This window comes from Maritimibacter harenae (genome assembly GCF_009882975.1).
Lineage (GTDB): Bacteria > Pseudomonadota > Alphaproteobacteria > Rhodobacterales > Rhodobacteraceae > Maritimibacter > Maritimibacter harenae.
The window spans coordinates 566,446-620,096 of sequence record NZ_WTUX01000019.1 but is presented as its reverse complement, the minus strand read 5'-3'; the positions used below and the strand labels follow the sequence as shown (position 1 = coordinate 620,096).

The 53,651-nt window shown below is 67.1% G+C and carries 60 protein-coding genes, 1 pseudogene and 1 riboswitch (1 of these 62 running past the window's edge); of the genes and pseudogenes, 24 read left to right on the top strand and 37 right to left on the bottom strand.

All coding sequences use genetic code 11. From position 1 onward, the window contains the following. From GQE99_RS17735 to GQE99_RS17725, 3 genes are all read left to right on the top strand, one after another. A protein-coding gene (locus GQE99_RS17735) for a cryptochrome/photolyase family protein (RefSeq protein WP_161353020.1) crosses the window boundary here: on the top strand, positions 1-764 show its end. 769 nt of this gene lie to the left of the window's left edge; only the last 764 of its 1,533 coding nucleotides appear in the window; the start codon falls outside the window, past its left edge; its stop codon occupies positions 762-764. A gap of 212 nt (positions 765-976) precedes the next feature. Beyond that, a complete protein-coding gene (locus GQE99_RS17730; RefSeq protein WP_235917292.1) occupies positions 977-1,489 on the top strand; it encodes a TetR/AcrR family transcriptional regulator in 513 nt (170 codons plus the stop codon). Positions 1,490-1,578: 89 nt separating this feature from the next. Next, entirely contained in the window at positions 1,579-1,794 is a 216-nt protein-coding gene (locus GQE99_RS17725; protein ID WP_161353017.1) for a GDCCVxC domain-containing (seleno)protein, read from the top strand. Between the two features lie 13 nt (positions 1,795-1,807). Here the strand turns inward: GQE99_RS17725 and GQE99_RS17720 are convergent, their stop codons facing one another. After that, positions 1,808-3,439: a 2-isopropylmalate synthase gene (locus GQE99_RS17720; protein WP_161353016.1), complete on the bottom strand. Its 1,632-nt coding sequence runs from the start codon at positions 3,437-3,439 to the stop codon at positions 1,808-1,810. A 148-nt stretch (positions 3,440-3,587) separates the two neighbouring features. Here GQE99_RS17720 and GQE99_RS17715 point away from each other — a divergent pair, with 148 nt between their 5' ends. Continuing rightward, positions 3,588-5,249, top strand: coding sequence for an NAD+ synthase (locus GQE99_RS17715; RefSeq protein ID WP_161353014.1), 1,662 nt, complete (start codon positions 3,588-3,590; stop codon positions 5,247-5,249). Further along, positions 5,246-5,791 carry a hypothetical protein gene (locus tag GQE99_RS17710; RefSeq protein WP_161353012.1) on the top strand — a complete coding sequence of 182 codons (546 nt, stop codon included), beginning with the start codon at positions 5,246-5,248 and terminating at the stop codon, positions 5,789-5,791. Before GQE99_RS17715 ends, GQE99_RS17710 begins: the two co-directional genes overlap by 4 nt. A gap of 4 nt (positions 5,792-5,795) precedes the next feature. On the opposite strand, the gene GQE99_RS17705 is transcribed toward GQE99_RS17710, so the two are convergent. The 3 genes from GQE99_RS17705 to GQE99_RS17695 are packed head-to-tail and all read right to left on the bottom strand — an operon-like array spanning position 5,796 to position 7,435. Further along, positions 5,796-6,254: a MaoC family dehydratase gene (locus GQE99_RS17705; protein WP_161353010.1), complete on the bottom strand. Its 459-nt coding sequence runs from the start codon at positions 6,252-6,254 to the stop codon at positions 5,796-5,798. Further along, a complete protein-coding gene (locus GQE99_RS17700; protein ID WP_161353009.1) occupies positions 6,251-6,610 on the bottom strand; it encodes a hypothetical protein in 360 nt (119 codons plus the stop codon). Before GQE99_RS17700 ends, GQE99_RS17705 begins: the two co-directional genes overlap by 4 nt. 51 nt (positions 6,611-6,661) lie before the next feature. Further along, positions 6,662-7,435, bottom strand: coding sequence for a ZIP family metal transporter (locus tag GQE99_RS17695; protein ID WP_161353007.1), 774 nt, complete (start codon positions 7,433-7,435; stop codon positions 6,662-6,664). Positions 7,436-7,549: 114 nt separating this feature from the next. Between GQE99_RS17695 and GQE99_RS17690 the strand changes: the two genes are divergently transcribed. Further along, positions 7,550-8,713, top strand: coding sequence for an alpha-hydroxy acid oxidase (locus tag GQE99_RS17690; protein WP_161353006.1), 1,164 nt, complete (start codon positions 7,550-7,552; stop codon positions 8,711-8,713). A 10-nt stretch (positions 8,714-8,723) separates the two neighbouring features. On the opposite strand, the gene GQE99_RS17685 is transcribed toward GQE99_RS17690, so the two are convergent. Next, entirely contained in the window at positions 8,724-9,863 is a 1,140-nt protein-coding gene (locus GQE99_RS17685; RefSeq protein WP_161353004.1) for an MFS transporter, read from the bottom strand. A gap of 172 nt (positions 9,864-10,035) precedes the next feature. Between GQE99_RS17685 and GQE99_RS17680 the strand changes: the two genes are divergently transcribed. Beyond that, complete coding sequence (locus GQE99_RS17680; protein ID WP_161353002.1) at positions 10,036-10,692, top strand: 50S ribosomal protein L25/general stress protein Ctc; 657 nt, start codon at positions 10,036-10,038, stop codon at positions 10,690-10,692. A gap of 60 nt (positions 10,693-10,752) precedes the next feature. On the opposite strand, the gene GQE99_RS17675 is transcribed toward GQE99_RS17680, so the two are convergent. After that, positions 10,753-11,430, bottom strand: a complete 678-nt coding sequence (locus GQE99_RS17675) for an FkbM family methyltransferase (RefSeq protein ID WP_161353001.1) — start codon at positions 11,428-11,430, stop codon at positions 10,753-10,755. 120 nt (positions 11,431-11,550) lie between these two features. On the opposite strand from GQE99_RS17675, the gene pth reads away from it, so the two are divergent. The 6 genes from pth (at position 11,551) to GQE99_RS17645 (ending at position 16,449) form a co-directional block, all read left to right on the top strand. Continuing rightward, on the top strand, positions 11,551-12,234 hold the full coding sequence (gene pth, locus GQE99_RS17670) for an aminoacyl-tRNA hydrolase (protein ID WP_161352999.1): 684 nt from the start codon (positions 11,551-11,553) through the stop codon (positions 12,232-12,234). A gap of 106 nt (positions 12,235-12,340) precedes the next feature. Then, complete coding sequence (locus GQE99_RS17665) at positions 12,341-13,516, top strand: serine hydrolase domain-containing protein (protein WP_161352996.1); 1,176 nt, start codon at positions 12,341-12,343, stop codon at positions 13,514-13,516. Next, positions 13,497-13,871: a DUF2237 family protein gene (locus tag GQE99_RS17660; protein WP_161352994.1), complete on the top strand. Its 375-nt coding sequence runs from the start codon at positions 13,497-13,499 to the stop codon at positions 13,869-13,871. The genes GQE99_RS17665 and GQE99_RS17660 overlap by 20 nt, the downstream gene beginning before the upstream one ends. Before the next feature lie 98 nt (positions 13,872-13,969). After that, positions 13,970-14,302: a hypothetical protein gene (locus GQE99_RS17655; protein ID WP_161352993.1), complete on the top strand. Its 333-nt coding sequence runs from the start codon at positions 13,970-13,972 to the stop codon at positions 14,300-14,302. Between the two features lie 298 nt (positions 14,303-14,600). Next, positions 14,601-15,131, top strand: coding sequence for a PepSY domain-containing protein (locus GQE99_RS17650; RefSeq protein ID WP_161352991.1), 531 nt, complete (start codon positions 14,601-14,603; stop codon positions 15,129-15,131). A 295-nt stretch (positions 15,132-15,426) separates the two neighbouring features. Further along, a complete protein-coding gene (locus tag GQE99_RS17645; protein WP_161352989.1) occupies positions 15,427-16,449 on the top strand; it encodes a hypothetical protein in 1,023 nt (340 codons plus the stop codon). A 78-nt stretch (positions 16,450-16,527) separates the two neighbouring features. Here GQE99_RS17645 and trpB read toward each other — a convergent pair whose 3' ends face one another. Further along, the gene (trpB, locus tag GQE99_RS17640) at positions 16,528-17,763 is read right to left on the bottom strand and encodes a tryptophan synthase subunit beta (RefSeq protein ID WP_161352987.1); all 1,236 of its coding nucleotides are present in this window, start codon (positions 17,761-17,763) and stop codon (positions 16,528-16,530) included. A 153-nt stretch (positions 17,764-17,916) separates the two neighbouring features. On the opposite strand from trpB, the gene GQE99_RS17635 reads away from it, so the two are divergent. Beyond that, complete coding sequence (locus GQE99_RS17635) at positions 17,917-19,542, top strand: tannase/feruloyl esterase family alpha/beta hydrolase (RefSeq protein ID WP_161352986.1); 1,626 nt, start codon at positions 17,917-17,919, stop codon at positions 19,540-19,542. Positions 19,543-19,592: 50 nt separating this feature from the next. On the opposite strand, the gene GQE99_RS17630 is transcribed toward GQE99_RS17635, so the two are convergent. The 7 genes from GQE99_RS17630 to rpsA all read right to left on the bottom strand — a co-directional run bounded on the left by GQE99_RS17630 (position 19,593) and on the right by rpsA (position 23,863). Beyond that, positions 19,593-19,841 carry an N-(5'-phosphoribosyl)anthranilate isomerase gene (locus tag GQE99_RS17630; protein ID WP_161352984.1) on the bottom strand — a complete coding sequence of 83 codons (249 nt, stop codon included), beginning with the start codon at positions 19,839-19,841 and terminating at the stop codon, positions 19,593-19,595. A 34-nt stretch (positions 19,842-19,875) separates the two neighbouring features. Next, positions 19,876-20,328: a GNAT family N-acetyltransferase gene (locus GQE99_RS17625; protein WP_161352982.1), complete on the bottom strand. Its 453-nt coding sequence runs from the start codon at positions 20,326-20,328 to the stop codon at positions 19,876-19,878. Next, a complete protein-coding gene (locus tag GQE99_RS17620) occupies positions 20,325-20,963 on the bottom strand; it encodes a phosphoribosylanthranilate isomerase (RefSeq protein WP_161352981.1) in 639 nt (212 codons plus the stop codon). The genes GQE99_RS17625 and GQE99_RS17620 overlap by 4 nt, the downstream gene beginning before the upstream one ends. Positions 20,964-20,973: 10 nt before the next feature. Then, positions 20,974-21,324: a lipopolysaccharide assembly protein LapA domain-containing protein gene (locus GQE99_RS17615; protein ID WP_161352979.1), complete on the bottom strand. Its 351-nt coding sequence runs from the start codon at positions 21,322-21,324 to the stop codon at positions 20,974-20,976. Positions 21,325-21,337: 13 nt separating this feature from the next. Continuing rightward, entirely contained in the window at positions 21,338-21,619 is a 282-nt protein-coding gene (ihfB, locus tag GQE99_RS17610) for an integration host factor subunit beta (RefSeq protein ID WP_161352977.1), read from the bottom strand. A gap of 246 nt (positions 21,620-21,865) precedes the next feature. Next, positions 21,866-22,045, bottom strand: a complete 180-nt coding sequence (locus tag GQE99_RS17605) for a hypothetical protein (RefSeq protein ID WP_161352976.1) — start codon at positions 22,043-22,045, stop codon at positions 21,866-21,868. Positions 22,046-22,177: 132 nt separating this feature from the next. Next, positions 22,178-23,863 carry a 30S ribosomal protein S1 gene (gene rpsA / locus GQE99_RS17600; RefSeq protein WP_161352974.1) on the bottom strand — a complete coding sequence of 562 codons (1,686 nt, stop codon included), beginning with the start codon at positions 23,861-23,863 and terminating at the stop codon, positions 22,178-22,180. Positions 23,864-24,286: 423 nt separating this feature from the next. Here rpsA and GQE99_RS21895 point away from each other — a divergent pair. Then, positions 24,287-25,039, top strand: a pseudogene (locus GQE99_RS21895) (sulfotransferase family protein); the annotation flags it as partial. 35 nt (positions 25,040-25,074) lie between these two features. Here GQE99_RS21895 and cmk read toward each other — a convergent pair. The 4 genes from cmk to trmB form a co-directional block, all read right to left on the bottom strand. Then, the gene (cmk, locus tag GQE99_RS17590; RefSeq protein WP_161352971.1) at positions 25,075-25,686 is read right to left on the bottom strand and encodes a (d)CMP kinase; all 612 of its coding nucleotides are present in this window, start codon (positions 25,684-25,686) and stop codon (positions 25,075-25,077) included. Then, entirely contained in the window at positions 25,683-26,192 is a 510-nt protein-coding gene (locus GQE99_RS17585) for a hypothetical protein (protein ID WP_161352969.1), read from the bottom strand. Before GQE99_RS17585 ends, cmk begins: the two co-directional genes overlap by 4 nt. 60 nt (positions 26,193-26,252) lie before the next feature. Further along, a complete protein-coding gene (gene aroA, locus GQE99_RS17580) occupies positions 26,253-27,605 on the bottom strand; it encodes a 3-phosphoshikimate 1-carboxyvinyltransferase (protein ID WP_161352967.1) in 1,353 nt (450 codons plus the stop codon). A 96-nt stretch (positions 27,606-27,701) separates the two neighbouring features. Next, positions 27,702-28,415, bottom strand: a complete 714-nt coding sequence (trmB, locus tag GQE99_RS17575; RefSeq protein WP_161352965.1) for a tRNA (guanine(46)-N(7))-methyltransferase TrmB — start codon at positions 28,413-28,415, stop codon at positions 27,702-27,704. A 273-nt stretch (positions 28,416-28,688) separates the two neighbouring features. Between trmB and GQE99_RS17570 the strand changes: the two genes are divergently transcribed. After that, the gene (locus GQE99_RS17570) at positions 28,689-29,117 is read left to right on the top strand and encodes a DoxX family protein (RefSeq protein ID WP_161352964.1); all 429 of its coding nucleotides are present in this window, start codon (positions 28,689-28,691) and stop codon (positions 29,115-29,117) included. 67 nt (positions 29,118-29,184) lie between these two features. Here the strand turns inward: GQE99_RS17570 and metK are convergent, their stop codons facing one another. The 9 genes from metK to miaB form a co-directional block, all read right to left on the bottom strand. Next, a complete protein-coding gene (gene metK, locus GQE99_RS17565; protein ID WP_161352962.1) occupies positions 29,185-30,351 on the bottom strand; it encodes a methionine adenosyltransferase in 1,167 nt (388 codons plus the stop codon). 6 nt (positions 30,352-30,357) lie between these two features. Then, positions 30,358-30,406, bottom strand: a riboswitch (SAM-SAH riboswitch). 35 nt (positions 30,407-30,441) lie between these two features. Next, the gene (gene lnt, locus GQE99_RS17560; RefSeq protein WP_235917271.1) at positions 30,442-31,956 is read right to left on the bottom strand and encodes an apolipoprotein N-acyltransferase; all 1,515 of its coding nucleotides are present in this window, start codon (positions 31,954-31,956) and stop codon (positions 30,442-30,444) included. Between the two features lie 3 nt (positions 31,957-31,959). Further along, positions 31,960-32,850 (bottom strand): hemolysin family protein, encoded by an 891-nt coding sequence (locus GQE99_RS17555; protein ID WP_161352960.1) that lies wholly within the window; start codon positions 32,848-32,850, stop codon positions 31,960-31,962. Between the two features lie 24 nt (positions 32,851-32,874). Next, positions 32,875-33,363, bottom strand: coding sequence for an rRNA maturation RNase YbeY (gene ybeY, locus GQE99_RS17550; protein WP_161353308.1), 489 nt, complete (start codon positions 33,361-33,363; stop codon positions 32,875-32,877). Between the two features lie 14 nt (positions 33,364-33,377). Next, positions 33,378-34,322, bottom strand: a complete 945-nt coding sequence (locus tag GQE99_RS17545; RefSeq protein WP_161352959.1) for an SDR family NAD(P)-dependent oxidoreductase — start codon at positions 34,320-34,322, stop codon at positions 33,378-33,380. 122 nt (positions 34,323-34,444) lie between these two features. Then, positions 34,445-35,458: a PhoH family protein gene (locus GQE99_RS17540; RefSeq protein ID WP_161352957.1), complete on the bottom strand. Its 1,014-nt coding sequence runs from the start codon at positions 35,456-35,458 to the stop codon at positions 34,445-34,447. Between the two features lie 148 nt (positions 35,459-35,606). Further along, complete coding sequence (locus GQE99_RS17535; RefSeq protein ID WP_161352956.1) at positions 35,607-35,942, bottom strand: hypothetical protein; 336 nt, start codon at positions 35,940-35,942, stop codon at positions 35,607-35,609. Further along, positions 35,939-36,367: an OmpA family protein gene (locus GQE99_RS17530; RefSeq protein WP_161352954.1), complete on the bottom strand. Its 429-nt coding sequence runs from the start codon at positions 36,365-36,367 to the stop codon at positions 35,939-35,941. The genes GQE99_RS17535 and GQE99_RS17530 overlap by 4 nt, the downstream gene beginning before the upstream one ends. A 351-nt stretch (positions 36,368-36,718) precedes the next feature. Next, complete coding sequence (miaB, locus tag GQE99_RS17525) at positions 36,719-38,050, bottom strand: tRNA (N6-isopentenyl adenosine(37)-C2)-methylthiotransferase MiaB (protein WP_161352953.1); 1,332 nt, start codon at positions 38,048-38,050, stop codon at positions 36,719-36,721. 130 nt (positions 38,051-38,180) lie between these two features. On the opposite strand from miaB, the gene GQE99_RS17520 reads away from it, so the two are divergent. The 3 genes from GQE99_RS17520 to GQE99_RS17510 all read left to right on the top strand — a co-directional run bounded on the left by GQE99_RS17520 (position 38,181) and on the right by GQE99_RS17510 (position 40,163). Then, complete coding sequence (locus GQE99_RS17520; RefSeq protein ID WP_161352951.1) at positions 38,181-39,050, top strand: hypothetical protein; 870 nt, start codon at positions 38,181-38,183, stop codon at positions 39,048-39,050. 145 nt (positions 39,051-39,195) lie between these two features. Beyond that, positions 39,196-39,624, top strand: a complete 429-nt coding sequence (locus tag GQE99_RS17515; protein WP_161352949.1) for an FKBP-type peptidyl-prolyl cis-trans isomerase — start codon at positions 39,196-39,198, stop codon at positions 39,622-39,624. An 86-nt stretch (positions 39,625-39,710) separates the two neighbouring features. Beyond that, a complete protein-coding gene (locus tag GQE99_RS17510; protein WP_161352947.1) occupies positions 39,711-40,163 on the top strand; it encodes an SRPBCC domain-containing protein in 453 nt (150 codons plus the stop codon). Here the strand turns inward: GQE99_RS17510 and irrA are convergent, their stop codons facing one another. Then, complete coding sequence (gene irrA, locus GQE99_RS17505) at positions 40,164-40,607, bottom strand: iron response transcriptional regulator IrrA (RefSeq protein WP_235917269.1); 444 nt, start codon at positions 40,605-40,607, stop codon at positions 40,164-40,166. It abuts the gene before it with no gap. Between the two features lie 177 nt (positions 40,608-40,784). Here irrA and fabA point away from each other — a divergent pair, with 177 nt between their 5' ends. Genes fabA through GQE99_RS17490 form a run of 3 tightly spaced genes read left to right on the top strand, consistent with a single transcriptional unit; the run spans position 40,785 to position 43,353 of the window. Further along, complete coding sequence (gene fabA / locus GQE99_RS17500; RefSeq protein WP_161352945.1) at positions 40,785-41,294, top strand: bifunctional 3-hydroxydecanoyl-ACP dehydratase/trans-2-decenoyl-ACP isomerase; 510 nt, start codon at positions 40,785-40,787, stop codon at positions 41,292-41,294. A gap of 31 nt (positions 41,295-41,325) precedes the next feature. Continuing rightward, on the top strand, positions 41,326-42,555 hold the full coding sequence (fabB, locus tag GQE99_RS17495) for a beta-ketoacyl-ACP synthase I (protein WP_161352943.1): 1,230 nt from the start codon (positions 41,326-41,328) through the stop codon (positions 42,553-42,555). A gap of 9 nt (positions 42,556-42,564) precedes the next feature. After that, the gene (locus GQE99_RS17490; protein WP_161352941.1) at positions 42,565-43,353 is read left to right on the top strand and encodes an enoyl-ACP reductase FabI; all 789 of its coding nucleotides are present in this window, start codon (positions 42,565-42,567) and stop codon (positions 43,351-43,353) included. A gap of 85 nt (positions 43,354-43,438) precedes the next feature. On the opposite strand, the gene GQE99_RS17485 is transcribed toward GQE99_RS17490, so the two are convergent. The 9 genes from GQE99_RS17485 to tmpA all read right to left on the bottom strand — a co-directional run bounded on the left by GQE99_RS17485 (position 43,439) and on the right by tmpA (position 50,669). Further along, positions 43,439-43,633 (bottom strand): DUF2783 domain-containing protein, encoded by a 195-nt coding sequence (locus tag GQE99_RS17485; RefSeq protein WP_161352939.1) that lies wholly within the window; start codon positions 43,631-43,633, stop codon positions 43,439-43,441. Beyond that, positions 43,630-45,243 (bottom strand): FAD-dependent oxidoreductase, encoded by a 1,614-nt coding sequence (locus tag GQE99_RS17480; RefSeq protein WP_202530877.1) that lies wholly within the window; start codon positions 45,241-45,243, stop codon positions 43,630-43,632. The genes GQE99_RS17485 and GQE99_RS17480 overlap by 4 nt, the downstream gene beginning before the upstream one ends. Before the next feature lies 1 nt (position 45,244). Next, positions 45,245-45,802 carry a VOC family protein gene (locus GQE99_RS17475; RefSeq protein WP_161352937.1) on the bottom strand — a complete coding sequence of 186 codons (558 nt, stop codon included), beginning with the start codon at positions 45,800-45,802 and terminating at the stop codon, positions 45,245-45,247. Positions 45,803-45,973: 171 nt separating this feature from the next. Further along, positions 45,974-46,333: a hypothetical protein gene (locus tag GQE99_RS17470; protein WP_161352935.1), complete on the bottom strand. Its 360-nt coding sequence runs from the start codon at positions 46,331-46,333 to the stop codon at positions 45,974-45,976. A gap of 148 nt (positions 46,334-46,481) precedes the next feature. Continuing rightward, complete coding sequence (locus GQE99_RS17465; RefSeq protein WP_161352933.1) at positions 46,482-47,711, bottom strand: S8 family serine peptidase; 1,230 nt, start codon at positions 47,709-47,711, stop codon at positions 46,482-46,484. Next, positions 47,704-48,276 (bottom strand): zf-HC2 domain-containing protein, encoded by a 573-nt coding sequence (locus tag GQE99_RS17460; protein ID WP_161352932.1) that lies wholly within the window; start codon positions 48,274-48,276, stop codon positions 47,704-47,706. Before GQE99_RS17460 ends, GQE99_RS17465 begins: the two co-directional genes overlap by 8 nt. Further along, positions 48,273-48,803, bottom strand: coding sequence for an RNA polymerase sigma factor (locus GQE99_RS17455; protein WP_161352930.1), 531 nt, complete (start codon positions 48,801-48,803; stop codon positions 48,273-48,275). The genes GQE99_RS17460 and GQE99_RS17455 overlap by 4 nt, the downstream gene beginning before the upstream one ends. A gap of 130 nt (positions 48,804-48,933) precedes the next feature. Next, complete coding sequence (gene tmpB / locus GQE99_RS17450; protein ID WP_161352929.1) at positions 48,934-49,524, bottom strand: (R)-1-hydroxy-2-trimethylaminoethylphosphonate oxygenase; 591 nt, start codon at positions 49,522-49,524, stop codon at positions 48,934-48,936. Further along, the gene (gene tmpA / locus GQE99_RS17445) at positions 49,521-50,669 is read right to left on the bottom strand and encodes a 2-trimethylaminoethylphosphonate dioxygenase (protein WP_161352927.1); all 1,149 of its coding nucleotides are present in this window, start codon (positions 50,667-50,669) and stop codon (positions 49,521-49,523) included. The genes tmpB and tmpA overlap by 4 nt, the downstream gene beginning before the upstream one ends. A gap of 99 nt (positions 50,670-50,768) precedes the next feature. On the opposite strand from tmpA, the gene GQE99_RS17440 reads away from it, so the two are divergent. Further along, entirely contained in the window at positions 50,769-51,623 is an 855-nt protein-coding gene (locus tag GQE99_RS17440; protein ID WP_202530875.1) for a LysR family transcriptional regulator, read from the top strand. A gap of 189 nt (positions 51,624-51,812) precedes the next feature. Next, positions 51,813-53,570 (top strand): dihydroxy-acid dehydratase, encoded by a 1,758-nt coding sequence (ilvD, locus tag GQE99_RS17435; RefSeq protein ID WP_161352925.1) that lies wholly within the window; start codon positions 51,813-51,815, stop codon positions 53,568-53,570. Positions 53,571-53,651 lie beyond the last annotated feature (81 nt).

Genomic DNA, 53,651 nt, shown 5'->3' with positions numbered 1-53,651 from the left:
GTGAGGCGTATCTCTACCACTCCGTGCTGTCGCCCGCCCTCAACATCGGCCTTCTCGACCCGCTCGACCTGTGCCGGCGGGCGGAAGCCGCCTACCGCGACGGACAGGTGCCGCTCAACTCCGCCGAAGGCTTCATCCGCCAGATCCTGGGCTGGCGCGAATTCGTGCGCGGAATCTACATGATGGACGGCCCCGGCTACACGTCGCGCAACGCCCTGCGCCACCACCGCGACCTGCCTTGGCTCTACTGGAGTGGCGAGACCGACATGGCCTGCCTATCGGAAGCCGTGCGCCAGACCCGGGAGAACGCCTATGCCCACCACATCCAGCGCCTGATGGTGACAGGGAACTTCGCGCTGCTGATTGGCGTTGATCCGCAGCAGGTGCAGGAGTGGTACCTCGGCGTCTACGCCGACGCCTTCGAATGGGTGGAAGCCCCGAACACGCTTGGCATGAGCCAGTTCGCCGACGGCGGGATGCTGGCCTCCAAACCCTACGTGTCTTCGGGAAACTACATCGACAAGATGTCGGACTACTGTGACGGCTGCACGTATGACGTGCGCCAGAAGACCGGCGCAGGGGCCTGCCCGTTCAACCTGCTCTACTGGTGGTTTCTTGACCGCCACCGGCAACGATTCGAAAAGAATCACCGGATGAGAACGATTTACGCGACCTGGCAGCGCATGGATGCCAACAAACGACGCCAGATTTTGTCCGATGCGGAAGCATTTCTGGCTCGCCTCGACAGCGGCGCACACGTATAAGAGGAACCCTTGGCGGGAACTCGCCGGAACGACAAAAGTTGACTCGCAAGGTCGTGTTATGGAGTGGTCATGAGTGTTATCTTTCAATCCATCCACCATACGCCGGTGCTGCCGGCTTGTTAGGGGGTAACTTGAACCAGGTGCGCAAAAGAAAAAGCGCCGCCGACCGCAAAGCAGAGATCGTGGAAACCGTTATAGATCTGTCGGGCAGGATGGGGCCTGACCGTGTGACCACCCAACATCTCGCAGATGCCGTCGGGGTTACGCAGCCCGCCATCTTTCGTCACTTCTCGACGAAAGCGGAGATCTGGGATGCCGTGAGTGAGCGGATCGTCTCGGATATCGAAGACACGATGCCGAAAGAAGCCGCCTCGCAGGATGCCATCGCCGGGTCCGTGCGCGGCTATGTTTCGCTCGTCGAGGTGTTGCCGGCGGTTCCGTCGATCCTGCACTCGCTGGAGCTGCAGACCGAACACGAAAGCCTGCGTCAGCGCTTCCGGACGCTGGACCGCAACCGCCACGACAAGGTGACCAAGTTCATCGAGGCGGGCCAGAAGGACGACACGTTCCACCCGGAACTGCCGGCCCGCGACGTCGCGACGATCATCCTGGGCTGGCTGAAGAGCCTCACGCTCGACTGGGTGCTGGCCGATCGTCGCTTCGACATGGCCGACGAGGCGGAACGCTTCATCGCCAATCTGGACGGCCTGATCGGCCGGTCCTGACCCGCGCCGCCGCGCCACACCGGCGCGCGGCGATTTCGGACCACGCGTTCACGGCTGCCTTCGCCCGAACAAGGGGAACACATGGCGCCATGACAGACAGCGACATCACCCTCATCAGCACGCTGACCTGCCCGGAGTGTGGCCACGCCCGCCGGGAAACCATGCCGCCGGATCAATGCCAGTGGTTCTACGACTGCACCGCCTGTGGGGCGGTCCTCAGGCCGCGCGCGGGGGATTGCTGCGTCTTCTGTTCCTACGGCACAGTGCCCTGCCCGCCGGTCCAGAAGGGTGCGGATTGCGGCTGAACCTGCCCGGCGATCAGTAGAGACCGCCGGACCCCAGCGACGCATCCGGATCGGCCAGCCCTTCGGGCACCCGCGTGGGCTCCGGGTCGGCGGCCGGTTCCGGGGCCGGCGTTTCCGCCGGAGCTTCGTCCGGCGCGGGCGCCTCCTCGACCACCGGCTGGGTGTCCTCTTCGGGCGCTTCTGAGGGCGCCGGCGCCTCGTCCACCGTTTCATCCGTCGCGGCGGGGACCAGCGGGGCCGGCGTGCCGCCCTCGAGCATCGATTCCATGACGCCGTTCACCCATTCGCCCGATACCGTCTCGCCGGACGCGTAGATCACCGTCCCCTGGCCGTTACGCTGGTCGTTGGCGAACTGGCCGTCGTAGACATCGCCGTTGGCGTAGGTCGCCTTGCCCATGCCGTGCTTCATGCCGTTGAGCCACTCGCCGGTGTAAGTGAACCCGTCGGCCAGCGTGAGCGTGCCGTCGCCCTGTCGCTTGCCCTCGATCCAGCCGCCTTCGTAAACCGACCCATCCGCGTATTCCTCGCGTCCCTGGCCGTGGCGCTTGCCCTTCTCCCATCCGCCGGAATAGCCGTGGCCCTCGGCGAAGGTGAGCGTCCCCTCGCCCTCGAAGAGCGCGGAGACGAAGCCGCCTTCGTAGGTCGAGCCGTTGGGATAGGTCGCGCGCCCCATGCCCTCGATCACGCCGTCGCGCCAGTCACCGGTATACGTGCCGCCGTCGGGATAGGTGATCGTGCCCTGCCCGTCCGGCAGCCCGGCGCGGAACATGCCTTCGTAGACCGAGCCGTCGGGATAGGTGACGGTGCCCTGACCCTCGATCTGGCCGTCGACCCAGTTGCCGTCGTAGCGATAGCCGTCCTCACCCTCGAAGACGCCCTGCCCGTTGCGTTGATCGTTCAGGAACGCGCCGGTGTAGACGTCGCCGCTGGCATAGGTGACCTTGCCCTGGCCCGAACGCTGACCTTCCACGAACTGGCCCTGGTAGACGTCACCGTTGGCCTGTTCGAGCCGGCCATTGCCGTGCATCTGGCCGTCGACCCATTCGCCTTCGTAGCGCATGCCGTCCGCGCCGACATAGACGCCCTGGCCATGCCGTTCGTCGTCCTGGAAACCGCCTTCGTAGACCGAGCCGTCGGCATAGGTCGCCTGCCCCTGCCCGTCCTTCTGGCCCATGTTCCAGTCGCCGTCGTAGATGAAGCCCGAAGGGCTCTCCATCCGGCCCTTGCCGTGATGCATCGCCTCGCGCAGCCCGCCTTCGTAGACGACGCCGTTGGCGTATTCGGCCAGGCCCGTGCCGGTGATCTTCCCGTCGACCCAGTCCCCCTCGAAGCTCGACCCGTCGGCGAAGGTGATCTTGCCGAACCCGTGCGGCTTGCCGGCAGCGAAATTGCCCTCGTAGACCGATCCGTTGGGGAAGCGCGCGACGCCCTCGCCCCGGATCTCGCCGTTCACGAAGGTGCCGGTGTATTCGTAGCCCGACGGCGTGCGCAGGGTGCCCTGGCCGTGGGGCTGGCCATCCTTGAAGGTGCCCTCGTAAACGCGCCCGTCGTCGTATTGCATCGTCTCGACCGCCTCTTGCGCAAAAGCGCCGCCCGCGAGAAGGGTCGCGGCGATGGGAACGACAAGACGCAGGGTGCGTGACATGGGGACCTCTTGGTCGATTTTTTCCGAAGTGTCCGAAACCTAAGCAACGAGGCCACGCGACACAATTCTTTTCCTATGACAAAGACGGCACCCGGCTTTTGTCTGCCCATGAACCTGCTAAACAGTCCGGCGTAACGCGAGGATGACGATGACCGAGACCTTTCGCCTGACGCTGGCACAGCTCAACCCGACCGTGGGCGACATTCCCGGCAACGCCGACCGGGCGCGCGCCGCCTGGGCGCAGGCGCGCGATGCGGGCGCGGACATGATCATGTTCACCGAGAGCTTCCTCATCGGCTACCAGCCGCAGGACCTGGTGATGCGCCCGGCCTTCTGGGCCGAGGCGATGGAGGTCTGCGAGGCGCTGGCGGCCGATTGCGCCGACGGTCCGGCGATCGGCATGGGGTGCCCGTTCCACGACGGGCGCGACCTCTACAACGCTTACTGGATTCTCGAAGGCGGCCGGGTGCGCGGCCACATCCTCAAGCAGATGCTGCCGAACGAGACGGTGTTCGACGAAAAGCGCCTCTTCGCCCACGCCCCGCCGCAGGAACCGGTGAAGGTCGGTCCGCTCATGCTGGGCATCCCCGTCTGCGAAGACGCCTGGTGGCCGGAGGCGGTCTGCGAGGACCTGGCGCGCAAGGGGGCCGAGGTGCTCGCCGTGCCGAATGGGTCGCCCTATTACCGCGGCAAGGTCGAGACCCGCCACGGCGTGATGCGCGCGCGGGTCGAGGAGACCGGGCTTCCCCTCATCTACCTCAACATGGTGGGCGGGCAGGACGACCAGGTCTTCGACGGCGCCAGCTTCGGGCTCGACACGCAGGGCGAGCTCGCCTTCCAGTTCCCGGAATTCGACGAGGTGATCCGGCACATCGACCTCCAGAAGGGCGACGACGGGTGGACGATCGTGCCCGGCGACGTGGTCCCCGCGCGGCCGGCCTACGAGGCCGATTACCGCGTCATGGTGCAATCGCTGCGCGACTACATGGGCAAGACGGGCTTCCGGAAGGTGCTGCTGGGCCTGTCGGGGGGCATCGACAGCGCGATCGTCGCGACCATCGCCGCCGACGCGCTGGGGCCCGAGAACGTGCGCTGCGTGATGCTGCCCTCGGAATACACCAGCCAGGGGTCGCTCGACGACGCGAAGGCGGTGGCCGAGAACCTGGGCTGTCACTACGACTTCGTGCCGATCACCGGCCCGCGCGACGCGGTCACCGAAACGCTCGCCCCCCTGTTCGAAGGCTACGCGCCCGACCTCACGGAGGAGAACATCCAATCGCGCCTGCGCGGCCTGCTCCTCATGGCGATGTCCAACAAGTTCGGGGAAATGCTGCTCACCACCGGCAACAAGTCCGAGGTGGCGGTGGGCTATGCGACGATCTACGGCGACATGGCGGGCGGCTACAACCCGATCAAGGATCTCTACAAGATGCGGGTCTTCGAGACCTGCCGCTGGCGCAATGCCAATCACCGTGACTGGATGATGGGCCCGCCGGGCGAGGTGATCCCGACCTCGATCATCGACAAGCCGCCCAGCGCGGAGCTGCGCGAGGATCAGCAGGACAGCGACAGCCTGCCACCTTACGAGATCCTCGACGGCATCCTAGAAGGGTTGGTGGACAAGGAGCATTCCGTCGCCGAACTGGTGGCGCAGGGCTACGATCGGGAGACGGTGAAAAAGGTGGAGCACCTGATCTTCATCTCGGAATACAAGCGCTTCCAGGCCGCGCCGGGCGCGCGGCTCACCATGCGCAGCTTCTGGCTCGACCGGCGCTATCCCATCGTGAACCGCTGGCGGGACAAGACATGACGAAAGAGCGCGAGATCTACGCGGCCCCGCCGTCGTTTCGCACCATGCGCTGGCTGGGCCTGGCGTTCCTGGTGCTCGGAGGCGTGCTCATGGCGCGGCTCGCGGCCGATGACATCGCCCTGCTCTGGACGAAGCCGGTCGGGGTGATCAGCGTCGTGCCCGTGCTGATCGGCATCATGCTGGGCTGGGTCGGGCTCAGCGAAACCCACATGCGCCGCAGGCTCGCCCGCCTCACCGACGAGGGCGCGCAGGTCGGCGTTCACATCATGCTGCCGTGGTCGCGCGTGGTGCGTGTCGAACGGCGGGGCAGCGGCACCTACGAGACGCTGACGCTCTTTCCGGCCGGCAAGCGCGAGGTGCGCCGCCCGATCCCCATCGGCCGGGCCGAGGATGCACCGGAGGAAATCGTCGAGGACGTGATGAACTTCCTGCGGGCCGCGAACCTCACCGTGACCTCCGCGCCCGCCGAGGGCGCGCGCGAGGTCTGGACGGTGACGGCGCCAGCCGACAACACGGCGGACGACGGCGGACTGCCCGCCTGACGGATCAGGCGACCGAGGTGCCGCGCGCCTTCATCAGGTGGTTGCCGATGTAGGAGGCGACCTTCTCGCCGTCTTCGCGGTGCACGTCGATGCGGAACGCCACCCGCCCACGGTCCGGGCGCGTCTTCGACCGCTCGGCCGAAACGACCTCCGCACGCACGTGGATCTTGTCGCCCGGTCGCGTGGGTTTGAACCAGCGCACCTCGTCCATCCCGGACGCGCCCATCGACGCCTCGTCCCAGACGCCGGCCTGCATGGACAGGTTGAAGGCGATCAGGAGCGTGTGCCAGCCGGAAGCGATCAGCGTTCCGAAATGCGTCTCGGCCGCCGCGGCGTCATCGAGGTGGAAGGGCTGCGGATCCCATTCACTGGCGAATTTCACGATGGCGTCGCGGGTCAGTTCCACCGCCTCGGTGCGGAACGTGAACCCCACCGGCAGGTCTTCGAAATAGCGTTGTGTCATTGCGATTGGTCTTTCGTCGGTATCTCGGGCGGGGACGATGTCACCGTCCTTCCGCCCAGCAGATTGGCGCTCAGGATGAACAATCCCACCGCCGCGACCAGGGCGATCGCGATGATGCCCGGAATACGGCTTACCCCGCGCTGCGAGGTCCGCTTCTCGAACCGCAGTCCGATCACCCAGACGCCGGCGGCGACCACCGCCGCGACGCCCTGCCAGATGGCGAACTTGCCGAGCTTGTTCATCCCGGACAGGAAGCCGTCACCGCTCGCCTCGGTCAGGCGGAAATCCACGAAGGACAGGATGAAGGCGGCCGACCAGAGGACAAGGCCGATGCGAAGGGCGGTGCGGGCGTTCATGTCGCTGAAAAGACCCATTCATCCGGCCGGGTGCAAGCGAAACCTGCCGGTTCATCCCAGCGTCACGTCGAGCACCATCATCAGGATCATCCCGATCATCAGCCCGGCCGTGGCCCGGTGCTGATGTCCGCCCCGGTGGGTTTCGGGAATGATCTCGTGGCTGATGACATAGAGCATCGCACCGGCCGCGAAGGTGAGCCCCCAGGGCAGCAGAACCTCTGAGACCGTCACCGCGACGACACCGATCAGCCCGCCCAGCGGTTCGACCAACCCCGTGGCCAGCGCGATGAGGAAACTCTGCGCCCGGCTGTAGCCCAGCCCCTTGAGCGCGATCGCGACCGCCAGCCCCTCCGGCGCGTTCTGAAGCCCGATCCCGGTTGCAAGCGACAGGCCGTTGGCGACGTTGCCGCCCCCGAAGCCCACGCCCACCGCCATGCCCTCGGGCAGGTTGTGGATCGTGATCGCGATGACGAAGAGCCAGATGCGCGACAGGGCCCCGGGATCGGCCCCCTCCGGCCCCGCGATGAAATGCTCGTGCGGAAGGGTGGCGTTCATCCACGCGACCACCGCCGCGCCAAGCGCGATCCCGACCGCCGCCACGCCCGCCGCGACCCAGATCGACCCGCTTGCGGTTTCGGCGGCGTCGATCCCCGGCAGGAGCAGCGAAAAGAAGGAAGCCGACAGCATCACCCCGGCCGCGAAGCCCAGCAGCATGTCCGAGGCCTTGCGCGAAATCGTCCGGCCAAAGAGGACCGGCAGGGCCCCCACGCCGGTCAGAAGCCCCGCGCCGAGGCTCGCCAGGAAACCGATCAGGACAATCGACATGGCGCATCAATGCGTCGCAGGCCGGCCCCGTGCAAGCCCCAGCGTCGCGCGTTGCGCGTTTGGGTCGCGGCCGCTAGAAGCGTCGGACATTTCACGTCCGGGAGCGAAGCCACGATGCCCGTCATCACCGACATCGAAGACCTCAAGCGCATCTACCGGCGGCGAACGCCGAAAATGTTCTACGACTACTGCGAAAGCGGATCGTGGACGGAACAGACCTTCCGCGAGAACAGCTCGGATTTCGACCGGATCTATTTCCGCCAGAGGGTCGCGGTGGACCTGACGAACCGCTCCACCAGGACGCAGATGATCGGCCAGGACGTGGCGATGCCCGTGGCGCTCGCTCCCGTGGGCCTGACCGGCATGCAATCGGCCGACGGCGAAATCAAGGCCGCGCGCGCCGCCGAGAAATTCGGTGTGCCCTTCACCCTGTCGACCATGTCGATCTGCTCGATCGAGGCCGTTGCGGAAGCGACCACAAAGCCGTTCTGGTTCCAGGTCTACGTGATGAAGGACGACGACTACCTCGCCCGCCTGATCCAGCGCGCGAAGGATGCGAAATGCTCGGCGCTCGTCGTCACGCTGGACCTCCAGGTCCTGGGACAGCGCCACATGGACATCAAGAACGGCCTGTCGGCCCCGCCGAAACCCACTCTGTCGAACATCGCCAACCTTTCGACCAAGTGGCGCTGGGGGCTGGGCATGCTCGGCACGAAGAACCGGCAGTTCGGTAACGTGGTGGGCCACGTGAAGGGGATTTCCGATCCCTCTTCGCTCATGTCCTGGACGGCCGAGCAGTTCGACCCCGCGCTCGACTGGGCCAAGATCGAGAAGATCCGCGACATGTGGGGCGGCAAGCTGATCCTCAAGGGGATCATGGAGGCCGAGGACGCCCGCCGCGCCGCCCAGATCGGGGCCGACGCCATCATCGTGTCGAACCACGGCGGTCGCCAGCTTGACGGCGCACTCTCCACCATTCGCGCGCTCGAGCCGATCCTCGAGGCCGTGGGCGACCAGACCGAGGTTCACCTCGACGGCGGCATCCGCTCGGGCCAGGACGTGCTCAAGGCGCTGGCGATGGGAGCCAAGGGGACCTACATCGGCCGCGCCTTCGTCTACGGGCTGGGTGCGATGGGCGAAGCGGGCGTGACCCGGGCGCTCGAGGTGATCCACAAGGAGCTCGACGTGTCGATGGCCTTCTGCGGCCACCGCGACATCAACGACGTGAACCGCGAGATCCTGCGCGTGCCGCGCGGCTTCTCCGGCGATTGGGACTGAGCCCTCCACCTCATCGGTGGCGAAGCCGAAGGATCGCCGGGATGATCGCCGCCGCGATCACCGCGATCGCGGCATAGGAAATGCGCAGGTCGCCGATCTCGGAGAACATGCCCATCAGCGCGGGTCCGGCGAAGAAGCCCAGCAGGCCCAGCATCCAGGCCCGTGAAATCGCCCGCGCCCGTGCCGCGTCCGACACCTTGCGCGCGATGATGGAGTTCGTGGAGGGCGCGATCACCGCGACGCCCAGCGCCATCAGCACGACGCCCGCGTGTACGTGCAGCACGCTCTGCGCCGCCGCGATCCCGGCCGCTCCGACCACCGCCAGGGCCGCGGAGGACAGGATCAGCCGCTCGGCCCCCAGCCGCCCGGCGACCGCCTGCCCGAAGAACCGCGCCCCGGCCATCACGAAGCCGAAGGTGGCGGGACCAAGGCTGCCCGCCCCCTGGACCGCGCCGAAGGTCCGCTCGATATAGAGCGCCGACCAGCCTTCCGCGGCGTTCTCGCACACGAAGGAAGCGAAGAGCACGAGCCCGGCGAGCCAGACCACGTCCCTCGGCGCCGACCGCCCACCGGTCTCCTGCGCGCCGTCGGCCGGCGGCGGATCGCGCCCGTCCCAGCCCGCCAGCACGTAGAAAAGCGCAAGACCGCCCAGGGCGAAGGCGATCCAGTCGAAGGCCCAGCCGCCCGAGCGCAGCGCGGCGACGATCAGCGCTGTGATGGCGAAGGACAGCGAATACATCGCGTGGGCCACGTTCATCAGGTGCACGCGGCGCCGCGCCTCGTGCGCCGCGATGCGCACGTTGGCCGTCATGTCGGAAAATGCCACCGCGAAGCCGCCGAGGAACAGCGCGACCGCCGCGCTCGTGGTGCTTTCCATGATGAAGAAGAGGCCCAGCCCCACCGAGATCAACAGGCCCGAGAGTGGCAGCGCGAGCCCCCCGATCCGTGCGCCCAGCCCCGGGGCGATCCCCATCGCGATGACCGAGGCGGTCGCGGGAAACAGCAGGAGCGCCCCCATCATGCCGTCCGAGGCACCGATATGGGCCTTGATGTCGGGCATCAGTCCTGCCAGAGCACCCCAGTAGACGCCCGTCGCCATGAGGACGAGCGCGGGGCCGCGCACCGCTCTGAACTGTTCGCCAAGGGTCATGCTCGGGGTCTCCTGTCGCCTGCCGCGATACCGGCGCCGCCCCGGTCCCGCAAGGGGCGCCCGGGCCCACTTTTCCCCTTCCCATGCGCGCGAATCCCGTCTATACGCGCGGCTTCATGCGGGGTTGCACCCTTGGAGGAACCCCGCTGCATTCAAAATCTGGAGAATACCCATGGCTGGACAAGTTCCTGACTTTCACGCCACGGTACGGACGGGGACGGGCAAGGGGGCCGCTCGTCAGGCACGCCGCGAAGGCAACGTACCGGGCATCATCTATGGCGGCGACCTCGATCCGCTGCCGATCAACATCCCCTTCAACGTACTGCTGAAGAAGCTCAAGGACGGCCGTTTCCTGTCGACCCTTCTCAACATGAAGGTCGAAGGCCACGACGACGTCCGCGTGATCTGCCGCAACGTGCAGCGGGACGTGGTCAAGGATCTGCCGACTCACGTCGACTTCCTGCGCCTCAAGCGCACCTCGCGCATCAACCTGTTCATCCCGGTCGAATTCGTGAACGAAGAAAGCGCGCCGGGCGTGAAGAAGGGTGGCGTGGTCGTGCACGTGCGCCCGGAAGTCGAGCTGGACGTTGTCGCCGGCGACATCCCGGAAAAGATCGTGGTGGACCTGTCCGGCCGTGAAATCGGTGACGTGATCCACATCTCGGACGTGGAGCTGCCGAAAGGCGCGCGGACCACGGTCGAGCGTGACTTCGTGATCGCCAACATCTCGGCCCCGTCCGGCCTGCGCGCCTCGGAAGACGAGGAAGAAGAGACCCCGGAAACCGAGGTCATCGGCGAGGAAAAAGAGACCGAAGCCGCCGAAGAATAAGAAGACCGACAATTCGATCTGCGAACGGGGCCCGCGCGGCCCCGTTTTCGTGTCCGCTCCTCAGCGGTCGCAGCGTTGCAGCACGATCACCTCGCCCCGCGTGCCCCACGGCATGATCGTCATGTTGTTGCGCGACATCCCGTCGAAGATCGCCTTCACCCCGGATGGCGGATACTTCTTCGTGTGGATCTCCATGATCACCAGCCGCACATGCGCGGGCCAGGGCTGCTGGCAGAGCTCCAGTTCCCCGCCCTCGACATCCATCGATACGATGGTCGGGCGATACTCTTCCAGAAGATCTCTGAGCTTCAGCGCCGGCACCTCGGCGAGCCTGTCGGGGCGTACGGTGTCGTCGGCGATGGAGGAGGACCAGAACGCATCGCGGTTGGCGAAAAGGACCGTGTCCTCGTCGTAATTGTCAGCCACCACCGCGCCGTGCACCAGCGCCGTCTCGGCCGACCCGTTGTGGTCGAGGTTTCGGCGCAGCACGTCCATCATCACCGCGTTGCCCTCGACCGCGACCACGTTCTCGGGCCCTGCCTTGCGCCCGGCGAGGATCGAGATGTAGCCGGCCCCGGCCCCGATATCGAGCACCCGGTCGCCACGCTTCACGTGCCGGTCGATCGCCGCGGCTTCGTTCCATTCGTAATGGCCGGATTCCAGCGCCGCGCGCAGCGATGCGGTCAGTGCCTTGCCGGGCACGCGCAGCTTGATGTCGTTGAGAATGAAGCTCGCCATGTGACCCTGCCCGCCGTTTTCGATGATCCTAGAGTGCAGCCGGTGAAAGTCCAGTTCGGCGCGGTGCATACCGGCTTGGACGGATTTACGCCCGCGCGATCCCGCCATAGAGTGCGCGCCATGAAACTTTTCGTGGGCCTCGGCAATCCGGGCGACAAATACGCAGGCAACCGCCACAACATCGGCTTCATGGCCGTGGACCGGATCCGGGAGGATCACGGCTTCGCGCCGTGGCGCGCGAAATTCCAGGGGCAGGTGTCCGAGGGCAAGCTGGACGGCGAGAAGGTCATCCTGCTCAAGCCCGAAACCTTCATGAACCTCTCCGGGCAGTCGGTGGGCGAGGCGATGCGCTTCTACAAGCTCGACTCGACCGACGTCACCGTCTTTCACGACGAGCTGGACCTCGCCCCCGGCAAGGTGAAGTTGAAGCTCGGCGGCGGGCATGCGGGGCACAACGGCCTGCGCTCGATCCACCAGCACATCAGCCCGCATTACGCGCGGGTACGCCTGGGCATCGGGCATCCGGGGCACAAGGACAAGGTGTCGCCCTACGTGCTGTCGAATTTCGCCAAGGCCGACCAGGACTGGCTCGACGACGTGCTGCGCGGGGTGTCGGACGGGGCCGTGCACCTGGTCGACGACGACAACGCGAAGTTCACCAACGCGGTGGCCCGGCGCGTGGGGCCTGCCACGTCCACCAAAGCAGCGCCCGCCAAGCCCGAGCCGAAGCCGGCCGAAACGCCCGCCCCCCCGGCCGAGGACGAGCGCTCGCCGCTGCAGAAGCTCGTCGACAAGTTCAAGTAGGCACAACCGCCGCAACGTTCCCGCAAGGGCCGCGGCGATTTTCACCGGCGCCGGGTGGACGCTGCACCCGCCCGCGGCCATAGTCCGTCGCAAGGGAGGGCCCAGCATGCGCCGGATCGTCTACGTTCTCATCGTGCTCGTCGCAGTGGCGGCGATTGTCGGAATCGTGAAACGCGAAGAGCTTTCGCGCCTCATGGCCGTGCAGACATTGTTCGATGAAGACAAGATCGTCACGAACTTCTCCAAGATGGACGACCTGTTCCTGACGGCCGAGATGTCACGCGGCGACGGGTCCGTGGCCGCCCTGCCCGACGGTGAGCCGATCGCCCTGCCCGACGGCACCGACGACTGGATCGAGGCGCGCGCGGTCACGGCGATGGTCGTGCTCTCCGACGGACGCATCGTCTACGAGGATTACTTCCAGGGCACCGACGAAGAGGATCGCCGCATCTCATGGTCCGTGGCCAAGAGCTGGCTCTCCGCCCTCATGGGCATCCTGATCGAGGAAGGCGCGATCGACTCGATGGACGACCCGGTGACGAAATATGCCCCCGAGCTTGCAGGCACCGCCTATGAAGGCGCGACCATCGCCAACGTGGCGCACATGGCCTCGGGCGTGGCCTTCGACGAGGATTACCTGGACTTCTGGTCGGACATCAATCGCATGGGCCGGGTCATCGCGCTCGGCGGCTCGCTCGACGACTTCACCGCGGACATCGAGGACACCCGGGCAGCGCCCGGCGAAGAATGGCACTACGTCTCGATGGACACCCACGTGCTGGGGATGGTCATCCGCGGCGCGACCGGCGAGCGGATCCCCGACCTGCTGGAACAACGCATCGTCGCGCCCCTGGGGCTCGAAGCGGATCCCTACTACCTGACCGACGGCGACGGAAACGCCTTCGTCCTGGGCGGGCTCAACATGCGCACCCGGGATTACGCCCGCTTCGGCCAGATGATCGCGCAGGGCGGCCGCTGGCAGGGCGCGCAGATCGTGCCCGAAGACTGGATCGACGCTTCGACGGCCCCGACGGCGCCCCCGGGCGACTCCCCGGCCGACACGCGCTACGGCTACCAATGGTGGGTGCCACCGGCGGCCGAGGACGGCGAGGTCTTCGCCATCGGCGTCTATGGCCAGTACATCTGGATCGACCGCGCGCGCGAAGTCGTCATCGCCGTGAATTCCGCCAACCGGGACTTTACGGAACCCGGGGTCTTGGCCGACAATATCGCAACCCTGCGCCAGATCACGAAAGCCGCGTATGAAGCCCGAACCGATTGAGCCGATCAACGTCCTTGGCGGAACCCTCCTGTCCTGCTCAGACGATCCGACGACGGGGTATTTCCGCGACGGATACTGCAACACCTGCGACGCCGATCGCGGCAACCACACCGTCTGCGCCGTCATGACGGACGAGTTCCTCGCCTACTCGAAATACGTCGGCAACGACCTGTCGACCCCGCGCCCGGAGTTCGACTTCCCGGGCCTGCGGGCGGGCGACCAGTGGTGCCTGTGCGCCGCGCGCTTCCTCCAGGCCCATGACGAAGGCTGCGCGCCCAAGGTCCGGCTGGAGGCCACGCATGGCCGTGCGCTCGAGGTCGTGCCGCTGCGCATCCTCAAGCAATACGCGCTCTGACCGGAATATTTCGCGGAACCCGATGTCACGCTCGGACGTAGGTCTTATATAACTTCGTGGACGGACAGCGTCGGGACCAGCCGTGAAAGGACTTGGTCGTGCGTAATATCTTCAAAACCTTCATCCTCGGGCTCGCGCTTGCAGGCCCTGCCCCGGTACTGGCCGACACCGACGCGGTGCAGCGCGACGGGGTCCGCGTCCTGTCCGGTGACGGGTTCGACGTCATCTCGATCCGCATCAAGCGCAACGGAGAGCATCAGTTCTTCGCCGCCGACAACGCGGTCGGCCGCGTCCTCGTGCTGGACAGCGCCGGCGCCGTCCTGCGCGACGAAAGGGTCGAGCGCTGGGACGTATTTTCGGACGAGGCGATGCATGCGCTGGACAATGGCACGCTGAAGCCCCTGCCGGTACGGACCGCCCAGGCCCGCTGAGAACCACCTCACCCATGCCATCGACCGGCGCCGCGGCCCGCGGCGCCGGTCGTTTTCATCAGGTCACTTCCCGCGCGCGCGAACACGAATGAAGTCCCTGAAAAGTTTCAGAAAACTGCCCCTCGGATCGTCACAATGTGTTTTGGCTCCCGGCCGGAACTGGGGGCGTCCGGCGCGGGTTGCCCGGTCACAGCGTCCGAGGCGCCACCCTCATCCGGTCATGCCGACCGATGCGATCCGGTGGCCGATCCCGCGGCGCCGCCCCGGACACGGGGTCGAAGACAAAAGGAGAGATACCATGAAACGCTTTGCCAGCATGACCGCGATCGCCCTTCTCGCCACCACGCCGGCCGTCACGGCCCTGGCGCAGGACGACGCCCGCGCCGAACTGAACCAGGAGGTCTATGCCGAAGGCATGGCCGAGCTGACCGGCGACGGCTACGACGTGGAAACCGTGCGCCAGGATGACGAAGGCAGCCTGACCTTCATGGCGCGCAATGAAACCAACGGCCGCATCCTGATCATGGACGACGACGGCGATGTCGTGTCCGACACCATGACCGACCTGGACGCCTCCACCCGGATCGAGTTCGAAGGCGAAGATAATGACGACGGCGAAGCCTCTGTCATGGTCGGCGCCGACACCGGAATTGATGTCGAGGCGGATGGCGAAAATGACGGCACGGATGACGAAAGTTCTGCGTCCGTCAACATCGGCTCGGACACCTCGATCGGTATCGAGGCCGACGGCGACGATGGCGACGACAGCGCGTCGCTTGGCATCGATGCGGGGGTTGACCTCGGCATCTCGGCCGACAGCGACAGCTGATGCGTCCGTCCGTTCACGAAGAGGCGCCGCGGATCGCGGCGCCTCTTTTTTGTGCGGCGGGCCTCAAGCGGACAGACGCACAATTTGTTGTTTTTAAACGATAAAGGCCGCGCACGTGCGCCCGTCCCGCGCGAGGCCCGGAGTGATTAAAGAATTGCCAAATAGAATGGAATATTTGGAACAAAGTTGCGCGAGGCCTCATTCACCAAGCAGACACGAGACGGTGTGCCCCACTTCTCAATGATGGGATTTGCGATCGCATCCCGCTCTCGTTCTGCATTGAAAGGAATGAACCATGCGCAATTTCGCAACCCTTCCCCTCGCCTCCGCTGCGGCTCTCGCCCTTGCGGCGCCGGCCTTTTCGCAGACGCTGAACGAAGACGTCTATGCGAAGGGCGTGACCGAACTCCGGTCCGACGGCTACACCATCGAAGCGGTCCGCCTGTATTCCACGGGCGCACTGACCTTCTATGGCTGCGACGAACAACGTGGTCGCATCCTGAAGCTCGGCGAGGCCGGAAGCGTGCTCTCCGACGAGCTGGCCGCCTGTATCGACGTCAACGAAACCGTCAGTCTCGACATGGGTGAGGACGTCACAGCGGCCGCGGCCTCGGGCGCCTTCGCCGACGAGGGCGGAGTCCAGACCAGTTCCGACTCGGGCGCTCAGTCCGACGGCGGAAGCGACGGTGACTCCACGAACGGCGACACCGACGCGGACGCCGGGGCTGACGCCGGTGCCGATGCTGGCACTGATGCCGGCACCGACGGCGGGACCGACACGGACGCCGACGCTGGTGCCGATGCTGGTGCTGACGCTGGCGCGGATGCCGGAACCGATACCGATGCGGGCACTGACGCCGGCACCGATGGTGGGACCGACACCGATGCGGGCACTGACACCGGTACCGACGGTGGGACCGACACCGATGCCAACGCAGGCGCCGATGCCGGTGCTGACGCCGGCGCGGATGCCGGAACCGATGCGGATGCCGGCACTGATGCGGGTACCGACGCCGGAACCGATACCAATGCGTCAGGCGAGGCGAACGGCAACGCCAGTGCGGACGTCGACACCCCGACGGAGAGCGGCACGGACGACGCCGCCGGTGGGGCGGACGTCGACCCGAATGCCGACGTTGAGACCGAAGCTGACGCGGCAGCGGACGACGAAACGACCACCAGCGTCGATGGCAACGCCAGTGTCGACGGCAACGCCAGCGCCGATGTCGACACCCCGACGGACAGCGGCACCGATGCGGCCGCTGGCGCCGAGGTCGACGCGAACGCGGAAGTGGATACCTCCACGTCGCTCCAGTGATTGGAAACGATCAGTCGCCCTGAGCGACCCGTAAAGCCGATGAAGCGGCGCCGTCCCCTGGGCGGCGCCGTTTTCGGATCAGTCCGCGAGCCCTGACATGTCGGTGCCCAGCGCCTTGGCCACCGTGAAGATGTCCTTGTCGCCGCGCCCGCACATGTTCATGCAGATGATGTGATCCTTGGGCAGGTCGCCGGCGATCTTCATCACGTGGCCCAGCGCGTGGGACGGCTCCAGCGCCGGGATGATGCCCTCGGTCTCGCACAGGAGCTGGAAGCCCTCGAGCGCTTCCTTGTCGGTGATCGACACGTATTCCGCGCGCCCGATGTCGTGCAGCCAGGAATGTTCCGGCCCGATCCCCGGGTAATCCAGCCCCGCCGAGATCGAGTGCCCTTCGAGGATCTGCCCGTCGTCGTCCTGGAGCAGGTAGGTGCGGTTGCCGTGCAGCACGCCCGGACGTCCGCCGGTGAGCGAGGCGCAGTGTTCCATCTTCTCGTTCACGCCTTTGCCGCCGGCCTCGACCCCGATGATGTGCACATCCTTGTCGTCGAGGAACGGGTAGAACAGGCCCATCGCGTTGGACCCGCCCCCGATGGCGGCGATCAGCGTATCGGGCAGACGGCCTTCGGCCTCCTGCATCTGGGCCTTGGCCTCGGTGCCGATGATCGACTGGAAGTCGCGCACCATCGCCGGGTACGGGTGCGGCCCGGCGACCGTGCCGATGCAGTAGAACGTGTCGCGCACGTTGGTCACCCAGTCGCGCAGCGCGTCGTTCATCGCGTCCTTGAGCGTCCCGCGCCCGGACGTCACGGGCACCACCTCGGCGCCCAGGAGCTTCATGCGGAACACGTTCGGGGCCTGCCGTTCGACGTCGTGCGCGCCCATGTAGACGATGCACTTCAGCCCGAACTTGGCGCAGACCGTGGCGGTCGCCACGCCGTGCTGGCCGGCGCCGGTTTCGGCGATGATGCGTTCCTTGCCCATCCGGCGCGCCAGCAGGATCTGGCCCAGCACGTTGTTGATCTTGTGCGCGCCAGTGTGGTTGAGTTCGTCACGCTTGAGATAGATCTTCGCACCGCCCAGCTGCTCGGTCAGCCGCTCGGCGAAGTAGAGCGGGCTGGGACGGCCCACGTAGTGCTTCCACAGGAAGTCCATTTCGTCCCAGAAGCTCTGGTCGGTTTTCGCCTTCTCGTATTCCGCCTCGAGCTCGAGAATGAGCGGCATCAGGGTTTCGGACACGAAACGCCCGCCGAAATCGCCGAACCGGCCCTTTTCGTCGGGACCGTTCATGAAGGAATTGAAGAGATCGTCGGCCATGTCGCCCTCCGGAAGCTTTGCCTGTTCCTAGCCCCTGCCGGAAAGCGACGCAAGAAGTGGCGCGGCGCGTTGAAAAATGCTGGAGCCCAAATATTTTCCTTGGAAAATAAAATCTCCCTGCGCATAGAATTGGGGTATTGAAGGGAGGACATCATGAAAAACATACTTACCGGCGCCTCGGTGCTGGCCCTTGTTCCATTGGCCGCAATGGCCTCGCCGGAGGACTGCGACGCCGCGGCCGACCTGTCCGTCGACGGCGTGACGATCACGTCCACAGCCTATGCCCCGCAGGGCGAAGAAAGCCCGCTCGATCACTGCATCGTGCAGGGGCGGATGGCCGAGCGCACCGGCACGGACGGCAAGGATTACGCCATCCGCTTCGAACTGCGCCTGCCCGACGACTGGGACGGCGCGCTCGTGCACCAGTTCAACGGGGGCAACGACGGTGCGGTCGTTCCGGCCCTCGGGGCGATCACCGGCCTTGCGCCGGGCGACGGTGCCCTTGCGCGCGGCATGGCGGTCGTCTCATCGGACGCCGGCCATGACGGTCAGGCGAACCCCGAGGCCGGCCTTGCGGGCGGCAACGTCTTCGGCATGGAATTCGAAGCGCGCCGAAACTACGGCTACGGCGCGGTCCCGCAGGTCCAGCGCGCCGCCGAGGCGCTGACCACCGGCTACTACGATGGCGAGATCGCCTACCGTTACGGACTCGGCTCCTCCAACGGCGGGCGTCACGCGATGGTGGCGGCGACCCGCATGGGCGAGACGTTCGACGGCCTGCTTGCGGGGTACCCGGGCTTCAACCTTCCGCGCGCGGCCATCCAGCATGCCTGGGATGTGCAGAACTTCCTCAGCGTGGGCGAGACATTGCCGCAATCCTTCTCGCGCGAGGAAATGAGCCTCGTGGGCACCTCGATCACCCAGGCCTGCGACGGGTTGGACGGGGCCGAGGACGGTCTCGTGCTCGACCCGCTGGGTTGTCAGGACGCGTTCGATCCGATGAGCATGGCCTGCTCGGACGGGCAGAACAGCGAATGCCTCCCAACGGAGAAGGTCGAGGCGCTCATCGCGATCCACGGCGGGCCGAAAAACAGCGCGGGCGAACAGCTCTACAGCGACTGGCCTTGGGATCCGGGCATTGCGTCCGGCGGCTGGCGTTTCTGGAAGCTCGAGAGCCCGATTCCGCCGTGGGAGCAGCAGCCGCTCATCGCCGTGATGGGCGCAGGCTCGCTCGCGCAGGTCTTCTCGACCCCACCGACGGAAGTGGGCGGCAGTCCGACCGAGCTTCAGGCTTTCCTGACCAGCTACGACTTCGACGAAATGGCCGGTCGCGTCAGCGCCACCTCCGAGGCCTTTCCCGAAAGCGCGGTGGAGGTGATGTCCCCGCCCGACATGGACGACCCGATGCTCAAGGATTTCATCGCGTCGGGCGGCAAGATGGTGATCTTCCACGGCACCGCCGACCCCGTCTTTTCGTTCAACGACACGGCGGCCTGGTACGATCGCCTGTCGGAAAACGTCGAAGACGTGCTTGACCACGTGGTTCTCTACCCCGTCCCCGGGATGCAGCACGGACAGGGCGGCCCGGCCGCCGACGCCTTCGACATGCTCTCCGTCCTGACGAGTTGGGTCGAGGACGGCGAGGCGCCGGGTCCGGTCATCGCCACGGTGCGTCCGGGCAACGAGGAAGCGCCGGAGGCCGTGCGCGGCGAAACCCGCCCGCTCTGCCTCTACCCCGAGGTGGCCAAGGCCGACGGGGACGGGTTCACCTGCCAGTAAGGCAAACGAGATGACGGTGAGGGGCGCGGGAAACCGCGCCCTTTTTCGTGTCAGGCGTGTATCGTACAGGCCGCGGCCAGCCGCACGGGCTGCGCATTGCAGAAGACGACCAGACTGTCGCCGTTCTCCACCGCCTGGAACCCGCGGGCGCGCACTTCGCCCAGGAACCTGTCCCGGCCGACGATGCGGTCGATGTCGGTGATCCGGCGCTTGATGACGCCGCCGGTGGTCGCGGTGGTGGAGGAGAAGGCTGCGGACAGCCAGTGGTCGGGGCTCTGGGGCGAAACAAGCTGGGTCATGGGCAGACCATGCCCGATCGCGGTGAATCCGCGGTTAACCGGTGCCCAGCTCTTTCTTGAAACCCGCATGCGTCGCCGAGAACCCGAGGCGCTCGTAGAACCGGTGCGCGTCCGCGCGCGCGGTGTTCGAGGTGAATTGCATCAGCGTCGCCCGCGCCGCGCGGGCCCGGTCCTGCGCATCTTCCATCAGTGCGGTCCCGATCCCCTGCCCGCGCAGGTCGGCACGCACCCGCACCGATTCCAGCTGCGCACGGATCGGGATCGACGGCGAGACGAGGTGCAGGATCGTCAACTGGTAACAGGCGACGACCGTGTCCCCGTCCACCCCGACGATGAGCTGCGTGGTCCCGTCCCCGATCATCGCAAGGTACTGCGCCATCGGGTCTTCGTCACGCACCGGCGGCGTCCCCGGCGCCCGGTCCTCGCGCAGAAGCGCCATCACCGCGCCCACCTCGTCGGGCCGCGCGGCGCGGAAGGTCACGCTCATGCCACCGCCGCGATGAAGTCGCGCACGAGCCGCGCGTCCTTCTCGCCGGGCGCGCTTTCCACGCCGGAGGACACGTCCACCTGCCGCGCGCCCGTGAGCTTGGCGGCCAGCGCCACATTCTCGGGGGTGAGCCCACCGGCGAGCATCCACGGCACGCTCCAGTGGCGGCCCTGCAGAAGGCGCCAGTCGAAGGCAAGCCCGTTGCCACCCGGAAGCTCGGCCTCCTTCGGGGGCTTCGCGTCGACCAGGATCTGGTCGGCCACGCCCACGTAGTCGTCGAGCGTCGCAAGGTCTGCGGCATCCGCGATTCCGACCGCCTTCATCACCGGCAGACCGTAGCGCGCCCGAATCTCGGCCACACGCTCGGGCGTCTCGGCGCCATGAAGCTGGAGCATGTCGAGAGGGACGCGGGCCGTGATCTCGTCGAGAAGCGCATCATCCGGGTTCACCACCAGCGCGACCTTCGCCACGCCCGGCGGCACCTGGGTGGCAACCTCGGCGGCCAGCTCAGGCGCGATGTTGCGCGGCGATTTCGGGAAGAACACGAAGCCCACGTAGCGCGCGCCGGCCTCGACCGCCGCCGTCACGGCGTCGGCGCTGGTCAGCCCGCAGATTTTCACTCGGATGTCGCTCATGGGCGTGTGATTAGCGCCCATCCTCCAGAAGCGCCAGCACATCGTCTTTCGGGCCGGCCTTCTCGCGCTTGAGCTCCTGCACCTCGCCCGCCAGTTTCACCGCGGCGCTCTTGGCCCGGCGCCCTTCGGCGCGCAGCTTGTGCTCGCGGAACCATTCCCAGACGAACCCGATCAGCACGCCCGCGATGATCGCGAGGAAAATGACGATAAAGAGCGGCATGTCGACGGTCCAGTCCCACCCGAGGAACCCGGCCATCTCGCCCGGCAGAATGCGCAGCTCGACGATGTTGCGGTTGGCGAGCGCGACGGTGATCAACACCACGGCCAGCGCGGCGAGGAACGCGTAGCGGATGTAACGCATGGATCTGGGCCTCTCAGTTCCCGTTCAGACGGTCGCGCAGGAGCTTCCCGGTCTTGAAGAACGGCACGTGCTTTTCTTCGACATCAACCGACTCACCCGTACGCGGGTTCCGTCCCACCCTTGCATCCCGTTTCTTGACGGAAAAGGCGCCGAAACCGCGCAGCTCGACCCGGTCGCCCCGCGCCATGGCTTCGATCACTTCTTCGAAGATGGTGTTCACGATACGCTCGACGTCGCGCTGATACAGGTGCGGATTCTCGTCCGCGATCTTCTGGATCAACTCAGACCGGATCATCCCGTCATCCCCCCGAAAAGGTCAGTGTGGCGATGTCAGGCAGCCCGCCACGTTGGATCGACTATAGGGCGAAACGTTGGACCGCGAAACAGCACAGGCAGCGGCAAGCCAGCGATTTTGGCATCATTGCGCTGATTTTTTCATGGAAAACCCGGCCCTTAGACCGTGCGCCCGCAGAAACGCCGCCCGGACGGCCGCCGCAGGCACGGTGATCGGCCCATGATTCGCAGACCCGGCGGCGCCGGCTCAGCCCCTGTCGGGCGGATCGGTCAGCGCGATGACCAGCGTCGCGCCCACCGCCCAGATCGAGACCGACAGCGCGATTGCCAGGCCCAACGAATAGAGCCCGCCCAGGAGCCCCAAAAGGAAGACCGCGACACCCAGCGCCCCGGTCACGCCCATCCATTCCGTTCGTCTCTTTCGCATGCGCCCTCTCCGTTTCGGACCATCCTGCCACCGATCCCACGCCGCCGCCTTGCGCTTGCGCAATCGCGGGACCGGAAATGAAAACGGCCCCGGATCGCTCCGGGGCCGTCTCTGTGGCGTATGGGGTCCGACTTACTCGTCGTCGCCCTTGTTCAGCGCGGCGCCGAGGATGTCGCCGAGCGAAGCGCCGGAGTCGGACGAACCGAACTGTTCCACGGCTTCCTTCTCTTCGGCGATCTCGCGGGCCTTGATCGACAGGCCCAGGCGACGCGACTTGTTGTCGACGTTGGTGACGCGCACGTCCACGTGGTCGCCCACCTGGAAACGCTCGGGGCGCTGCTCGGAGCGGTCACGCGACAGGTCGGAGCGGCGGATGAAGGACTTCATGCCCTCGTATTCCACTTCGATCCCGCCGTCCTCGATCGCGGAGACCGTCACGGTGATGATCTGGCCGCGCTTCACGCCGCCCACCGCTTCGGCGAACGGGTCGCCGTCGAGCGCCTTGATCGAGAGCGAAATGCGCTCCTTCTCGGTGTCCACCTCGGTGACGACGGCCTTGACCACGTCGCCCTTGTGGAACTGCTGGATGGCTTCCTCGCCACGCTGGTCCCACGAGATGTCCGACAGGTGCACCATGCCGTCGATGTCGTTGTCGAGGCCGATGAACAGACCGAACTCGGTGATGTTCTTGACTTCGCCTTCGACCTGGGTGCCTTCCGGATGGGTTTCCGCGAAGACTTCCCACGGGTTGCGCATGGTCTGCTTGAGGCCGAGCGACACGCGGCGTTTCGCCTGGTCGATCTCGAGAACCATGACTTCCACTTCCTGGGAGGTCGACACGATCTTGCCCGGGTGGACGTTCTTCTTGGTCCAGGACATTTCCGACACGTGCACGAGGCCTTCGACACCCGGCTCCAGCTCGACGAATGCACCGTAATCGGTGATGTTCGTCACGCGGCCCTTGTGGACCGAGCCCAGCGGGTACTTGGCAGCGACCAGATCCCACGGATCTTCCTGCAGCTGCTTCATGCCGAGCGAGATGCGGTGCGTCTCCTTGTTGATCTTGATGACCTGGACGTTGATCGTCTCGCCGATCGACAGGATCTCGGAGGGGTGGTTCACACGGCGCCAGGCCATGTCGGTCACGTGCAGCAGGCCATCGACGCCGCCGAGGTCGACGAACGCGCCGTACTCGGTGATGTTCTTGACCACGCCTTCCACGGTGTCGCCTTCGCTGAGCTTGGCGATGACCTCGGCACGCTGTTCGGCGCGCGATTCTTCAAGGATGGCGCGGCGCGACACGACGATGTTGCCACGGCGACGGTCCATCTTGAGGATCTGGAACGGCTGCTTGAGACCCATCAGCGGGCCCGCGTCGCGCACGGGGCGCACGTCGACCTGCGAACCGGGCAGGAAGGCCACGGCACCGCCGAGATCGACGGTGAAGCCGCCCTTGACGCGGCCGAAGATCGCGCCTTCGACGCGGGCGTCGTCGGCGTAGGCCTTCTCGAGACGGTCCCAGGCTTCTTCGCGGCGCGCCATTTCACGGCTGACCACGGCTTCGCCACGGGCGTTCTCGGCGGCACGGAGGTAAACCTCGACCTCGTCACCGACGGAGATGTCGGGCGCTTCGCCGGGGTTCGCGAATTCCTTGAGATCGACGCGGCCTTCCATCTTGTAGCCGACGTCGATGATGGCCTGGCCCGCCTCGACGGCGATGACCTTGCCTTTGACGACAGAGCCCTCTTGGGGGGTGTCCATTTCGAGGCTTTCGTTCAGGAGGGCCTCGAACTCCTCCATGGATGCATTGGCGCTCATAAGCGGTGTCTAGTCCTTTACAGTTCTATTCGGGCCGCACGGTTGTCTCCGCGGGTCTTTCATGGATTTCCAGTCAGGCTCCGCAAAACAAAGAGGGCCGGTTGCCCGACCCTGCTCGCTCTTCGGCTGCGGCTTTACGCCTGTCTGGGGCGCCATATACGCACTCCGGGCCTTGTTGGCAAGGATGAAGAGAGCGGCCCGGCACGCGTTCGCCGGCGGTCTTGCGCCGGTCGCGGCGGAGCGCCCTGCCGGGGACCCCGGGCGGAGGTGACGCGGCGGCGCAGGGGGCTGTCCGCCCCCTCGCGGCTTCGCCGCTCACCCCCGAAGGTATTTCGGAAACAGAGAAGGAGACCACGGTGCGCGGTCGCGCCGTCTTCCCAAGCGATCCGGTTTGCGGGCAAGGTGGCCTGCGAAAGGATCCCGATGACAGACCGCACCGCCCGCCTCGGACCGCTTCTCGCCCGTGCCGAAGAGGCGCTGAATGCGGGCCGGTTCGCCGACATGCACGCTGCGCTGGAAGACGTCTTCGCCGTGGATCCGGGCAGCCTGGCGGGTCTTTGGACCTATACCCATGGCACGCGTTTCGCGAAGGACGATCCGGTGCTCGCGCGTATCGAGGCCTTCCTGGCACAGGCGGGACTGGCCGATCCGTTGCGCGCACAGCTTCTCTTCATGCGCGCCAAGGCGCGCGACGACCTCGGCGAGCACGAAGCCGGTTTCGAGGACGTGGTCGCGGCCAACCGGCTCAAGGGCGTAAGGTTCGACGATGCCGGCATGGCCGCTTTGACCCGCGCGCTCATCGCCGCGGTCGAGGCCGCGCCCGACATCCGCCTGCCGCCGTCCGGGCCGCGCATGGTCTTCGTTCTGGGCATGCCGCGTTCGGGCACGTCGCTGGCCAGCCAGATGCTGGCCGCCCACCCCGAGATCACGAACCTGGGCGAGCGCGTCGCGCTCGGCCCCGCGCTGGCGCGGCCGGGCACGGGGCGCAATCCGCACCTCGCCTTCCTGGAGGGGCTCGACCGCTCCCGGCTGCAGGCAGCCCGCGCGGCCTATCTCGAGGGCGTGCCGGACCACGGGATCTTCATCGACAAGATGCCGGAGAACTACGTTTTCGCCTGGGCGATCCCGATGCTCTTTCCCGATGCGCAGATCATCCACATGCGGCGCGACCGGCGCGCGACATCTCGAAGCGTCCGGCTGACGAGCTGCCTTCAGGCGCCCCGCGCCTTCGTCACCACCGCCAACGCCGCCGCCACGGCCTCGTCGATCGACAGGTGGCTGGTGTCGAGCGTCACCGCGTCGGGCGCGGGCTTCAGGGGCGCAGCCGCGCGGCTTTCGTCGCGCTCGTCCCGGGCACGCACGTCGGCCAGAACCTCGGCATAGCTTGCCGCGTGGCCGTTGCCCACCTGCTCGCGGTACCGCCGCTCGGCGCGCACCTCGGGGCTCGCGGTGACGAAAAGCTTCACCGCGGCATCCGGGCAGATCACCGTCCCGATGTCGCGCCCGTCGAGCACGGCACCGCCCGACCGCATCGCGAAGGCGCGCTGGAAATCCACCAGCGCCTCGCGCACGTCGGCGTCGACCGCGACCCGGCTTGCGGCTTGCGCCACCTCGGGCGAGCGCAGGCCCTCGGCCTCCAGGTCCTCGGCCACGAGGCCCCGCGCAGCATCGAGCGCCGCCTCGCCGTCCAGCACGCGTTTGCCGACGGCGCGGTAGAGCAGCCCCGTGTCGAGATGGGCGAAGCCGAAATGATCGGCCACCGCCCGCGAAATCGTGCCCTTGCCCGCCGCCGCGGGCCCGTCAATGGCCACCGTGAAACTCAAGTCCGGACCTCTTTGTCTGCCTTGCGCCTTCTGACCAACCCGGTGACGAGAAGCAAGAGCGTGACGGGGAAGAGCACCCATTTCGCCACGGTGAAGGCGCTGGCCCAGGCGACCTGCCCGGGGTCGAGCGCCGCGGGGCCCGCCAGAAGCATGCGCGCGGCCAGCGTGTTCTCGGCCAGGTCGGCAAGCCCCATCAGGATGGGAACCAGCACGAAGACGCGCGGCAGCCCGCCGATCCAGATCCCGTAGCCGAAGGTCAGCGCGAAAAGCACCGGCACCGCCCGGTCCCAGCTGCGCGAAACGCGGGCATAGGCCTCGGCAAAACCCGGCTCGGCGCCGTCGAGCAGCGCCCGGATGTCGGCGGCATCGTAGCCGGTGATGCGCAGGTCGGGGATCGCGCCCCCGTTGGCGAGCGCCTGCATCGGCGGCCCAACGACCGCGACCAGCACGCCGTAGACCGCGAGCGTCACCGCCAGCAAAGCCCAGAATATCCCCGTCCGACCCATCGGCCCCTCCCGCATCCTGCCGCCAGTAAGGCAGAGCGCGGCGCGCGTGGAAAGGGCGGATCAGGCGCCGGTGCGCGTGATCTCCGCCCCGAGGCCCGACATGAGCGGCTCGAAGATCGGGAAGGACGTGGCGATCGGCGCGCCATCGTCGACCGACATGGGGGCCTGCGCGGCCAACCCCATGACGAGAAAGCTCATCGCGATCCGGTGGTCGAGCCGTGCCGCGGCCGTGGCACCGCCGGGCACGCCGTCCGGCCCCATGCCGTGGACCACCATGAAGTCCTCCCCCTCCTCCACGGTGACGCCGCCCGCCTCGAGCCCGCGCGCCATCGCGTCGATCCGGTCGCTCTCCTTCACCCGAAGTTCCTTGACCCCCACCATCTCGGTCTTGCCGGTGGCGAAGGCGGCGACCACGGAGAGCACCGGGTATTCGTCGATCATGCTCGCCGCGCGCTCTTCCGGCACACGCACGCCGCGCATGTCGGGCGAAAAGCGGGCCCGCAGGTCGGCGACAGGCTCGCCCCCCTCCTCACGCTCGTTCTCATAGGTGAGGTCCGCCCCCATCTCGCGCAGCGTGGTGAAAAGACCGGCGCGCGTGGGGTTGAGCCCGATGTTGGGCACCAGCACGTCCGAGCCCGGCACGATCAGCGCGGCGCAGACCGGGAAGGCGGCCGAGGACGGATCGCGCGGCACGGCGATGGTCTGGGGTCCGAGCTCCGGCTGGCCCACGAGCGTGATGACCCGGCCCTCGTCGCTGTCCTCGACCGTGAGCTCCGCGCCGAAGCCCGCAAGCATCCGCTCGGTATGATCGCGGGTCGCTTCCGCCTCGATCACCACGGTCTCGCCGGGGGCGTTCAGACCGGCAAGCAGCACCGCGCTTTTCACCTGCGCCGAAGCCATCGGGGTCCGGTAGCGCACCGGCACCGGGGCCTTGGCGCCCACCACGGTCATCGGCAGCCGCCCGCCGGTCCGGCCATGGCTCTGCGCACCGAAGAGCGCGATCGGGTCGGTCACGCGGCCCATCGGGCGCGACCGCAACGACGCGTCGCCGGTGAAGGTCGCGGTGATCGGCGAGGTCGCCATGCAGCCCATGATGAGCCGCACCCCGGTCCCCGCGTTGCCGCAGTCGATAACGTCCTCGGGCTCGGCGAAGCCGCCGACGCCCACGCCGTGCACGGACCAGGCGCCCTCGCCCGTCCGCTCGACCTCGGCACCGAAGGCACGCATGGCAGCAGCGGTGGCCAGTACATCCTCGCCCTCGAGCAGGCCGGTGATCCGCGTCTCGCCCACCGCCATTGCCCCCAGCAGCAGAGAGCGGTGGCTGATCGACTTGTCGCCGGGCACATGGGCCTCGCCGGTAAGCGGGCCGGCCTTGCGGCTGGTCATGGGGATCGGGTTGCCGTGGCCTGACATGGGCGCCTCCTCAAGCGGTCCCGGCCTGATAGCGCAGGCGCGAGAGCCCGTCCACGCCCTGCCTTTCATCTTTCCGAAAATACGCCTTCGCGGCGCTCAGAGCTTTCGGAACGTCAGGTAATGGGGCACCCGGCCTTCGCGCAGGGCCTTCTGCTCGTAGCGGGTGGAGAGCCAATCGCCCCACGGCGTCCGCCAGTCCGCCGGGCCCTCGGCCAGCCATTCGAACCCGGCGCGCGGCACTTCCTCGAGCGTCTGGCGCACGTAGTCGGGAATGTCGGTCGCCACGCGGAACTCAGCACCCGGTTTCAGCACGCGGTGCAGCGGCTCCAGGTGTTCGGGCGTCACGAAACGGCGCCGGTGGTGGCGCTTCTTGGGCCAGGGGTCCGGGTAGAGCAGGAACGCCTTGGAGATCGCGGCATCCGGCAGCACGTCGAACAGGTCGCGCGCGTCGCCCGGGTGCAGACGGATGTTGTCGGCGGAGGACTTGCGCAGCTTGCCCAGGCAGGTCGCAACCCCGTTCACGAAGGGTTCGCAGCCGATGAGGCCCACGTCCGGGTGGGTCTCGCCCTGGTGGACGAGGTGCTCGCCGGAGCCGAAGCCGATCTCGAGCCAGACGTCGCGTGGGCCGAAGACCTCGGCGAGGTCGATCTTCTCACGCTCGGGATTGTCTTCCCAGTCGACACCCGGGAGGCCCCGGTGCGGCAGGTCCTCGTCGAGATAGGCCTGCTGGGCCGGGCGCAGGCCCTTGCCCTTGAACCGGCCGTAGAAATTGCGCCAGGGCGCGCCGCTGGAATGTCTGGTGTCCGTCATGGCGGCGGGTTCTAGCGGGCGGGGCGCCCGGGTCAAGGGTGCGCGGGTGCCGATCTCGACCGGGGAGGCCAACCAGGTCCTGTTTGCGTGCACCCACGACCAGCCTGTCGCCGAGGTGTTTTCCGAAACGCAGAAAGGACAGGGGTGCCAGACAGGTCTGCGTATAACTGCACACAACATGTGGGTTTATCCCGGGTTACGTGTGCCGACGCACTTCTCTAATGCTCTGCGCATCGCCCGACGGGCACGACGCAAACCAAAGGACATTGACCCATGACTGCACAGACTCTTGCCAATGCCGCGCCGCTGGCCCGGCTCCTCCTCTCCGCGATGTTCATCATCTCGGGGGTTCAGAAGATCACCGGCTATGCCGGCACCCAGGGCTACATGGAGGCGATGGGTGTCGCCCCCGGCCTTCTGCCCCTGGTCATCATCGTCGAACTCGGCGCCGGCATCGCGCTCCTGATCGGCTGGCAGGCGCGCATCGCGGCCTTCCTGCTTGCCGGTTTCTCGATCCTGTCGGGCCTGCTCTTCCACCTCCTGCCCGGGCTCGGGATGGAAGACGCGATGGCCGCTCAGGCGCAGATCATCTCCTTCATGAAGAACGTGACCATCGCTGGCGGCCTTCTGATGGTCGTGGCTTTCGGCCCGGGCAAGCTGTCGGCCACGAAGTCGGACGGCGCACTCGTTCCCGCCGAGTGATCAGCGCGCCCGCGAAAAACAAAAGCCCCGGCCGTGGCCGGGGCTTTTTTCGTGTCCGTTGGGCTGATCAGAGCGCGGCCTTGAGCGCGTCCACCAGGTCCGTCTTCTCCCAGGAGAACCCCCCGTCGGCCTCCGGCGGGCGCCCGAAATGGCCATAGGCCGCGGTGCGCTGGAAGATCGGTCGGTTGAGGCCCAGGTGTTCGCGGATGCCGCGCGGGGTGAGGTTCATCACCTCTGCCGCCGCCTTCTCGATCGCCGCCTCGTCGACCTGGCCGGTGCCGTGGGTGTCGACGTAGATCGACAGCGGCTTGGCCACGCCGATGGCGTAGGACAGCTGGAGCGTGCACTTCTTGGCAAGCCCCGCAGCAACGACGTTCTTGGCGAGGTAGCGCGCGGCGTAGGCGGCCGAGCGGTCGACCTTGGTCGGGTCCTTGCCCGAGAACGCACCGCCACCATGGGGGGCCGAGCCGCCGTAGGTGTCCACGATGATCTTGCGCCCCGTGAGACCCGCATCCCCGTCGGGGCCGCCGATCACGAACTTGCCGGTGGGGTTCACATGCCACTCGGTCTCGTCGGTGATCCATTCATCCGGGATCACCTCGTTGATGTAGGGCGTCACCAGTGCGCGCACGTCGTCCGAGGTCAGCTTGTCGTCGAGGTGTTGCGTCGACAGGACGAGCGAGGTCACCGCGACCGGCTGCCCGTTCTCGTAGCGCACGGACAGCTGGCTCTTTGCGTCCGGGCCCAGCTGCGGGGCTTCGCCGGATTTGCGCGCCTCGGCCAGCCGCTTGAGGATCTTGTGGGAATAAAGGATCGGGGCCGGCATCAGCGCCTCGGTCTCGTCCGTCGCGTAGCCGAACATGATGCCCTGGTCGCCCGCGCCCTCGTCCTTGTCGCCCGCGGCATCGACGCCCTGGGCGATGTCGGCGGACTGGGCGTGCAGGTAGTTGTCCACGTGGATATTGGCCCAGTGGAAGCCCTTCTGCTCGTAGCCGATGTCGCGCACGCAGTCGCGCGCGATCTGCTCGACACGCTCGATCACGCTCCCCGGTCCGCGCACCTCGCCGCCGATCACCACGCGGTCGGTCGTCGCGAAGGTTTCGCAAGCCACGCGGGAATAGGGGTCTTCGGTGAGGAAAGCGTCGAGGACCGCGTCGGAAATGCGGTCGCAGACCTTATCCGGGTGCCCCTCGGAAACGGATTCCGAGGTAAAAACGTAATTCGATCGTGCCATGAAAGTCGCTCCGTTGTGATAGCCCCGCCACGCCAGGAAGCCGTTGTGACGGTTGGGTCCATATGCGGTTACAGGGGCCCCGCCCCCCGGTCAACGGGTTTTCCGCCTCGCGGTAAAGAGGAGCGTGCCCAGGATCGCGACCAGAAGCGCGATCACCGGCCAGTCACCCCACCGCGCGTAGACGGTCGGCGGCTCCGGCGCCGGCAGGCGCGCATCGACGAACCCTTGTGCGCCCAGGGGCAGAGACGCGGTGATCCTGCCCCGGCTGTCGATCATCGCGCTGATGCCCGTGTTGGCCGCGCGCGCCAGCGGCAGGCCAAACTCGATCGCCCGGAACCGTGCCTGCACCAGGTGCTGCTGGGGCCCGGCGAAGGTGCCGAACCAGGCGTCGTTCGTGAGCTGCATGAGCCAGTCGGAGCGCCCCTCGGCCCCCCGGATATCGCGCGGGAAGATGGCCTCGTAGCAGATCAGCGGCACCACGTCGCCCAACGCGCCGGGCAGCGTGCGTATCACGGGTCCGGGCCCGCCGGAGAAGCCGAAGCCCTCCTGCTGGGCCAGTCCCCGGATGCCCACCTTCGACAACAGGTCGCCGAAGGGCACGTATTCGCCGAACGGGACGAGGTGATGCTTGTCGTAGACCCACTCGGGTTCGCCCGGGCCGTCGAAGAAGACGATGGAATTGTGGTAGGTCGCCCCGTCCCGGCGCAGGACCCCCGCGACCAGCGGTGCAGGAGCAGCTGCCGCGATCGCGCGCGCCTCCATCGCGGGGGCCTGCCCCAGCAGCGCCGGGAGCGAGCTTTCGGGCCAGACCACCAGGTCCGGTCGTCCGCCCTCCGCCTCGGCCGACGACGCCGCCAGCGCGCGCTCGAAGAAGGTCATGATCCAGTCCGGATCCCACTTCAGATGCTGCGGCGCGTTGGGTTGGACGAGCCGCAGGACCGGCGCGTCCTCGGGCGTGGGCGGCAGCGGCCGCCGCTCGGCCCATATGCCGAGCCCCACGAAGACCGCGAGCCCCGCCAACCAGGCGGCCACCGTCACACGCCCGTAGATCGCCCGGTAGAGCGCGCCCGCCCCGACCAGCGTGAGGGCGCCCAGCCCCTGCGCACCGATCCACGGCGCAAGCTGCGCCATCGGCGTGTCGATCCAGGCAAGCCCCGGGCCACCCCAGGAAAACCCGGTGAAGGCCCAGCCGCGCGCGTATTCCGCAAGCGCCAGCGCCGCCGGGAGCGCCAGCCAGCGCCATTCCGACCGGACCCGCGCCGCCACACCGGCCGCCACGCCCCAAAAGAGCGCGACGCCGCCTGCAAGCAGGATCAGCGCGAAGGGCGCCATCCAGCCATGCCGCCGGATATCGACCAGGAAGGGCTCGACGATCCAGAGCCAGCCGACACCGAAGAACCCGGTCGCCAGCGCCCAGCCCAGCACCCCGGCCCGCCGCCAGCTTCCCGCCTCGAGCACGAGCCCCAAGCCAAGCGCGAAGGCGATCACACTGACGGGATAGAACCCGAGGGGGGCCTGCCCCAGCGCTGCGAGCGCGCCAAGAAAAAGGGCTGCGAACAGCCCCTTCCACCTGGCATCCGCCAGCCGCCGCATCCTGGCGTGCATGGCCTACTCCCCCGCCTGACCCGTCATGCGCACACGGAGCCGCTTGATCCGGCGCGGTTCGGCATCGACCACCTCGAACTCGGCGCCCGAGGGATGCTCGATCACCTCGCCACGCGCCGGCACCCGGCCGGCCTCGAGGAAGACGAGCCCGCCCAGCGTGTCGATTTCCTCTTCCTCGGCGTCCTCCGTGATGAGCCTGAGCCCCGAGGCTTCCTCGAACTCGTCCAGCGGCGCGCGCGCCTCCACGAGCCAGGCGCCGGAGCTTTCCTGCGCCCAGAGCGCGCCCTCCTCGAGGTCGTGCTCGTCCTCGATCTCGCCGATGACCTGTTCCACGAGGTCTTCGAGCGTGACCAGCCCGTCGACCCCGCCGTATTCGTCGATGACCAGCGCCATGTGCATCCGGTCCGACTGCATCTTCTGAAGCAGGACGCCGATCGGCATCGAGGGCGGCGCGTAGATCAGCGGGCGCACGAGATCGCCCAGGAAGAAATCCGGGCTCTCGCCGTTGAAGCCGTGCTTGAGCGCGAAATCCTTCAGGTGGACGAGCCCCACGGGCGTGTCCAGCGTGTCGCGGAATACCGGCAGGCGCGTGTTGCCGGATTCCCGGAACACCTCCACCAGGTCGGGCAGCGTGATGTCCTCGGGGACGGCCACCACCTCCACCTTCGGGATCATCACATCCTCGACGCGCATCCGGCGCAGGTTGCCCATGCCGAGCGGCAGGTTGCGCGCGCTGTCGCCCGCGCCCGCGGACGTGTCGTCCGCCTCCTCTTCGTCGGCTTCCGCGGGGCTCAATGCCCCGATGATGCGGCCGAAGAACCCTTCGTGCCGCGCGTTTTCCTCTTCCTCGCGCGCGCCTCGCGCTGCGCTAGAAGACCCGTCGGTGTCGCCCATCTTTCCTTTCCGCTGTCCGGGAGATCATGCCTCCGCCTCTCCATATGGGTCAGCCACACCCAGTTTGCCAAGTATTTCCGTCTCGAGACCTTCCATGAGCGCCGCATCGCGGTCGTCGATGTGATCATAACCCAACAGGTGCAGGGTCCCGTGCACGACCAGGTGAGTGACATGATCGGCCATCGGCTTGCCCGCCTCGGCCGCCTCCCGCGCGCAGGTCTCATAGGCGATGGCGATGTCGCCAAGCTCCAGGTCCTCCGGCGCCGGCGGCGTGGCGCCGGGTGTCTCGGCCGCGCGCTCCTCCGACGGCCAGGAGAGCACGTTGGTGGGCTGCCCCTTGTCTCGGAACGCCCCGTTCAACGCCGCGATCCGGGCGTCGTCGCAGGCGAGCAGCGCGATCTCCGCCCCCTCGATGCCGAGGTGGTCGAGCGCCGCGGCGCAGGCGCGTTCGGCCAGCGCTTCAAGATCCAACGCCGCCCAGCGCGCGTCTTCTTCCACGAGATCCACGATCATCGCCTGCTCCTCGCTCATGCGCGCAAAGCCTCCGGCACCCGCACGCCGGTCAACCGCTCGCTCTCGGCCCAGAGCCGCTCGGCCACGTCGCGGCGCTCCGCGTAGTGGGCGACCGAGGCCGGCCCCACCGGCCCCTTGAGCTCGCGCCAGGCCTGGGGGCCGTAATTGCCGCCCCCCTCGACCTCGGGCGACAGGGCGGCGAACAGGATCGACTGCGCCGCCTGTTCGGGCGGATGGGACAGGAGCGGCACGACCGTCCGCCCCGCGATCCAGCCGACCACCGGCAAGGTGGCGAGCCTGTCGTGAACGCCCTGCGTGCGCGCGAACCCCGGGTGCGCGGCGACGCTGGTGATCCCCCAGCCCTGTGCCGCGCTGCGCCGCTGCAGCTCCTTGGCGAACATCAGGCAGGCGAGCTTGGTCCTGCCATAGGCCCCCATCGGCTTGAAGGCCCGTTCGCTCTGCAGATCGTCGAAATCGAATTCACCGTACTTGTGCGCGCCCGATGACAGGCTGACCACCCGCGCGCCGCTCCGGCTCAGAAGCGGCAGCAGACGCAGGACCATCGCGAAATGGGCAAGGTGATTGACCCCGAACATCATCTCGAACCCGTCCCGGGTCTCCGATCGCCCAAGCTCCGCCATCACCGCCGCGTTGCACACGAGGATGTCGAGCCGGTCGAGCTCGGCCAGCACCCCGTCGCAGAACGCCGCGACCGAGGCAAGCTCGGCCAGGTCCACCTGCCGGAACGACAGCGCCGCGCCCGGCACCCGCGACCGGATCGCGTCGAGCACGGCCTCCCCCCGCTCGACCGATCGCCCGGCCATGATCACCTGCGCCCCGGTCCGGGCCAGCCCCTCGACGATCGCGGTCGCGAGCCCGCTGGTCCCCGTGACCACGGCCACCCTGCCGCTCTGCGGCGGCGCATCCTCGATCGTCCAGGCCAAGAGATCCCTCTTCATCGTTCCGTAAATACTTCAGGGGGTTCGGGGGACCGGTCCCCCGACGACCGCGCCGGCCCGCCGCAGGCGGGACGGCGCCAGACCTGCGCGGGCCGCCCGGCGGCCCGCATCGCGCGAAACCCTCACCCCTTGGCGGGGTCCGCCGCGTCGTAAGCGTCGATGATCTTGGCGACCAGCGGGTGGCGGACCACGTCCTTCGCGGTGAAGTAGTTGAACGCGATGTCGTCGATCCCCTTCAGAAGCGTCTCGGCATCCCGCAGGCCCGAGTTCACGCCGCGCGGCAGGTCGACCTGGCTGCGGTCCCCGGTGATCACCATCCGCGACCCCTCGCCCAGGCGGGTGAGGAACATCTTCATCTGCATCGTGGTGGCGTTCTGCGCCTCGTCGAGCACGACGAAGGCGTTGGACAGCGTGCGACCGCGCATGAAGGCCAGCGGCGCGATCTCGATCCGCTTTTCTTCCATCAGCTTCGCAGCCTGCTTGCCGGGCAGGAAATCGTTCAGCGCGTCGTAGAGCGGCTGCATGTAGGGGTCGACCTTGTCCTTCATGTCGCCCGGCAGGTAGCCCAGCTTCTCGCCCGCCTCGACGGCCGGACGCGACAGGATGATCCGGTCGACATGGCCGCCGATGAACATGTTCACCCCCACGGCCACGGCGAGGTAGGTCTTGCCGGTGCCCGCCGGGCCGATCCCGAAGGCCAGCTCGTGGTTGAACAGGCTTTTGACATAGGCCTTCTGGGCCTCCGTGCGCGGCTCGACCAGCTTCTTGCGGGTCTTGATCTCGACCCGCCCGCCCTTGAAGAGCTCCATCTGCGCGTCCGGGCCCGCGCCCTCGGTCTCGGCGGGCCCCATGCGAATCTCGCCGTCGATGTCGCCGGCCTCGATCTGCTTGCCCTGCTCGAGCCGCTGGTAGAGCGCCTGGAGGACCGCCGCGGCCTGCCCGCGCGCCTCGCTGTCGCCGACGACGGCCAGCTGGTTGCCGCGGCGCAGGATGTGCACGTTCATCTGGTGTTCGATCTGGGCGAGGTTTCGGTCGAATTCCCCGCACAGGTCGATCAGCAATCGATTGTCGGGAAACTCCAGCAGCGTTTCGTGAATGTCTTCGGGTTTCGGCGGGTTCAGCGCATCAAGTCCCAACTATGTCTCCGTTTCACGGGTGCCTGTATCAACGATCGTGCCCGCCCCCTTGTTCCCGCGCAAGCTCTCCCGTGTGAAAATTACGAGATTGATACAAAAAGACCGCGCACCGGGGATGCGCGGCCTTCATATTGTGCGGTCCGCGACCTCAGCGCGGCAGGTAGTCCGGCAGGTCGTCCGAGGCGCGCCACTCGCCGATCACGGCGCCGCGCGGCAGCTCGTTCGAGCAGCGCGGCAGGCCCGAGCGCGGGTCCGAGCGGTCGCCGCCATACCCTTCAAGGCCGTCGTCGGTGATCCAGGCCTCGCAGCCGTCGGGCAGCACGGCCACGGCCGCGATGCCATCGCGCGGGCCGGGGCTGTCGCCGATGGTGCGGTCCACGTTGGTGGCGATGAGTTTCGGCGAACCGCCGTCATAGACGGTCGACTGGCAGCCGGCGACGCCCATCGTGGCGACGAGCGCGATAATTGCGTGTTTCGTGATCATGGCGAAGGGTACCTGTAGCAGACGATTTCGACACGGCGGTTCTTTTGCATGTTCGCCGCCGAGTTGTTGGGCGCGATGGGCCGGCGTTCGCCGAAGCCCACGACCCGGTCGACGACCGCGCCGGACTGGCGCGCGACGCCGGCAACCGCTTTGGCGCGGTTCTGCGACAGGCGGATGTTGTACTCGTCCGAGGCGCGGCTGTCGGTGTGCCCGTAGACCGCGTAGGCGAAGGCCCCGGCGGACGAGAAGAACTTGCGCAGCCATTCACGCCCCTGCGCCGTCAGCCGGTAGCTGTCGGTCGCGAAAAGCACGTCCGTGTTCTGAACGGCACAGGTGTTCTTTTCCAGGCACATGTGACGACCGGTCTTCGGATCGCGGCGCGACACCATGTATCCTTCGACACCGCCGTCGGCCCACCAGTGCATGCACCCGTCCGGATCGACCCAGAGACCCCAATTGATCTTTCCGGTGACCGTGACCTGCGATTGTGCCGATGCCGTGGTTGCAACCCCGGCTGCGGCAGCGAGACCCAAAACCGTGGCGGCCGCCATGGTCCTGACCCCAGACATTATCCGGTTTTTCACTCCTAATCCCCCAAAATGGCCGCGTGGCAAACGGCTCTACATCAATTGTATGGAGGTTAAACCGATGAAAGTGTTCGTGTAAACGCTGGCCGCTTTATATTCGCCCCGCCCGGGTGAACAATCTGGTCCAAAGAGGTTCATTACCACAGGGAATCAGAAAGATCCGGCCATGCCGGGCAGTTAGGCCGGTCTTCAGACGAGCGTCCCGGCGAGCGAATTGGGCGCCGCTTCCGTGATTCTCACCCGCTTCAGGTCCCCGGGAGCGATTCCATCGGCCTTCACGTGGACGGCATGAAGATAGTCGGACTTGCCGACCATCTGGCCCTCCATCCGGCCGGGCTTTTCGAACAGAACGCCCACCTCGCGCCCGACCATGCCCTCCATGATCGCGCGGGCCTGGTCGTTGATCAGTCCCTGCAGCGCCTGCAGCCGGGCCGAAGCCACGTCGGCATCGACCAGCGGGCGTTCCGCGGCCGGGGTACCCGGCCGGGAGGAATACTTGAAACTGAACGCCTGCCCGTAATTGACCTCCCGGATCAGGTCCATCGTGTCCTCGAAGTCACGGTCGGTCTCTTCCGGGAAGCCGACGATGAAATCACCCGAGATCAGGATGTCGGGCCGCGCCGCGCGGATCCGCTCGATCAGCCGGATGTATTCCTCCGCCGTGTGCTTGCGGTTCATCCGCTTGAGGATCCGGTCCGACCCGGACTGCACCGGCAGGTGCAGGTAGGGCATGAGCTTCTCGCATTCGCCGTGCGCCGCGATCAGGTCGTCGGACATGTCGTTGGGATGCGAGGTGGTGAAACGGATGCGCTCCAGCCCGTCGATGTCGTTGAGCGCCCAGATCAGGCGGGCCAGCGACCAGTCGCCACCCTCCCCCGCGCCGTGGTAGGCGTTGACGTTCTGGCCCAGCAGGGTGATCTCGCGCACACCGCGCTCCACGAGTTCGCGCGCCTCGCGCAGGATGCGCTCGGGCGGGCGGCTGACCTCGGCCCCACGGGTGTAGGGCACGACACAGAAGGCGCAGAACTTGTCGCAGCCTTCCTGAACGGTGAGGAACGCGGTCGGCGCGCGCTTCGCGACCGGGCGGTTCTTGAGGATCTCGAACTTGTCCTCGGCCGGGAAATCGGTGTCGACGGCCTTCTCGCCCTTGGCGACCTTCTCCACCATGTCCGGCAGCCGGTGGTAGGTCTGCGGCCCGACCACCAGGTCGACCATCGGCTGGCGGCGCATGATCTCTTCGCCCTCGGCCTGCGCCACGCAGCCGGCCACCCCGATCTTGAGGTCCGGCTTGGCGTCCTTGAGGTCCTTGAACCGGCCCAGCTCGGAATACACCTTCTCGGCCGCCTTTTCGCGGATGTGGCAGGTGTTGAGGAGGATCATGTCCGCCTCGTCCGGGCTGCCGACCTCGACATAGCCCTGCCCGCCCATGGCCTCGGCCATGCGCTCGCTGTCGTAGACGTTCATCTGGCACCCGTAGGTCCGGATGAAGAGCTTCTTGGGGTCCGCCGTCTCGTCTTTCATGTCAGGCACTCTCGGGGTCAGGATCAGCGCGCGTCCTACCGCATGTCCCTGCGCGCCGCAACGGTTGCATCCGCGGTGTCGTTCAGGGAAAGTTTACCATGGCCCGCGGGAAAGGGCAGTCGGGGCAACGATGCGGTTCAGATCACTCGCGCAGTTCATCGAGAAGGGCAAGGCGGCGGTCGCCACCGGGCCGACCGCCCTGATCTTCGTCGAGGATCTGGTCGAGGTGGAAAGCACGATCCGCTACCACCAGCTGATCGGCTTTCGCGACATCGTCGTCTTCGCCCCCGTGGAGCTCGAGCTGCCCGCCGGGATGGAGAACACGGTCTACCGGGTCGATTACGCGGTGATCGAGGTCTCTGACGTTCAGAAGGCGGTGAACGCGGTCATCGACATCGCCGAGGGCGCGTGGCTCTACTACTGCTACAACGCCGAGTACCTGTTCTTCCCGTTCTGCGAGACGCGCAGCGTCAACGAGCTTCTCACCTTCCACGGCGAGGAACGGCGCGACGCGATGCTGACCTACGTCGTCGACCTCTACGCCGACGACCTGGAACGCCACCCGAAGGCGGTGTCGCTGGATCATGCCTGGATGGACAAGTCGGGCTACTACGCGCAGGCGCGCCCGGACCCGGCCAACAAGAACTATCCCAAGGAGCGGCAGCTCGACTTCTTCGGCGGGCTGCGCTGGCGCTACGAGGAACACGTGCCGCGCCACCGGCGCAAGATCGACCGGATCGCGCTGTTCAGGTCGCGCCGCGACCTGGCGCTGCGGGCGGACCACACGTTCAACGACGAGGAATACAACACCTATGCCTGCCCCTGGCACAACAGCCTGACGGCGGCGATCGTGAGCTTCCGGACGGCCAAGGCGCTCAAGTCGAACGCGGGCTCAACCTTCGACATCCCCACCTTCAAGTGGCACAATTCGGTGCCCTTCGACTGGAGTTCGCAGCAGCTTCTCGACCTGGGTCTGATGGAACCGGGTCAGTGGTTCTGACGGAAAACCCCAGGTTTTTCACCGAAAACCGGCCCTGACCCCCCGTTTACAATCGCTCACGCCCCCCTATGTTATAGGAACACCCCGCAAGCACCTGCGCCAAGCGCGTGGCCTTGCAGAACTCATTCCCGACATCGAGGCAATCATGGCGCAAGTCAAATCGGGCGATACCGTCCGTATTCACTACACCGGCACGCTGACCGACGGCACCGTGTTCGACAGCTCCGAGGGTCGTGACCCGCTGGAATTCACCGTGGGTTCCGGCCAGATCATCCCGGGGCTCGACAAGGCGGTGCCCGGCATGGAAGTGGGCGAGAAGAAGACCGTCCCGGTTCCGGCCGACGAGGCCTATGGCCAGCATCATCCCGAAGGCGTGACCGAGATTCCGCGCGGCGACATCCCGGCGGACATTCCGCTGGAAAACGGCATCATGCTGCAAATGTCCACGCCGGATGGCCGCCAGATCCCCGTGACCGTCACCGACGTGTCCGAGGAGAAGGTGACGATCGATGCCAACCACCAGCTGGCGGGCAAGGACCTGACCTTCGACATCGAACTGGTCGAGATCGCCTGATCTCCCTTCGGCGGCGGGCCGCTCAGCCGGCCCGCCCCGGAACACCCGGCGCCGGGCTCGCGTTTCCTTGATGAAAGGAGGACGCGATGACCGAGTATAACGCCAAAGCCGCGATCATGGTCGCGGCCTCTCCCGTCATCTGCCACGACACCTTCGCAAAACCCGAGCGCCTGACGCGCTTCTGGTTCCCGCGCGTGTCCGGTCCGATCCGGCCCGGCGCGGATTTGGAATGGTACATGGGCGAGGAAAAGGACGCGCAATGCATTCCCGTGACGATCGATGACGCCTTCCCCGGCGACAGTATCGACATGCGCTGGGGATCGGGTGAGACGGAGACCCACGTCTCGTGGACCTTCACCGAGAAGGGTCCGCATACCGAGATCAAGGTCGTGGAAAGCGGCTTCAAGGGGTCCGAGGATGACAAGATGACCCGGGCGCTCACACAGACGGCCGTCCTCAATCAGGTGCTGGTCGCCGCCAAGGCCCAGATCGAGCATGACGTGGACATCAACGTGATCGAGGACCGCGCGGCGGGCTGATCAGCCCTTCGCGCGCAGCCGGATCACCACGTCGACCTTCGACACCTCGGCGCCTTCGGGCGCCTTGGGCAGCGCGGAAATTTCAAGATCCTCTTCCGGCGCATCCATCAGCTCACCCGTGTCTTCCCAGAAGAAATGCGGGTGGTTGGTGGTATTGGTGTCGAAATACCCCTTGGTCCCGTTCACCAGGATCTCCCGCAGGAGGCCCGCCTCGGAAAACGAGCGAAGGGTATTGTAGACCGTGGCGAGCGACACCTTTTCGCCCGCCTCGCGGATCGCGTCGAACAGGCTCTCGGCGGTGACGTGCCGATGTTGACCGTCCCCAATCAGCAGGGTGGCGATCGCCACGCGCTGCCGCGTCGGGCGCAGTCCGGCGCTTTCCAGCCACCGCGCGCCCATGTCTTTTGCCTGGCTCCGGGTCTGTGTTGCCTGGCTCTGGGTCATGTCATGCCTCTGCCTTGGTCTGACCGCATATATAGGCAGGATCACCCCCGGATTTCAAACGGTTTTGCCTTGCTGCGCACGCCATGCAGGGCCCGTCGCCCTTGCCTCGGAGTCCGCGCCGGTGATAGACGGTCACGAACCACATCACGCGACCAAGCGACAACAACCGGGGGCCAGATGGCAGAGTATCCAACCAGTTTCGACAAGGACGACCTGCTGAAATGCGCAGCCGGCGAGCTCTTCGGGCCGGGCAACGCGCAGCTTCCCGCCCCGCCGATGCTGATGATGGACCGGATCACCGACATCTCCGGGGACGGCGGCAAGCACGGCAAGGGCCACGTGGTCGCCGAGTTCGACATCACGCCGGACCTGTGGTTCTTCGAATGCCACTTCCCCGGCAACCCGATCATGCCCGGCTGTCTCGGCCTTGACGGCCTGTGGCAGCTCACCGGCTTCAACCTGGGCTGGCGCGGCTGGCAGGGGCGCGGCTACGCGCTCGGCGTGGGCGAGGTGAAGCTGACCGGCATGGTCCGCCCCGACCGCAAGATGCTGACCTATTACGTGGACTTCACGAAAGCGGTCCAGACCCGGCGCCTGACGATGGGCGTGGCGGACGGCATCGTGGAAGCCGACGGCGAAGTCATCTATCAAGTCAAGGACATGAAGGTCGCGCTTTCCGAGACCTGAGGGTCGGGCGCAGCCAGAAAAGGAGCCGAAGATGCAACGTGTCGTCGTAACGGGGCTCGGGATCATTTCGCCCATCGGGCTGGATGTCACCGAAGTCACCGACTCGCTCAAGGCGGGCCGCTCGGGCATCACCGCCAATGCCGACATGGCCGAATACGGCTTTCGCAGCCAGATCGCCGGCGATGTGGACATCGACCTGAAAGAGCACGTGGACAAGCGCGCGCTGCGCTTCATGGGTCCGGGCGCGGCCTATGCCTATCTCGCGATGGGCCAGGCGATCGCCGATGCCGGGCTGGAAGAATCGGACGTGGTGAACGAGCGGACCGGGCTCATCGCCGGCTCCGGCGGCCCGTCGACCAGCGCGATGTTCCAGGCGCACCAGACGGTGCTGAAATCCGGCTCGCCCAAGCGGATCGGCCCGCTCGCGGTGCCGAAGTGCATGTCCTCGACCGTGAGCGCGAACCTCGCGACACAGTACAAGATCAAGGGCATCAACTACTCCATCACCTCGGCCTGCTCGACCTCGCTGCACTGCATCGGCAACGCGGCCGAGCAGATCATGATGGGCAAGCAGGACGTGATGTTCGCCGGCGGCGGGGAAGAGCTCGACTGGACGCTGTCGTGCCTGTTCGACGCGATGGGCGCGATGTCCTCGAAGTTCAACGATACGCCGGACAAGGCCAGCCGCGCCTTCGACGCCGAACGCGACGGGTTCGTGATCGCCGGCGGCGGCGGGATGGTCGTGCTGGAAAGCCTCGAACACGCGCTGGCACGCGGCGCGAAGATCTATGGCGAGATCACAGGCTTCGCCGCCACCTCGGACGGTCACGACATGGTGGCCCCGTCCGGCGAAGGCGGCGAGCGGGCGATGCGCCTTGCGCTCTCCACCCTGCCCGAAGATCGGAAAGTGGGCTATATCAACGCTCACGGCACCTCGACCCCGGTCGGTGATGTCGGAGAAGTGGAAGCCGTGCGCCGCGTTTTCGGCGAAGGCAACACGCCCCCGATCTCGTCCACCAAGTCGATGACCGGGCATGCCCAGGGCGCGGCCGGCGCGCTCGAAGCGATCTTCTCGATCCTCATGCTCGAGAACGACTTCATCACGCCCTCGATCAACGTCGAGACGCTCGACCCCGCGATCCACGAACACGAGATCGCTCTGAAGCTCGTCGAAAACGCCGGGCTCGACACGGTCATGACCAACAGCTTCGGCTTCGGCGGCACCAACGGCTCCATGCTCGTGAGCAAGTATCAAGGATAGGACGGGAACATGGGTCAGTTGATGAAGGGCAAGCGCGGCCTGGTCATGGGCGTCGCGAACGACCGTTCGATCGCCTGGGGCATCGCCAAGGCGATGGCCGACGAAGGGGCCGAGCTCGCGTTTTCCTACCAGGGTGAAGCCTTCGGCAAGCGGGTCGAACCGCTCGCCGCCTCCGTGGGGTCGGACATCCTCGTGGATATGGACGTCACCGATGACGCGCGGCTCGACGCCGGCTTCGCGTCCCTGTGGGAACGCTGGGACCGGATCGACTTCCTGGTCCACGCGGTGGCCTATTCCGACAAGTCGGAGCTGACGGGCCGGTTCCTCAACACCTCGCGCGGGAACTTCAAGAACTCGCTCGACATCTCCTGCTACTCGCTGATCGAGGTGGCGCGCCGGGTCGAGCCCTACATGGCCGAGGGCGGGACGATCCTGACGCTCACCTACGGCGGCTCGAACCGTGTGACCCCGTTCTACAACGTCATGGGCGTGGCCAAGGCGGCGCTCGAGGCGAGCGTGCGGTACCTCGCCAACGACCTCGGCCCGCAGGGCATCCGCGTGAACGCGATCAGCCCGGGCCCGATGAAGACGCTCGCGGGCGCGGCCATCGGCGGTGCGCGCAAGACCTTCCGGCACACCGAGGCGAACTCGCCCCTGCGCCAGAACGCGACGCTGGAATCGATCGGCGGCACGGCGGTGTATCTGGCCTCCGATTACGGCGCTTGCACGACGGGCGAGATCATCACCGTCGATTGCGGTTTCCACGTGCTGGGCATGCCGCAGCCGGAAAACCTCTGAGGCCGCGCCGGGCGCCCTGCCCCGCCGGTCCAGAACGCGAAAAGGCGCCGGATCCCCGTCCGGCGCCTTCGTTTTTTCCGAGAGATCAGGCCGCCGTGGCGCCGGCCAACTCGATCGCGTCCCGCAGGTCCTCGAGGGAGCCGACCTGGTTGGCGAGGATCAGGACCAGTCGCGCGTTCATCGCGTTGGCCTCCGCATCCGTGAGATCGCGCTGCGCCTCGGTCAGCTCCTGGTAGAACGCGTCCGGGTTCTCGATGTTCGGGCTCAGGATCAGGCTCATTTCAGGTCTCCTCCGGTGGCATGCGCGATCGCCGCGCGGATCTTGTCGGGATCGAAACTGCGCCAGCGCGCCGCGACGTGCTGATCCGGGCGAATGAGGTAGACGGCCCCGTCGCGCAGGTCGTAGCGCTCGGCGATCTTGCCTTCCACGTCCTCCACGTGCGTGCCGATTTCCAGCACCGTCGGGGTGAATGTTCCGGCCTCGACCGGCTTGACCGCCAACCCCGAGACCAGGAGCGTGAAGCCCTCTCCCAGGTGTTCAAGCAACCAGCCGGGCTGACCATCCTCGACCACGGGCGCGTCGGCCGCGCAGGTTCCGGGCACCATCGCCCCCTCCCACGCATCCGCGTCGGCCGTGTTGAGCGGGCTTTCCACATAGGGCGTAGGCGACGACAGGCGGCCGGAATTGACCAGCGGGCGGGCGAAGTCGAATTGCCTCGACAGCGCCAGCACGGCATCGCGATAGAGGCGCGACGCGCCGTTCTTCGGCGTGATGAAGTCGGTCGACCGCGTCGAGTTCAGGATGTTGTCGTCAGCCGCGAAGGCGCGTTCGTCGTGGTAGGTGTCGATCAGCGCCTCCGGCGCGTCGCCATTGATGACGGCGGCCAGTTTCCAGCTCAGGTTGTCGATGTCCTGCACGCCGGTGTTGGCCCCGCGCGCGCCGAACGGCGACACCTGGTGCGCCGCGTCGCCCGCGAAGAGCACGCGGCCGTGGCGGAAATTGTCCACCCGGCGGCAGGCGAACTGGTAGACGCTGGCCCATTCGAGCTCGAAATCCACGTCTTCCCCGATCATCGCCTTCACGCGCGGGATGATGTTCTCCGGGCGCTTCTCGATCTCGGGATCGGAGTCCCAGCCAAGCTGGAAATCCAGCCGCCAGACGTCGTCGGACTGCTTGTGAAGCAGCGCCGACTGGCCGCGGTGAAAGTCCGGGTCGAACCAGAACCACCGCTCGGTCGGGAAGTCCGCCTTCATCACGATGTCGGCGATCAGGAACCGATCCTGGAAGAACTGGCCGGTGAATTCCGCCCCCACCATGCGGCGCACGTCGGAATTGGCGCCGTCGCAGGCCAGGAGCCAGTCGGCCTCCATGTGGAAGATGCCGTCCGGCGTCTCGACCGCGAGGTCGACGTAATTCGCCCCCTGCTTCAGCGAGACGACCTTGTGCTTCCAGCGCAGGTCGATCAGCGGGTTCTTCTCGCAGGCCTCGACCATGTATTCTTCAAGGTAGTACTGCTGGAGATTGATGAAGGCCGGGATCTTGTGGCCGTCCTCGGGCAGAAGATCGAATTCATAGACTTCCTGGTCACGCATGAAGACGCGGCCCAGTTTCCATTCGATCCCCTTGTCGAGCATCGGCTTGGCCACGCCCAGCCGGTCCCAGATCTCGAGCGGGCGCTTGGCATAGCACACGGCGCGCGACCCGACGGAGACGGTGTTGTTGTCGTCCAGCACGACCACCTTCAGGCCCCGCGCCGCGAAGTCGAGCGCGGCGGTCAGCCCGATGGGCCCCGCGCCCACGACCACGACGGGGTGGCGCACCACCTCGCCCGCGGTCTGCTCGGGCGACTGGACGTAGTCGAATTCGGGAAACTCGTAGGTGTTCAGCATCTCACACCTCGGTCAGTTCTTTTTCGTGAAGCCACGCGGCATGACGGGGCGCGCGCTTGGTCTTGGACCACTCCTCGAGCATTTCTTCCTTCACCGCAGCGGCCTTGCGCGCCATGTCGGCCGCGCCCGGATCGTCATAGGCAAGCTCGATGCGGTGGCCGTTCGGATCGAAGAAGTAGATCGAGTGGAAGACCGAATGATCGGTGACGCCCAGAACCTCGACCCCGTTGGCCTCCAGGTGCTCCTTGTAAGCCACCAGCGTGTCGCGGTCCGCCACCTTCAGCGCGAGGTGCTGCACCCAGATCGGCGTGTTCTCGTCCCGCCCCATCTCGGGCTTCGTCGGCAGCTCGAAGAAGGCCAGCACGTTGCCGTTCCCCGCATCGAGGAAGATATGCATGTAGGGGTCTGGCTCATGGGTGGACGGCACGTGGTTCTCGGCGAAGGCGAGCGTGTAATCCATGTTGAGGTTCTTCTTGTACCACTCGACGGTCTCCTTCGCATCGTTGCAGCGATAGGCGACGTGGTGGATCTGCTGGACCTTGAGCTCTGGCGTGGACATGTTTCTCCTCCCTGGAAATTCGTTGCACTTGCAATGATTATCGCGAAAAGGCGGGCCGGCGATTTGATCCAGATCAAATTCATTGCATTTGCAATGAATTTTCGGGCACACGCGTACAACGAAAAAGCGGGGCCATCCGGCCCCGCTTTCCTGGTCTCGTTGCGCTTGATGTCAGCGGGCCGGGCGGCCCGTGGGGGTCGGCGTCGGACCACGGCCGGGCGCTTCGTATTCGAAGCGGGCCGGGCGCGGCTTGCCCTCCAGAACGACCCGGTAGCGGCCGTTCGCAAGTTCGAAGATGCGGATCGACGGAAGGTTCGCGGCCGATTCGCCGGTGCCGTGAAGTTCCTCGCAGGCCGAGATGCCGGCATCGGCGCAGGCCTCGGGATGGTTCGAGTTCTCGTTACAGGCCGCGACCACGTGGTCGACGCAGGCCGGAAGGCTGGCGCCGGCGTTCCCGGCGGTCGCGATGCCCGTGGTGGAGGTGGTGAAGAGGGCGAAAGCGGCGAGGGCGGTTTTGGTGATGATGGTCATTGTGTCGTCTCCTGGTTTGAATGTGACCCGGTTGCGCCGGGAGTATTCGTGTGTCGGATGACGACGCGGCGGGGTTCAAAGAAACCCGAAGATTTTTTGAATTTTCTTGCAAAACACTGAAATCACACGCGTTTTTTTCGCGTCGCTTTCAGCAACCGGGCCCTTGGGCCAGCCCCCACCCGGTCGCGCGGTCGTGCCCGGCAGGGCCGAGATCGCGCGCATTTTCCGCCAGGACTCTGCGCAGGGACGCCGCCGAGCGCGTCGTGCCCGCGCCAAGCTGCGCGGCCAGCGCCGTGACGATGGGCGCGGCATAGGACGTGCCGCTGGCATAGGCCCCGCCGCCCGGTCGCGCGACCCAGACATCCACGCCGGGGGCCGCGAACTCGATCTCCGGCCCGGTGTTGGCGCGGGCATACGGCCTGAGCGCCGCGTCCACCGCCGTGACCGCGATCACCTCGGGGGCCGCGGCCGGCCAACCCACGGCGCGCCCGTCGTTGCCGGCCGCCGCGATCATCACCACCCCCTGTCCGGCCGCCGCCGTCAGGAGGTCCGCGAGCGCCCGGTTCGCGGGCCCGGAGAGAGACAGGTTGACCAGCCGCACGCCACTGCGCAGCAGGACGTCGAGTCCGGCGCCGATCATGTCGACATCCGTGCGCGCCCGTCGCCGCGAGCCCGAGAAGGCGTCGACGGCGACCAGCCGGGCGCCTCGCGCAAAGCCCGCGACCGCCCCGCTCGCGTCCTCTCCGACGATCAGCGCGGCAACGGCGGTGGCATGATCCGTCGACGATTGCGGGCGCCCGCCGGGGGTGATCGCGACCGTCTCGACCCGCGCGGACGTCAGCGCCGGGTGCGACGGGTCGAGCGGTCCGTCGATGATCCCCACGGCACCGCGCGCCGGCTCCCGGCACCCGCCCGGACGCAGGACCAGATCACGCGCGAAGAGCCGGGGGCTGCCCTGGGCGAAACCGTAGAGCGCATGGATGTCGAAGGCCGTGGCCGGTGCGGCCGCCTCGACCGCCTGCCGCGCGAGGTCGGGTGCCAGGGCGAAGGGCAACACGACCACCTGCCCCACGCGCCCCAGCCCGGGATAGTCGCGGCGGCGAACGAGCGTGGCCCCCAGATCTTCGAGCGCCGCGAGGGTCGCTGCGGCCTCCGCCGCCGGCCCCACGGCGATGTATTCCGTCCGTCCGTTGAAGGTCTGCACCTCTGCCGGGTCACCAGGGCGCGTCGCGCGCCTGCCGTCGTCGGAGGGCGGCCCCACTCGCGCCCCGCCCGGCGGCGGTCCCCCGCGCGGCGGCACCTGGGCCTCGGCCACCTGGGCGAAGGCCAGCACCGCGACCAGCATCGCGGCCACGACCGAAACCACGCGGCTAGTCATCGCGCGTGGCCGTTTCGATCAGCGGGGACGCCTGCAACGCCATCATGTCCTCGTCGGAAACCTCTCCGTCGAGTGCCATGATATCATAAAGTCCCAAGGCACTCGGCCCGCCGGTGATTTCCAGCTCGAGCTCGGTGAGAAACGCGCGGATCTCCGCCTCGGTCGCGTCGGGGTCGAAGGTCACGCGGACCGCACCCGCCCCGTCGCCTGCAAGCTCGTAGCCCGGGCCACCCCGGTCGAGAAGGAAGACGCTCTGCGCCAGGAAGGCGGCGATGGCGATCACGGCCGCGATCCGCCAGAGCCGCGCCGGTTGAAGCCCCCGTCCGGAGCTCCGCGACCTGCCCTCTTCCTCGACGCTGCGCATAAGGCGGGCAAGGCCGAACTCGCCGGGGCTGCGGGTCTCTTCCGCCTGCAGCGTGTCGCGCATCGCGCGCAGCGCCGACAGCTCCAGCTCGAGCGCGGGGTCGTCGCGCAAGGCCGCCTCGACCTCGGCCCGCTCGGCCTCGGACAGCGTGCCATTGGCGTAGAACGGCAGGAGCGCCTCGATATCGCTGCGATCCGTCATGTCGCCACCCCCCGCGTCACCCGGCCGGAGAGGCAGCGCAAGAGAAGCTTCTTCGCGTGGTAGATGCGCGTCTTGATGGTGCCTTCCGGCACGCCGGCGACCTCGGCGATCTGGCCGTAGGGCATATCCTCGTAGAAGGCGAGCGCGACGGCCATCCGGTGGTCATCGCCCAGTTCCTCCAGGCAATGGCGCACGTGCACGGCCTCCTGCCCCGCCAGGACTGCCGCTTCCGTGTCGACCCCTTCATCGGCCGTGTCTGGCGGATCGCCGGGCATGTCCAGGCGCCCCGTCTTGCGGCGCAGGTCGATCACCTTGCGCCAGGCTATTCCGAAAACCCAGGTCTGCACTTTCGATCTCCCTTCGAACCGGCCGGCACTGCGCCAGACCTCCATGAACACGTCATGAAGTATGTCGGCCGACTCGTGCGGATCGTTCAATTTCGACAGGATGAATCTGTAGACCGGGCGCTCGAGTTCCCGGTAGAGCCCCGCGAGCGCGGCCCTGTCGCCTCCGGCGATCGCCGTCATGAGAGGGGCCAGAGGATCTGTCACAGGGGCGCTCGCACGGTGATGGGATCGGGCATCGGGCCCGGGTCAACTCAAGTCTTCGGCGACCCCGTCACCCTGTCAAGTATGGCGGAGCAGCCCGTCCGGACCCTCAGTCCCCGGCGGCGTGCCGGTCGACAAGTCGCTGCACTGCCGGGGCGAAGTGCCAGAAATCCGGCGTCGCCATGCCAGCCCGCTTGCCCGCATCGTCGAGGTAGCGCACGGCGATGATCGCCGCGAGGTTCGGGTTTCTCTCGAACGCGGCGACCTCCTCGGGTCTCATCGGGCCGCCCTGCAGGTTGAGCGAAAGGACCGACGCCTCCGACAGGCGGTCGAAATAGCCCGGGCGCGTTGCGCAGAGGTACCGCTTGGCCGCCACGTGGTAGCGGCAGCAATCGGTCACGACCTGCGGCAAGAAGCGCTCCAACACCGCCGCACCCGCGTCCTCGTGGTGACGGTCGTGGGTGTCGTCCATCGTGAAGGTGCCGAAGGCGCTGGTGAAATGCCCGATGTCATGAAGCAGCGCGCCCACGACGATCTCGTCGGGCTGCCCGCCCTGTTCGGCCAGCGTCGCGCCCTGCAGCATGTGTTCACCCATCGTGACGGGTTCGCCCAGGTAGGCCTCGCTCCCGTGGCGTTCGAAGATCGCGCCGAGGAAGGCGACGATATTGTCCCGCGTCAGCGTGTCGATGTCGGCCGTCATTGCGCAGCCTCCAGCCGACCGGCCCGCACCATCGCATCATGGGTGGAGCGCAGCGCGTCCTTGTCGGCGTAACACCCTTGGAGCCAACGCGTGCCCGTGCCGCTATAGGCTTTGCGTGCATGCAGGACGCGGGTGTTGTCGACCACGAAGGCCTCGCCCGGCGCGAGCCGGAAGGTCACCTCCATCGCGGTGTCGTCGATGATTTCGCCCAGCCGGCGGTACGCGGCGTAATATGCCTCCATTCGATCGAACGGCACGTCGACGAGCGCGGCGCAGGAGCGGTTGTTGAACCGGATGCCGACCAGTTCCCCGTCCGGGGCGAGCTCGATCATCGGACGGCGCGCGGTCAGGCAGACACCTTCCTCGCCGACGTATTCGAACCGCGCGCAATGGTCGGCCAACAGGTCGAACGCCTCGGGGTTCTCGTCGCGCAGCCGGAGCGCCGCGGCGAAACCATCGACCACCATGTTCTCGCCCCCGGCCGCCGAGCTTTCGAGGCAATGCAGCACCTGAACCGTCGGGACCGGGTCGCGGTATGGGTTGTCGGTGTGAGCCTGAAGACCAAGCCCGGTGAAGGCGAGGTTGGTGGGGTCGACCTCGGTCCGGACCTCGAAATGGCGACCGTAGTTGGTTTCGCGCACGTAGCCGAAGAGATCGACGACCTTGAACAGCGCCCCGGGCTCAGCGGGTGCGTTCGCGACCTTGGCGAAGCCGTAGCGCATGAGGCTGCCCAGCCAGTCACGGAGCGCCGCGCCGCCACCCTGAAGCGCGGCGAAATCTCCGCAGGGCACGCTCTCGGCCAGCCCGGCATCCCAGGTCTCGACACCCGCCGGCAACCATCCGCGCGCCCGGGGCGTCGGATGGTCATAGGCATGCTCTTCGAGCCACGCCGGATCGAAGGCGACCGTTTTCTCTTCGGGGTCGAACCGCACCTCGACCCGCCCGTCGCCCCGCATCCCGGCCGCCGCGATCCGCGTGTCGGCGGGGATATCGCGCAGGGCGATCAGCTTCTGGCCGTTGCCGGGGGCGCGCGTCTCCGGGTCCGGCGCGTTGTCACGCAGCCACACGGCATGGAAGCGGCGCGGACCGGCGGGCGTGGCGAGGGTGAGCACGGTGCCGGTGGGATCGACGGTCACGGAGGGCATGGCGGGTCTTTCGGTTGCAGCTTCGACTGATCTGGAGTCTCGCAGCCGCGACGCATAAACTCAAATTAAGGCTATGCTGTCTGAGGCATCGAAATACTTATGCGAAAAGACCCACTCCCCCCGCTCGAATGGATCCGCGCCTTCGAGGCCGCGGCCCGGCTGGGCAGCTTCACCGCCGCCGCCGACGAGGCGGGGCTGACCCAGGCCGCGGTGAGCCAGCGCATCGGCCAGCTCGAACGCCGCCTGGGCGTCGCCCTCTTTCACCGACAGGCGCGCGCCATCCGTCTCACGGTCGAGGGCGAGGCGTGGCTGCCCCACGTGCGCGTCGCGCTCGACGGTCTGCGCGCCAGCACCGAGGCGGTGTTCGGAACCGGCCACCGGCGGCTGACGATCTCTGCCAGCCAATCGGTGATCGAACTGTGGGTTCTGCCGCGGCTGGAACGCCTCGCCACGCTGACGCAAGCGGAAATCTCGGTCCAGACCCTCGTTGTCGGGGCGCATGACGCGCCGGAGGACGACGTGATCCGGATCCGCTACGGCACCGGCGACTGGCCACATGCACATCGCGCCCGCCTTTACGACGAAGAGATGATCCCGGTCGCCGCCCCGGCGCTTGCCGCACGCGAAGGGGCGTGGACGACCCTGCCCCGCATCGCCTGTTCCGGCCCGCGCCCCGGCTGGAACGCCTGGGCGGCCACATTCGGAATTCCGACCACGCCGGTGCCACGCCTGCGCTTCGACACGCATCTTTCGGCGCTCGGGGCCGCGAAGGCGGGGCTCGGCGTCTTCCTCGCCTCCCGCCCCCTGTGCACGGCGGCGCTCGAGGAGGGCACGCTCGCCCGGCTGGGCACGGAGGCCCTGCCGCACCACGAAAGCTACTGGATGCTTGCAGGGCCCAAGGCGCTGTCGCGCCGCCAGTGGCAGGCGATGTCCGCGCTCATCGCCACGGGTTGAGCCGCGCCGGGGTCAGCCCCGGATGATGTCGCCCTTGACGGGCCCGTCCAGCGCCCCGTCCTTCCAGACGGGTTCGTTGTGGATCAGGTAGGGGCGGTCCACTTCGCTTTCATTGCCAGCCCCGCTTCGGACCGCTACCAAAAAGGGGCGTCGGTTCGACGTCCTTTCAAGCTGAACACGGGGGCCTTCATGAGCAAGTTCGACAAGTCCAAGCTACCCAGCCGTCACGTGACCGAAGGGCCCCAGCGGGCGCCGCACCGTTCCTATTACTACGCGATGGGAATGACGGAGGAGGAGATCCACCAGCCCTTCGTCGGCGTCGCCACCTGCTGGAACGAAGCCGCGCCCTGCAACATCGCGTTGGCGCGCCAGGCCCAATCGGTGAAGACCGGCGTGAAGGAGGAAGGCGGCAGCCCGCGCGAATTCACGACCATCACCGTCACCGACGGGATCGCGATGGGGCACGAGGGGATGCGCAGCTCGCTCGCCTCGCGCGAGGCGATCGCGGACACGGTCGAGCTGACCATGCGCGGGCATTGCTACGATGCGCTCGTGGGGCTCGCGGGCTGCGACAAGTCCCTGCCCGGGATGATGATGGCGATGGTGCGGCTGAACGTGCCCTCGGTCTTCCTCTACGGCGGGTCGATCCTGCCCGGCCGGGCACCGAAGGACGACGCCATCCCCGAGGACTTCCGCAGCCGCGACCTGACTGTTCAGGACATGTTCGAGGCAGTGGGTCGCCACCAGAACCACAACCTGTCGGACAAGGCGCTGGCGCTGCTCGAAAAGGTCGCCTGCCCCTCCGCCGGGGCCTGCGGCGGGCAATTCACGGCGAACACGATGGCCTGCGTCTCCGAGGCGATCGGGCTCGCGCTGATGAACAGCTCGGGCATGCCCGCCCCCTACGAGGATCGCGACCAGTACGGGGCGGCCTCGGGCCGGGCGGTCATGAACCTGGTCGAGAAGAACATCCGCGCGCGCGACGTGGTCACGCGTCAGAGCCTGGAGAACGCGGCCCGGGTCGTGGCGGCCACCGGCGGCTCGACCAACGCCGGCCTGCACCTTCCGGCCATCGCCCACGAGGCGGGGATCGAGTTCTACCTCGACGACGTCTGCGACATCTTCCGCGAAACGCCCTATTTCGTCGATCTGAAGCCGGGCGGGCGCTACGTGGCCAAGGATCTCTACGACGCGGGCGGCATCCCCGTGGTGATGAAGGAACTGCGCAAGAACGGGCTGATCCACACCGATTGCATCACCGCGTCGGGGCGCACCATCGGCGAGGAACTGGACCGCATCGACCGCGAGGCCGACGGGCGCGTGATCTACCCGATCGAGACGCCGCTGACCGAAACCGGCGGCGTGGTGGGCCTCAAGGGTAACCTCGCCCCCCAGGGGGCCATCGTGAAAGTCGCGGGCATCGCGGCCGAGAACCAGGTCTTCACCGGCCCGGCGCGCGTCTTCGAATGCGAAGAGGACGCCTTCGCGGCCGTACGTGCGCGCGAATACGAGGAAGGCGAGGTCATCGTGATCCGCAACGAGGGGCCGGCGGGCGGCCCGGGCATGCGCGAGATGCTGGCCACGACCGCCGCGCTGTCCGGCCAGGGCATGGGCAAGAAGGTGGCGCTGATCACCGACGGCCGGTTCTCGGGCGCGACGCGCGGCTTCTGTGTCGGCCACGTGGGGCCCGAAGCGGCCCAGGGCGGGCCCATCGCGCTGATCGAGACCGGCGACCGGATCACCATCGACGCGATCAAGGGCGAGCTGAGCGTGGACCTGTCAGACGACGAACTGGCGCGGCGGCGCGCGGCCTGGTCCGGCCCGCGCGAGACGATCTACGCCAGCGGGGCCGTGTGGAAATTCGCCAAGCTCGTGGGCGAGACCTACAAGGGCGCGGTGACCCACCCCGGCGGCAAGGCCGAGAAGCACGTCTACATGGATCTCTGAGAAGACGGAGGCCAGCCCCCGGGGGCTGGCCCAAGCCGGGGCGCCGGGGGCCTCAGCCCTCGGCCCACATCCGGAAAACCC

What these genes read in the sequence shown, in the direction of transcription:
- GQE99_RS17730 (WP_235917292.1), top strand. Translation starts at nt 977, where the DNA reads ATGGGGCCTGACCGTGTGACCACCCAACATCTCGCAGATGCCGTCGGG.
- GQE99_RS17725 (WP_161353017.1), top strand. Translation starts at nt 1,579, where the DNA reads ATGACAGACAGCGACATCACCCTCATCAGCACGCTGACCTGCCCGGAG.
- GQE99_RS17720 (WP_161353016.1), bottom strand. Translation starts at nt 3,439, where the DNA reads ATGTCACGCACCCTGCGTCTTGTCGTTCCCATCGCCGCGACCCTTCTC.
- GQE99_RS17715 (WP_161353014.1), top strand. Translation starts at nt 3,588, where the DNA reads ATGACCGAGACCTTTCGCCTGACGCTGGCACAGCTCAACCCGACCGTG.
- GQE99_RS17710 (WP_161353012.1), top strand. Translation starts at nt 5,246, where the DNA reads ATGACGAAAGAGCGCGAGATCTACGCGGCCCCGCCGTCGTTTCGCACC.
- GQE99_RS17705 (WP_161353010.1), bottom strand. Translation starts at nt 6,254, where the DNA reads ATGACACAACGCTATTTCGAAGACCTGCCGGTGGGGTTCACGTTCCGC.
- GQE99_RS17700 (WP_161353009.1), bottom strand. Translation starts at nt 6,610, where the DNA reads ATGAACGCCCGCACCGCCCTTCGCATCGGCCTTGTCCTCTGGTCGGCC.
- GQE99_RS17695 (WP_161353007.1), bottom strand. Translation starts at nt 7,435, where the DNA reads ATGTCGATTGTCCTGATCGGTTTCCTGGCGAGCCTCGGCGCGGGGCTT.
- GQE99_RS17690 (WP_161353006.1), top strand. Translation starts at nt 7,550, where the DNA reads ATGCCCGTCATCACCGACATCGAAGACCTCAAGCGCATCTACCGGCGG.
- GQE99_RS17685 (WP_161353004.1), bottom strand. Translation starts at nt 9,863, where the DNA reads ATGACCCTTGGCGAACAGTTCAGAGCGGTGCGCGGCCCCGCGCTCGTC.
- GQE99_RS17680 (WP_161353002.1), top strand. Translation starts at nt 10,036, where the DNA reads ATGGCTGGACAAGTTCCTGACTTTCACGCCACGGTACGGACGGGGACG.
- GQE99_RS17675 (WP_161353001.1), bottom strand. Translation starts at nt 11,430, where the DNA reads ATGGCGAGCTTCATTCTCAACGACATCAAGCTGCGCGTGCCCGGCAAG.
- pth (WP_161352999.1), top strand. Translation starts at nt 11,551, where the DNA reads ATGAAACTTTTCGTGGGCCTCGGCAATCCGGGCGACAAATACGCAGGC.
- GQE99_RS17665 (WP_161352996.1), top strand. Translation starts at nt 12,341, where the DNA reads ATGCGCCGGATCGTCTACGTTCTCATCGTGCTCGTCGCAGTGGCGGCG.
- GQE99_RS17660 (WP_161352994.1), top strand. Translation starts at nt 13,497, where the DNA reads ATGAAGCCCGAACCGATTGAGCCGATCAACGTCCTTGGCGGAACCCTC.
- GQE99_RS17650 (WP_161352991.1), top strand. Translation starts at nt 14,601, where the DNA reads ATGAAACGCTTTGCCAGCATGACCGCGATCGCCCTTCTCGCCACCACG.
- GQE99_RS17645 (WP_161352989.1), top strand. Translation starts at nt 15,427, where the DNA reads ATGCGCAATTTCGCAACCCTTCCCCTCGCCTCCGCTGCGGCTCTCGCC.
- trpB (WP_161352987.1), bottom strand. Translation starts at nt 17,763, where the DNA reads ATGGCCGACGATCTCTTCAATTCCTTCATGAACGGTCCCGACGAAAAG.
- GQE99_RS17635 (WP_161352986.1), top strand. Translation starts at nt 17,917, where the DNA reads ATGAAAAACATACTTACCGGCGCCTCGGTGCTGGCCCTTGTTCCATTG.
- GQE99_RS17630 (WP_161352984.1), bottom strand. Translation starts at nt 19,841, where the DNA reads ATGACCCAGCTTGTTTCGCCCCAGAGCCCCGACCACTGGCTGTCCGCA.
- GQE99_RS17625 (WP_161352982.1), bottom strand. Translation starts at nt 20,328, where the DNA reads ATGAGCGTGACCTTCCGCGCCGCGCGGCCCGACGAGGTGGGCGCGGTG.
- GQE99_RS17620 (WP_161352981.1), bottom strand. Translation starts at nt 20,963, where the DNA reads ATGAGCGACATCCGAGTGAAAATCTGCGGGCTGACCAGCGCCGACGCC.
- GQE99_RS17615 (WP_161352979.1), bottom strand. Translation starts at nt 21,324, where the DNA reads ATGCGTTACATCCGCTACGCGTTCCTCGCCGCGCTGGCCGTGGTGTTG.
- ihfB (WP_161352977.1), bottom strand. Translation starts at nt 21,619, where the DNA reads ATGATCCGGTCTGAGTTGATCCAGAAGATCGCGGACGAGAATCCGCAC.
- GQE99_RS17605 (WP_161352976.1), bottom strand. Translation starts at nt 22,045, where the DNA reads ATGCGAAAGAGACGAACGGAATGGATGGGCGTGACCGGGGCGCTGGGT.
- rpsA (WP_161352974.1), bottom strand. Translation starts at nt 23,863, where the DNA reads ATGAGCGCCAATGCATCCATGGAGGAGTTCGAGGCCCTCCTGAACGAA.
- GQE99_RS17585 (WP_161352969.1), bottom strand. Translation starts at nt 26,192, where the DNA reads ATGGGTCGGACGGGGATATTCTGGGCTTTGCTGGCGGTGACGCTCGCG.
- aroA (WP_161352967.1), bottom strand. Translation starts at nt 27,605, where the DNA reads ATGTCAGGCCACGGCAACCCGATCCCCATGACCAGCCGCAAGGCCGGC.
- trmB (WP_161352965.1), bottom strand. Translation starts at nt 28,415, where the DNA reads ATGACGGACACCAGACATTCCAGCGGCGCGCCCTGGCGCAATTTCTAC.
- GQE99_RS17570 (WP_161352964.1), top strand. Translation starts at nt 28,689, where the DNA reads ATGACTGCACAGACTCTTGCCAATGCCGCGCCGCTGGCCCGGCTCCTC.
- metK (WP_161352962.1), bottom strand. Translation starts at nt 30,351, where the DNA reads ATGGCACGATCGAATTACGTTTTTACCTCGGAATCCGTTTCCGAGGGG.
- lnt (WP_235917271.1), bottom strand. Translation starts at nt 31,956, where the DNA reads ATGCACGCCAGGATGCGGCGGCTGGCGGATGCCAGGTGGAAGGGGCTG.
- GQE99_RS17555 (WP_161352960.1), bottom strand. Translation starts at nt 32,850, where the DNA reads ATGGGCGACACCGACGGGTCTTCTAGCGCAGCGCGAGGCGCGCGCGAG.
- ybeY (WP_161353308.1), bottom strand. Translation starts at nt 33,363, where the DNA reads ATGATCGTGGATCTCGTGGAAGAAGACGCGCGCTGGGCGGCGTTGGAT.
- GQE99_RS17545 (WP_161352959.1), bottom strand. Translation starts at nt 34,322, where the DNA reads ATGAAGAGGGATCTCTTGGCCTGGACGATCGAGGATGCGCCGCCGCAG.
- GQE99_RS17535 (WP_161352956.1), bottom strand. Translation starts at nt 35,942, where the DNA reads ATGATCACGAAACACGCAATTATCGCGCTCGTCGCCACGATGGGCGTC.
- GQE99_RS17530 (WP_161352954.1), bottom strand. Translation starts at nt 36,367, where the DNA reads ATGCACTGGTGGGCCGACGGCGGTGTCGAAGGATACATGGTGTCGCGC.
- miaB (WP_161352953.1), bottom strand. Translation starts at nt 38,050, where the DNA reads ATGAAAGACGAGACGGCGGACCCCAAGAAGCTCTTCATCCGGACCTAC.
- GQE99_RS17520 (WP_161352951.1), top strand. Translation starts at nt 38,181, where the DNA reads ATGCGGTTCAGATCACTCGCGCAGTTCATCGAGAAGGGCAAGGCGGCG.
- GQE99_RS17515 (WP_161352949.1), top strand. Translation starts at nt 39,196, where the DNA reads ATGGCGCAAGTCAAATCGGGCGATACCGTCCGTATTCACTACACCGGC.
- GQE99_RS17510 (WP_161352947.1), top strand. Translation starts at nt 39,711, where the DNA reads ATGACCGAGTATAACGCCAAAGCCGCGATCATGGTCGCGGCCTCTCCC.
- irrA (WP_235917269.1), bottom strand. Translation starts at nt 40,607, where the DNA reads ATGACCCAGAGCCAGGCAACACAGACCCGGAGCCAGGCAAAAGACATG.
- fabA (WP_161352945.1), top strand. Translation starts at nt 40,785, where the DNA reads ATGGCAGAGTATCCAACCAGTTTCGACAAGGACGACCTGCTGAAATGC.
- fabB (WP_161352943.1), top strand. Translation starts at nt 41,326, where the DNA reads ATGCAACGTGTCGTCGTAACGGGGCTCGGGATCATTTCGCCCATCGGG.
- GQE99_RS17490 (WP_161352941.1), top strand. Translation starts at nt 42,565, where the DNA reads ATGGGTCAGTTGATGAAGGGCAAGCGCGGCCTGGTCATGGGCGTCGCG.
- GQE99_RS17485 (WP_161352939.1), bottom strand. Translation starts at nt 43,633, where the DNA reads ATGAGCCTGATCCTGAGCCCGAACATCGAGAACCCGGACGCGTTCTAC.
- GQE99_RS17480 (WP_202530877.1), bottom strand. Translation starts at nt 45,243, where the DNA reads ATGCTGAACACCTACGAGTTTCCCGAATTCGACTACGTCCAGTCGCCC.
- GQE99_RS17475 (WP_161352937.1), bottom strand. Translation starts at nt 45,802, where the DNA reads ATGTCCACGCCAGAGCTCAAGGTCCAGCAGATCCACCACGTCGCCTAT.
- GQE99_RS17470 (WP_161352935.1), bottom strand. Translation starts at nt 46,333, where the DNA reads ATGACCATCATCACCAAAACCGCCCTCGCCGCTTTCGCCCTCTTCACC.
- GQE99_RS17465 (WP_161352933.1), bottom strand. Translation starts at nt 47,711, where the DNA reads ATGACTAGCCGCGTGGTTTCGGTCGTGGCCGCGATGCTGGTCGCGGTG.
- GQE99_RS17460 (WP_161352932.1), bottom strand. Translation starts at nt 48,276, where the DNA reads ATGACGGATCGCAGCGATATCGAGGCGCTCCTGCCGTTCTACGCCAAT.
- GQE99_RS17455 (WP_161352930.1), bottom strand. Translation starts at nt 48,803, where the DNA reads ATGACGGCGATCGCCGGAGGCGACAGGGCCGCGCTCGCGGGGCTCTAC.
- tmpB (WP_161352929.1), bottom strand. Translation starts at nt 49,524, where the DNA reads ATGACGGCCGACATCGACACGCTGACGCGGGACAATATCGTCGCCTTC.
- tmpA (WP_161352927.1), bottom strand. Translation starts at nt 50,669, where the DNA reads ATGCCCTCCGTGACCGTCGATCCCACCGGCACCGTGCTCACCCTCGCC.
- GQE99_RS17440 (WP_202530875.1), top strand. Translation starts at nt 50,769, where the DNA reads ATGCGAAAAGACCCACTCCCCCCGCTCGAATGGATCCGCGCCTTCGAG.
- ilvD (WP_161352925.1), top strand. Translation starts at nt 51,813, where the DNA reads ATGAGCAAGTTCGACAAGTCCAAGCTACCCAGCCGTCACGTGACCGAA.